General features: G+C 30.3%; 65 protein-coding genes (1 of these 65 running past the window's edge). 6 read left to right on the top strand and 59 right to left on the bottom strand.

Annotated elements, in window-relative coordinates; translation table 11 throughout:
- The 4 genes in view from WFH39_RS19580 to WFH39_RS19565 are tightly spaced (at most 15 nt apart) and all read right to left on the bottom strand, a layout consistent with a single transcriptional unit that may run on beyond the window.
- Positions 1-770 carry the 5' portion of a VirB4 family type IV secretion system protein gene (locus WFH39_RS19580; protein ID WP_336691124.1) on the bottom strand. It extends 1,660 nt beyond the left edge of the window, so only the first 770 of its 2,430 coding nucleotides appear in the window; its start codon is at positions 768-770; its stop codon lies off the left edge, out of view.
- Complete coding sequence (locus WFH39_RS19575; protein WP_336691123.1) at positions 767-1,069, bottom strand: hypothetical protein; 303 nt, start codon at positions 1,067-1,069, stop codon at positions 767-769. Before WFH39_RS19575 ends, WFH39_RS19580 begins: the two co-directional genes overlap by 4 nt.
- 5 nt (positions 1,070-1,074) lie before the next feature.
- Positions 1,075-1,389 (bottom strand): hypothetical protein, encoded by a 315-nt coding sequence (locus WFH39_RS19570; RefSeq protein WP_336691122.1) that lies wholly within the window; start codon positions 1,387-1,389, stop codon positions 1,075-1,077.
- 15 nt (positions 1,390-1,404) lie between these two features.
- On the bottom strand, positions 1,405-1,662 hold the full coding sequence (locus WFH39_RS19565; protein ID WP_336691121.1) for a hypothetical protein: 258 nt from the start codon (positions 1,660-1,662) through the stop codon (positions 1,405-1,407).
- Positions 1,663-1,806: 144 nt separating this feature from the next.
- Between WFH39_RS19565 and WFH39_RS19560 the strand changes: the two genes are divergently transcribed.
- Entirely contained in the window at positions 1,807-2,373 is a 567-nt protein-coding gene (locus WFH39_RS19560; protein ID WP_336691120.1) for a GNAT family N-acetyltransferase, read from the top strand.
- 167 nt (positions 2,374-2,540) lie between these two features.
- Here the strand turns inward: WFH39_RS19560 and WFH39_RS19555 are convergent, their stop codons facing one another.
- From WFH39_RS19555 to WFH39_RS19515, 9 genes are all read right to left on the bottom strand, one after another.
- Positions 2,541-3,419, bottom strand: a complete 879-nt coding sequence (locus WFH39_RS19555) for a helix-turn-helix transcriptional regulator (protein ID WP_336691119.1) — start codon at positions 3,417-3,419, stop codon at positions 2,541-2,543.
- Positions 3,420-3,493: 74 nt separating this feature from the next.
- Positions 3,494-3,838 carry a hypothetical protein gene (locus tag WFH39_RS19550; RefSeq protein WP_336691118.1) on the bottom strand — a complete coding sequence of 115 codons (345 nt, stop codon included), beginning with the start codon at positions 3,836-3,838 and terminating at the stop codon, positions 3,494-3,496.
- A complete protein-coding gene (locus WFH39_RS19545; protein WP_336691117.1) occupies positions 3,763-5,097 on the bottom strand; it encodes a type IV secretory system conjugative DNA transfer family protein in 1,335 nt (444 codons plus the stop codon). The genes WFH39_RS19550 and WFH39_RS19545 overlap by 76 nt, the downstream gene beginning before the upstream one ends.
- Positions 5,094-6,761: a DUF5712 family protein gene (locus WFH39_RS19540; protein WP_336691116.1), complete on the bottom strand. Its 1,668-nt coding sequence runs from the start codon at positions 6,759-6,761 to the stop codon at positions 5,094-5,096. Before WFH39_RS19540 ends, WFH39_RS19545 begins: the two co-directional genes overlap by 4 nt.
- Entirely contained in the window at positions 6,752-7,348 is a 597-nt protein-coding gene (locus WFH39_RS19535) for a BfmA/BtgA family mobilization protein (RefSeq protein WP_336691115.1), read from the bottom strand. Before WFH39_RS19535 ends, WFH39_RS19540 begins: the two co-directional genes overlap by 10 nt.
- Before the next feature lie 211 nt (positions 7,349-7,559).
- Entirely contained in the window at positions 7,560-7,829 is a 270-nt protein-coding gene (locus tag WFH39_RS19530; RefSeq protein ID WP_336691114.1) for a hypothetical protein, read from the bottom strand.
- A 165-nt stretch (positions 7,830-7,994) separates the two neighbouring features.
- Positions 7,995-8,357 (bottom strand): DUF6876 family protein, encoded by a 363-nt coding sequence (locus WFH39_RS19525; RefSeq protein ID WP_336691113.1) that lies wholly within the window; start codon positions 8,355-8,357, stop codon positions 7,995-7,997.
- A gap of 26 nt (positions 8,358-8,383) precedes the next feature.
- On the bottom strand, positions 8,384-8,680 hold the full coding sequence (locus WFH39_RS19520) for a hypothetical protein (RefSeq protein WP_336691112.1): 297 nt from the start codon (positions 8,678-8,680) through the stop codon (positions 8,384-8,386).
- A gap of 1,215 nt (positions 8,681-9,895) precedes the next feature.
- Positions 9,896-10,861, bottom strand: a complete 966-nt coding sequence (locus tag WFH39_RS19515; protein ID WP_336691111.1) for a DinB/UmuC family translesion DNA polymerase — start codon at positions 10,859-10,861, stop codon at positions 9,896-9,898.
- Positions 10,862-11,794: 933 nt separating this feature from the next.
- On the opposite strand from WFH39_RS19515, the gene WFH39_RS19510 reads away from it, so the two are divergent.
- The 3 genes from WFH39_RS19510 to WFH39_RS19500 all read left to right on the top strand — a co-directional run bounded on the left by WFH39_RS19510 (position 11,795) and on the right by WFH39_RS19500 (position 15,105).
- A complete protein-coding gene (locus WFH39_RS19510; RefSeq protein ID WP_273077795.1) occupies positions 11,795-12,472 on the top strand; it encodes a response regulator transcription factor in 678 nt (225 codons plus the stop codon).
- 12 nt (positions 12,473-12,484) lie between these two features.
- Positions 12,485-13,768: a PorY family sensor histidine kinase gene (gene porY / locus WFH39_RS19505; protein WP_273077796.1), complete on the top strand. Its 1,284-nt coding sequence runs from the start codon at positions 12,485-12,487 to the stop codon at positions 13,766-13,768.
- 221 nt (positions 13,769-13,989) lie between these two features.
- The gene (locus WFH39_RS19500; protein WP_273077797.1) at positions 13,990-15,105 is read left to right on the top strand and encodes a sulfite exporter TauE/SafE family protein; all 1,116 of its coding nucleotides are present in this window, start codon (positions 13,990-13,992) and stop codon (positions 15,103-15,105) included.
- Between the two features lie 100 nt (positions 15,106-15,205).
- On the opposite strand, the gene WFH39_RS19495 is transcribed toward WFH39_RS19500, so the two are convergent.
- The 37 genes from WFH39_RS19495 to WFH39_RS19320 form a co-directional block, all read right to left on the bottom strand.
- Entirely contained in the window at positions 15,206-17,431 is a 2,226-nt protein-coding gene (locus tag WFH39_RS19495) for a TonB-dependent receptor domain-containing protein (protein ID WP_336691110.1), read from the bottom strand.
- Between the two features lie 81 nt (positions 17,432-17,512).
- Entirely contained in the window at positions 17,513-17,929 is a 417-nt protein-coding gene (locus tag WFH39_RS19490) for an EamA family transporter (RefSeq protein WP_214588106.1), read from the bottom strand.
- A 10-nt stretch (positions 17,930-17,939) separates the two neighbouring features.
- Positions 17,940-18,734 carry a phosphatase PAP2 family protein gene (locus WFH39_RS19485; RefSeq protein WP_336691109.1) on the bottom strand — a complete coding sequence of 265 codons (795 nt, stop codon included), beginning with the start codon at positions 18,732-18,734 and terminating at the stop codon, positions 17,940-17,942.
- Between the two features lie 26 nt (positions 18,735-18,760).
- Positions 18,761-19,342, bottom strand: coding sequence for an HD domain-containing protein (locus WFH39_RS19480; protein WP_214588110.1), 582 nt, complete (start codon positions 19,340-19,342; stop codon positions 18,761-18,763).
- 191 nt (positions 19,343-19,533) lie between these two features.
- On the bottom strand, positions 19,534-19,956 hold the full coding sequence (locus WFH39_RS19475; RefSeq protein ID WP_214588112.1) for a hypothetical protein: 423 nt from the start codon (positions 19,954-19,956) through the stop codon (positions 19,534-19,536).
- A 131-nt stretch (positions 19,957-20,087) separates the two neighbouring features.
- Positions 20,088-21,314, bottom strand: coding sequence for a T9SS type A sorting domain-containing protein (locus WFH39_RS19470; RefSeq protein WP_336691108.1), 1,227 nt, complete (start codon positions 21,312-21,314; stop codon positions 20,088-20,090).
- A gap of 243 nt (positions 21,315-21,557) precedes the next feature.
- Positions 21,558-22,145, bottom strand: coding sequence for a hypothetical protein (locus WFH39_RS19465; RefSeq protein ID WP_214588117.1), 588 nt, complete (start codon positions 22,143-22,145; stop codon positions 21,558-21,560).
- A gap of 1,311 nt (positions 22,146-23,456) precedes the next feature.
- Complete coding sequence (locus WFH39_RS19460) at positions 23,457-24,356, bottom strand: hypothetical protein (RefSeq protein WP_336691107.1); 900 nt, start codon at positions 24,354-24,356, stop codon at positions 23,457-23,459.
- Positions 24,357-24,437: 81 nt separating this feature from the next.
- Positions 24,438-24,911, bottom strand: coding sequence for a hypothetical protein (locus tag WFH39_RS19455; RefSeq protein ID WP_336691106.1), 474 nt, complete (start codon positions 24,909-24,911; stop codon positions 24,438-24,440).
- 280 nt (positions 24,912-25,191) lie between these two features.
- The gene (locus WFH39_RS19450) at positions 25,192-27,846 is read right to left on the bottom strand and encodes a carboxypeptidase regulatory-like domain-containing protein (protein ID WP_336691105.1); all 2,655 of its coding nucleotides are present in this window, start codon (positions 27,844-27,846) and stop codon (positions 25,192-25,194) included.
- On the bottom strand, positions 27,846-28,622 hold the full coding sequence (locus tag WFH39_RS19445) for a GLPGLI family protein (protein WP_336691104.1): 777 nt from the start codon (positions 28,620-28,622) through the stop codon (positions 27,846-27,848). The genes WFH39_RS19450 and WFH39_RS19445 overlap by 1 nt, the downstream gene beginning before the upstream one ends.
- Positions 28,607-28,879 (bottom strand): hypothetical protein, encoded by a 273-nt coding sequence (locus tag WFH39_RS19440; protein WP_336691103.1) that lies wholly within the window; start codon positions 28,877-28,879, stop codon positions 28,607-28,609. The genes WFH39_RS19445 and WFH39_RS19440 overlap by 16 nt, the downstream gene beginning before the upstream one ends.
- Positions 28,880-28,899: 20 nt before the next feature.
- Positions 28,900-29,217 (bottom strand): hypothetical protein, encoded by a 318-nt coding sequence (locus tag WFH39_RS19435; protein ID WP_336691102.1) that lies wholly within the window; start codon positions 29,215-29,217, stop codon positions 28,900-28,902.
- A gap of 149 nt (positions 29,218-29,366) precedes the next feature.
- On the bottom strand, positions 29,367-29,735 hold the full coding sequence (locus WFH39_RS19430) for a DUF6876 family protein (RefSeq protein ID WP_336691101.1): 369 nt from the start codon (positions 29,733-29,735) through the stop codon (positions 29,367-29,369).
- Between the two features lie 1,279 nt (positions 29,736-31,014).
- Complete coding sequence (locus WFH39_RS19425; RefSeq protein WP_336691100.1) at positions 31,015-31,365, bottom strand: hypothetical protein; 351 nt, start codon at positions 31,363-31,365, stop codon at positions 31,015-31,017.
- 39 nt (positions 31,366-31,404) lie between these two features.
- Entirely contained in the window at positions 31,405-31,620 is a 216-nt protein-coding gene (locus tag WFH39_RS19420) for a hypothetical protein (RefSeq protein WP_336691099.1), read from the bottom strand.
- A 101-nt stretch (positions 31,621-31,721) separates the two neighbouring features.
- On the bottom strand, positions 31,722-31,940 hold the full coding sequence (locus tag WFH39_RS19415; protein ID WP_336691098.1) for a hypothetical protein: 219 nt from the start codon (positions 31,938-31,940) through the stop codon (positions 31,722-31,724).
- An 848-nt stretch (positions 31,941-32,788) separates the two neighbouring features.
- Positions 32,789-32,995 carry a hypothetical protein gene (locus WFH39_RS19410; protein WP_336691097.1) on the bottom strand — a complete coding sequence of 69 codons (207 nt, stop codon included), beginning with the start codon at positions 32,993-32,995 and terminating at the stop codon, positions 32,789-32,791.
- Positions 32,996-33,016: 21 nt separating this feature from the next.
- Positions 33,017-33,301 carry a hypothetical protein gene (locus WFH39_RS19405; RefSeq protein ID WP_214588162.1) on the bottom strand — a complete coding sequence of 95 codons (285 nt, stop codon included), beginning with the start codon at positions 33,299-33,301 and terminating at the stop codon, positions 33,017-33,019.
- Positions 33,302-33,665: 364 nt separating this feature from the next.
- Entirely contained in the window at positions 33,666-34,277 is a 612-nt protein-coding gene (locus WFH39_RS19400; RefSeq protein WP_214588163.1) for a hypothetical protein, read from the bottom strand.
- Between the two features lie 233 nt (positions 34,278-34,510).
- A complete protein-coding gene (locus WFH39_RS19395; RefSeq protein WP_375181860.1) occupies positions 34,511-35,377 on the bottom strand; it encodes an IS3 family transposase in 867 nt (288 codons plus the stop codon).
- Between the two features lie 23 nt (positions 35,378-35,400).
- A complete protein-coding gene (locus WFH39_RS21280; RefSeq protein WP_336734695.1) occupies positions 35,401-35,670 on the bottom strand; it encodes a transposase in 270 nt (89 codons plus the stop codon).
- Positions 35,671-36,200: 530 nt separating this feature from the next.
- The gene (locus tag WFH39_RS19390; protein WP_336691096.1) at positions 36,201-36,854 is read right to left on the bottom strand and encodes a DUF4145 domain-containing protein; all 654 of its coding nucleotides are present in this window, start codon (positions 36,852-36,854) and stop codon (positions 36,201-36,203) included.
- Between the two features lie 210 nt (positions 36,855-37,064).
- Entirely contained in the window at positions 37,065-38,828 is a 1,764-nt protein-coding gene (locus WFH39_RS19385) for a hypothetical protein (RefSeq protein ID WP_336691095.1), read from the bottom strand.
- Between the two features lie 97 nt (positions 38,829-38,925).
- Complete coding sequence (locus tag WFH39_RS19380; RefSeq protein WP_336691094.1) at positions 38,926-39,786, bottom strand: hypothetical protein; 861 nt, start codon at positions 39,784-39,786, stop codon at positions 38,926-38,928.
- A 153-nt stretch (positions 39,787-39,939) separates the two neighbouring features.
- On the bottom strand, positions 39,940-40,545 hold the full coding sequence (locus tag WFH39_RS19375) for a recombinase family protein (protein WP_336691093.1): 606 nt from the start codon (positions 40,543-40,545) through the stop codon (positions 39,940-39,942).
- A gap of 136 nt (positions 40,546-40,681) precedes the next feature.
- Positions 40,682-42,952 carry a multicopper oxidase family protein gene (locus tag WFH39_RS19370; RefSeq protein WP_336691092.1) on the bottom strand — a complete coding sequence of 757 codons (2,271 nt, stop codon included), beginning with the start codon at positions 42,950-42,952 and terminating at the stop codon, positions 40,682-40,684.
- 23 nt (positions 42,953-42,975) lie between these two features.
- A complete protein-coding gene (locus WFH39_RS19365; RefSeq protein ID WP_336691091.1) occupies positions 42,976-43,425 on the bottom strand; it encodes a heme-binding domain-containing protein in 450 nt (149 codons plus the stop codon).
- A gap of 1 nt (position 43,426) precedes the next feature.
- Positions 43,427-44,089, bottom strand: a complete 663-nt coding sequence (locus WFH39_RS19360) for a DUF3347 domain-containing protein (RefSeq protein WP_336691090.1) — start codon at positions 44,087-44,089, stop codon at positions 43,427-43,429.
- A 39-nt stretch (positions 44,090-44,128) separates the two neighbouring features.
- A complete protein-coding gene (locus WFH39_RS19355; protein WP_336691089.1) occupies positions 44,129-44,650 on the bottom strand; it encodes a DUF305 domain-containing protein in 522 nt (173 codons plus the stop codon).
- Between the two features lie 12 nt (positions 44,651-44,662).
- A complete protein-coding gene (locus WFH39_RS19350) occupies positions 44,663-45,547 on the bottom strand; it encodes a DUF3347 domain-containing protein (protein ID WP_336691088.1) in 885 nt (294 codons plus the stop codon).
- Between the two features lie 95 nt (positions 45,548-45,642).
- A complete protein-coding gene (locus tag WFH39_RS19345) occupies positions 45,643-46,032 on the bottom strand; it encodes a hypothetical protein (protein ID WP_336691087.1) in 390 nt (129 codons plus the stop codon).
- Between the two features lie 80 nt (positions 46,033-46,112).
- Entirely contained in the window at positions 46,113-46,490 is a 378-nt protein-coding gene (locus tag WFH39_RS19340; protein WP_336691086.1) for a recombinase family protein, read from the bottom strand.
- 200 nt (positions 46,491-46,690) lie between these two features.
- Positions 46,691-46,900 (bottom strand): GDCCVxC domain-containing (seleno)protein, encoded by a 210-nt coding sequence (locus WFH39_RS19335; protein WP_336691085.1) that lies wholly within the window; start codon positions 46,898-46,900, stop codon positions 46,691-46,693.
- Positions 46,900-47,502, bottom strand: coding sequence for a mercuric transport protein MerTP (gene merTP / locus WFH39_RS19330; RefSeq protein ID WP_336691084.1), 603 nt, complete (start codon positions 47,500-47,502; stop codon positions 46,900-46,902). The genes WFH39_RS19335 and merTP overlap by 1 nt, the downstream gene beginning before the upstream one ends.
- On the bottom strand, positions 47,499-47,870 hold the full coding sequence (locus WFH39_RS19325) for an ArsR/SmtB family transcription factor (protein ID WP_336691083.1): 372 nt from the start codon (positions 47,868-47,870) through the stop codon (positions 47,499-47,501). The genes merTP and WFH39_RS19325 overlap by 4 nt, the downstream gene beginning before the upstream one ends.
- Positions 47,871-47,909: 39 nt before the next feature.
- Positions 47,910-48,518 carry a recombinase family protein gene (locus WFH39_RS19320; RefSeq protein WP_336691082.1) on the bottom strand — a complete coding sequence of 203 codons (609 nt, stop codon included), beginning with the start codon at positions 48,516-48,518 and terminating at the stop codon, positions 47,910-47,912.
- A gap of 172 nt (positions 48,519-48,690) precedes the next feature.
- Between WFH39_RS19320 and WFH39_RS19315 the strand changes: the two genes are divergently transcribed.
- Positions 48,691-49,605 carry a DUF4158 domain-containing protein gene (locus WFH39_RS19315; RefSeq protein ID WP_336691081.1) on the top strand — a complete coding sequence of 305 codons (915 nt, stop codon included), beginning with the start codon at positions 48,691-48,693 and terminating at the stop codon, positions 49,603-49,605.
- Between the two features lie 36 nt (positions 49,606-49,641).
- Positions 49,642-51,759, top strand: a complete 2,118-nt coding sequence (locus tag WFH39_RS19310; RefSeq protein WP_336691142.1) for a Tn3 family transposase — start codon at positions 49,642-49,644, stop codon at positions 51,757-51,759.
- Positions 51,760-52,678: 919 nt separating this feature from the next.
- Here WFH39_RS19310 and WFH39_RS19305 read toward each other — a convergent pair.
- The 9 genes from WFH39_RS19305 to WFH39_RS19270 form a co-directional block, all read right to left on the bottom strand.
- The gene (locus WFH39_RS19305) at positions 52,679-53,815 is read right to left on the bottom strand and encodes a hypothetical protein (RefSeq protein WP_336691080.1); all 1,137 of its coding nucleotides are present in this window, start codon (positions 53,813-53,815) and stop codon (positions 52,679-52,681) included.
- A complete protein-coding gene (locus tag WFH39_RS19300) occupies positions 53,812-54,066 on the bottom strand; it encodes a hypothetical protein (protein ID WP_336691079.1) in 255 nt (84 codons plus the stop codon). Before WFH39_RS19300 ends, WFH39_RS19305 begins: the two co-directional genes overlap by 4 nt.
- A gap of 99 nt (positions 54,067-54,165) precedes the next feature.
- On the bottom strand, positions 54,166-54,384 hold the full coding sequence (locus WFH39_RS21275; protein WP_442891778.1) for a zinc ribbon domain-containing protein: 219 nt from the start codon (positions 54,382-54,384) through the stop codon (positions 54,166-54,168).
- Entirely contained in the window at positions 54,371-54,892 is a 522-nt protein-coding gene (locus tag WFH39_RS19295; protein ID WP_336691078.1) for a hypothetical protein, read from the bottom strand. The genes WFH39_RS21275 and WFH39_RS19295 overlap by 14 nt, the downstream gene beginning before the upstream one ends.
- Positions 54,885-55,649 carry a ParA family protein gene (locus WFH39_RS19290; RefSeq protein WP_336691077.1) on the bottom strand — a complete coding sequence of 255 codons (765 nt, stop codon included), beginning with the start codon at positions 55,647-55,649 and terminating at the stop codon, positions 54,885-54,887. Before WFH39_RS19290 ends, WFH39_RS19295 begins: the two co-directional genes overlap by 8 nt.
- Positions 55,650-55,732: 83 nt before the next feature.
- Positions 55,733-56,059, bottom strand: a complete 327-nt coding sequence (locus WFH39_RS19285) for a hypothetical protein (protein WP_336691076.1) — start codon at positions 56,057-56,059, stop codon at positions 55,733-55,735.
- A gap of 179 nt (positions 56,060-56,238) precedes the next feature.
- Entirely contained in the window at positions 56,239-56,439 is a 201-nt protein-coding gene (locus WFH39_RS19280; RefSeq protein ID WP_336691075.1) for a hypothetical protein, read from the bottom strand.
- Between the two features lie 235 nt (positions 56,440-56,674).
- Entirely contained in the window at positions 56,675-57,244 is a 570-nt protein-coding gene (locus WFH39_RS19275; RefSeq protein ID WP_336691074.1) for a hypothetical protein, read from the bottom strand.
- 23 nt (positions 57,245-57,267) lie between these two features.
- Positions 57,268-57,498: a hypothetical protein gene (locus WFH39_RS19270; RefSeq protein ID WP_336691073.1), complete on the bottom strand. Its 231-nt coding sequence runs from the start codon at positions 57,496-57,498 to the stop codon at positions 57,268-57,270.
- Between the last annotated feature and the right edge of the window lie 173 nt (positions 57,499-57,671).

Here is a 57,671-nt window from a genome sequence, read left to right as displayed (position 1 = left end):
TGAAAATAAATGATCTGATTAAATACATGATTACAGTGAAGCGTTTCCCCCAACATATCCATCGTTCCCTCCCAGAAAATAAAATCGTCTTTTGAGATTGCATCTTTTTTGATGTTGGCAATCGTATCTCCAAAATATTCGGCTTTATTGAAAGAAAAAATATCTAAATAGTTTTCTCCGATTTTTTTGTCTCTGAAGTCTATATCATAAAATCCTGCTTCTTCAAAACCGTTAACATATCTGTAAATATGGTTTCTTAAATGATCTTCCTGAATAGGGTATATTTTAGTTCTGTAAGCATTTGAGATAATATTTACCGATTTATCTACTGCATCTTTAAACTCCAATAATCTAATTCTATCATCTTTTTCAAGATGTTCATTAAATTTAAAAGGATTAGCCAGATACGCTTTTTCTAACGATTTTAGACCGCTTATAACAAAAGCCAGTACAGAATAATGGAAAATCCCCTCTCTTCCGGTAAAATGTTGTCTTAGTGCTTCATCGAGATATAATTTCCCTTTTACCTGTGTAGTATCAAAATCATGCTTTAAATAAATATCCTGTTTGTGAATATATACATCATTAGGTGTTGTTTTGAAAGCAGAAAAAAAATCATTCAGTCTTAAATCGAATTTATCTTCATCCAAACTGTATTTTTCTGGCTGTTCAAGTATATACACAATGGCAACATTGCCTGATTTCGAAAAAAGGATATTATTTCCAATAATCCGCTTAATACTATAAGCTTCTGCCGTTCCTATTTTCATAGATAATCATTTAAATCTTTATTAGTAATAATTTCAGGTCGTTTTTTTATTTTCTTAAAATCTTTTTCTATGGAAATCCATCTGAAAAAAGAAAAAATCAAAAACATTTCAATGAACCAGAAAGCAAGAATCAAAAAGCCAATTGCAATTTTTTTTGCAAAGAAAAATAATACCATTCCGCATACCAATAATAGAGAAGCGACAATCATACTGGCTACCATTATCATGACATATCTTCCTCTTACTCCAAAAAACATTGGAGTTTCTTTTAAACCTTTTAAACTTTGATCTGAATACATTTTTTTTATATATGTAAATTCATGGCTGCTATAATTCCTATAATTACCCCTAAAATAATTTCAGCTATAAATACATACAGAACCAAAACTCCAACATTTGCAAATCCTTTCATTCTAGTACCTTCATTGTTTTTATCTTCAATTAATTCATAGTTTCTAATAATTCCTGCAATAGTTGCAATTAACAGAAATACGGCAAAGACAGGTAAAATGTAATCGCCTAAAACTTCATTTACTTTATCTTTAACACCTTTAGCATAAGTAAAATTTGACATTAATAGGAAAAGAGATAATCCTAAAAATCTGTTTAATCTGACCATATTTTTTAAATTTGATTAAATGATATTTTGTATAAAAAATGTTATAATTATGACGACTAATGCTATCCATAAAATATTTTTCATTCCTTCTTTTTTTTCCTCACGCCCCTTGACCAAACTACCTAAATTGACTAATACCGTCACTAATAATATGGCTCCTGCTACATAAGGAAAAACAAACTTTAAACTTTGGCTGAAAGTTTGTGCATGTAGAAATGAACAACAGCTAAGAAGAAAAACAAGGTTTATTTTTTTTAGATAATTTTGTCTCATGTTTATTTATTGTTTTGAACAAGGCAAAATTATTTTCTGTTCATCCATACCCTCCTATAAATCGCACTTAAATTGTACTTAAATCGACTAAGGGGTACACTAAGGGTTTATAATAATTTGATAATTAATACTTTGTAAAATAGAATGAGAAAGGCAACGAAAAAGGATATTTCTAGAATAAAGGATATTTTAAGTAAATCTTTTGCGGAAAATAAATCTGCCAATTATGTTTTAAAAAATAAAAATAAACTTCCTGATCTTTTTGATTACTCCATTTCTAAAGGGTTTCTTTTCGGGGATATCTGGATAAATGATGATAATACTGCATGCGCAATACTTATTGATCCTAAAAGAAAAAAAGATTCCTTGCAATCAATCTGGTTAGATATACAACTTGCGGTTGGAGTAATTGGAATTTCCAGAATAAAAAAGGTAATGAAAAAAGAAACTGTTACCAATGATACCCTCCCCAAAAATTTAGATTATATACATCTCTGGTTCTTGGGTGTTGATCCTTCGGTACAGGGCAAGGGCATAGGTGGCAAATTTTTAACAGAACTCATTGAAAAATACAGCTCTTTTAAATCTGCTATGTGTCTGGAAACATCAACATTAAGAAATCTTCCTTTTTACGAAAAAAATGGTTTTGAAGTGTATAGTATAAAGAATTTTGGTTTTGATCTATATTTTTTCAAAAGATCTTTTAAATGAAATAGTTCGCTAAAATAGTTCCGAAAAAAAGAGACCGGCTCCGGAACCGGAACAATTTAACGAATTAAAAAAAATGAAATGCTACACCTGAAGGCAAACTGTTAATTCGTTAAAAGTCGCTGGGCTTCGCGCAATAACGCAACTTTTAACGAATTAAATTTAAAGATTTAAAGATTCGATTTATCAGCTATCATTGTGTTATACAGATCTTTTTTATTTTTTGTTCCTGTTTTTTTATATATTCTTGACATATGTGCTGATACAGTTTTTTCCGATATATTTAAATTTTCGCCTAACTCTGAAAAAGTAATATTCGGGTTTAAAATCAATAGCGATAATATTTCGCTTTCACGTTCTGTAAGTGAAAAATTATCCTTCATCATCGTTGCATGAATAGTTTTTTGATACAAAAAGTACTCTATGGCAATGAAGAAAAACCCCAGATTAAAAAATGTCTGCTCAATATCCTGATTATCTCCCAATGTAAACATTATGATTGGAGTAGAAACAACACTTATTATGCCCATGATTCCTGTAAAAACATGATATTTTTCTACAATATTTTCATAGAAAAAATATTTACTAACCTTCTCTTTTAAAATTATTACAATAAGAATAATAATCAAAATTATAGGAAAGATTAAGAAAATTTTGCGTGACAGTGTTAAATCATGTGTTATTGTATACGGCACAATAAATCCAAGTATCAAATCAGCAACCAGTACACAAAATATCTGATTGATAGTAATACGATTTCTAAAATTGATGTTATAATATTTGGAAAGATAGACGAAATAATAAATAATTGTCGTAAAACCCAAAAAATAGGCAATGATATTTTGTGATAAAATATTTATTGGTAAATTTTTATCTGGTAGTAATCCTGAACTTAAATTATTCAACAGAATGCAGATTAATAATAATAAAAAGTCTAAATGAAATTTTTTATACTTTCCCTTATGCAGATTAACTAACACCGGAAACAGCATTATTAAAAAACTACATATATAAAAAAAAGTTAACGGATGTATCTCTGTTCCAAACATTGTATTAATTTTTCATTGTCATTTTAATATCTCCCTGTTAATAGGTTGATATTATCCACTTAATTAGTGAATGCCTAGGCAAAAAATGTTTGCCTTACATCATTTATAATACGTTGATATTCTAATTCTATATCCTCTTTTGAAATATTTCTTATAATCGGCATTTCGATAATCTCCCCTCCGGTATAGGGTTTAAACCTAGTATGAAAAGTTTTTACATTAGCATTTTTAGATTTGCCGACAAATTCACCAGCCTTCAGGCTTCCGAAAAATTCTCCGTCAAACCTTACTTTTTCTCTGACTGAAGTAGTCGTAGACCTTCCCTTTCTTCCGCCCCCTGTTGTTACCGATCTGGTTTTCTCGTCTTTCTTTGAAAACTGTTTTGCATAAATATCAATAGCATAATATCTGCCGTCCATCCGTAAAACTGATTAGCAAGGTTACTTTCAAAGGAAGCTCTATCTTCTTTTCCGTAAAGCTTCTCTATTTTTGAGGGGCTTTGCGTTAACATGACAAATGCTATTAAATATTCTCTTAATTCAGATGGATAGGATTCTAAGTCTGGTATTTTAAAAGTTGTGGCTTCATCTAAAAAGAAAGCGTAAGGAATTTTATTTCCGAACCTGATTTGCTTTGCCAGCGTAACGAACATAAGAACCACTAGAGGACTGATCGTTTCTCTTGCAATAAAATGATTGGAAATTGCTATACACTTAGGGTTTTCAGGGTCTAAAGGGGTATAAACAAAGTCATTCCCGGAAAGAACGTAGCAACTATTCACATTAGATGCAAAGTTTCCTATGATGTCGGAAACGGTAGTTTTAATACTTGATCTTGTTTTCCCTTCAGACGATAAAAAAGCACTTCCCCATCCAACTGCTTTGCTGTCTATTTTTATAAATCTTTCCACTGTATCATCGTCATTTTGTATTATAAAATTGGAGATGTGGGGTAATGAACAATAATCTGGAAAATGCTTAAAAAACACCCATGCTACGGCTTTAAAAACACCCATCGCCATAGAATACCATTGATCTTTTTTATAATCTTTTTTTACCTGACTGGCAAAAAATATTTCTGCAAACTCCGGTACAAGCTGTTCGTCTTTGATTGCAGACGGATGAAATATATTTGTCCTGTAACTTTTTCTGGGATCATAAAAATCTATATTATATATTGGAAAAGGGAAATTTAAGTCCTCTTTTAATTTCATTGCTGTTTTAGTATAATCGCTTTCTTTAGCATCATAAATAAAAAATCCAAATTCATTTCTCATATACTCTTTTAGTAATGGTTTTCCTACACTTGATGTTTTCCCTGCTTCTGCTCCCCCATATACTAAAAATCCGTTAAAAGGGTTTTCATACCGAACTTTCCCTTTCTGGTGTTCCAGTTCAATATAAACACTCTTTTTTGATTCTTCTTTTTTGGGTTTTCCTGAAAGCAGTTTTATAATTAATACTAAAGTAAAAACAGGCATTGCTATATATCCGAAAAACTTTAAGTCTATTACATTTTTAATATTTAAAATTTTGAACAGCAAACCGTTTATAACTACCACTATTAAAGCACTTATTAAAAAATCAATAAAATACTTTTTAGTGTATCTCAGCGAAAAAACCACATAATCAATAATAAATAAGAGTATTACAATAAATAATATAATTAACAGTTTCATAATTCCAAACCTCCTTTTGTTATAGCCTGTTTTATTTTCTGAGTGGCAACTGCTTTTGGATTGATCTCATTAATCATCCTTTGCAGTTTCTCAGTAGGGCTAATCTCGTTACTGAACGTTTTTAGCAATGTACTTGGGTCTAACTTTTTAATGTCTCCTGTTAAAGCCAGTTCCGCTACTCCTTTTATTCCGGAAGCATAAACCTTTATCGCTTCAAGGGTATCTACCTTTCCTTCTTTGTTTACAACTTTTCTCAGATCATTCAACCCATTTGAATTTTGATTCCTATTATCTTGGATCATTACGCTAGTTTTGTCTTTATCTGGTCTTTGGTACTGGAATTTTTCATCAAACCTTTCCTGACAACTGATCGCAAAATTCGTCCTATTAAATCCTATTTGTACTTCCCTTCCATCCAGTTTATGATCGTTTTGACCTTTAGAGTTGGCAAGAGGGCTTAACTTCATTTCTTTGCCTTTATCATATCGGGAAACGACTATATGAACGTGACTTTGAAAACCCTCTTTTTGTACGTTCTCTTTTATTACTTTTCCAGAAGGTGTTAATTTATACTGATCTTTTAATTCTTTTATTTGTAATTCTTTTTCTCTACTGCTTGCAGAACCGGATTCTACTTTACGTATTTCTCTGTCAATATCCCTGTTAAAAATTACGTCTTTATCTGTATGTGAATATTTACGTTCATTTTCAATTTTTGCAACATAAACGAGATCATTCCTATCTAATTTCGCGCCATTTTTTTTTGTTCTGTCAAATTCTTTTGCGTATTCCTCCATCACTAAATGAGTATAATCCTTTAACTTATCATTTAATTGTTTCTGTTCTAAGCTTGTTAAATCTTTATGGCTTTTAACAGCTTCAACATCTGGAACAATATCAGAAAGCAAATGTTTAATTTCTTTTTCACTTGGGTCAATGGATAGCATGAAATATTTACTATCATTTTTCTCTAATCCTTTGCTTTGCTTATCAATAATTTCAGTAGCTTCTTCTTTAGTACAATTACTAAAATCAGAAGTAAAAAAAGTTCTTGTTTTATCTTCCAATTGTAAATTAATTTGATCCCTCTGATATTCATATTCTAAAATCTGAGAATTCAAATTTTCTAATTCTTGGTTATAATTTTCTAATTGATTATGTAGATTAATAAATTCATATTCATTATTAGAATTCAATTTTTCTAATTCGTTTTTTATAATTTCAACGGAATTAAGCAGCTCATTTTTCTTTTCATTTATCTCTTGAATAGAACTTAAAATTAGTTGTAAATCTTCTTCAGAATAATTCTCAATATTTTGAGAAGAAAAGGTTATAAAATCTACATTATGGCTTTCAATCTTATTATTTATTTCTTTTAATTTTTCGCTATAATGTAATAGTAAATATTCTTGATTATTAAGATCCTCAATTTCAACATCAGTATTATTTTTAATAGATTTTTGTAGTTCCTTAATACTTTCCTCATATTCCTTTTGTTCAAATAATAATGCTTCTAAAGTTCCTTCATTATTTTTTAAAAATTCTTCCGAAAAATGATCTAATATTTCAACGTCTTCTTTTGCCAAATATTCCATTAACGTAGAAGAACTTCCTTTATTTCCTCCTGCTACATTTGATTTTGGTTTGTGTACTCCTATATACATAATTTTTTTATTTTATCTATAAAATCATTATAATTTGAAGACATAATTTCTACGATTGGAATTGAGCCTTTTTGATTGAATTGTCTATTGTTTTCCAATTCATTTATAAGCGTTAAAATTTCTTTTTTAAGCTCATAATTTTCATTTTTATCAGTTGTACTCAGTTGGGATTTTTCTTCTGTAATTTGTTTTATTTCTGTACTAGGATTTACCGATATTGTAAATTCTTTATCCCGTAACATTTCCAAAATTAAAAGTAAACTTTGATCAGTCCTTTCCAAATAAGGAAGTAATTTTTTTTCCTCAAAAGTTTTAAAAAAAGTTACAAATGTTTCTCGTACTTCAGCAATCTGTTGCGGAATAGGCTTTTTAAAATTTTCTGGGTTAATATCATTATTACTAAAATAAATTAGCATTTGAAAAATAAGATCATCGTGCGTTGGGCTTTTCCTTTTTGCCTTCACTTGATTTAACAGATCAAGGGTTTTCAATTTAAGTCTTGTAGATGTAAAGGATTCAGGATCTTTTATGTTTGCATGCATAGTTTTATAAAATTTTATTATATCTAAATTATTAATTTTCAGCATTATAAAAAAATTAATTTATAAAATTTATAATTTTTAGCATACAAAAAAAATATAACAATCACATTTTCAATATATTAATCGTGGTTTCCCCGATTTCCTCTTGCTATTCCATAACAAAAAATTTTTCAAATTTTCCGTCATGAAAAAACCCGCTTCACAGCGGGCGTTATTTCGTGCGGAATATAGTCGGAAAAAACATTCCTAAAAAAAATTATTCTAAGTACTTTGCTACATCTAAAAGATCCTTACTGAAATCACCTTCTTTTAATTTGATAAATATTTTTTTCGTATTATTATCAATGCTTACATTAAAAATAACACTCAATTCTTTCTCTAATTGTAGATAAGCCTGTTCTACTTTTTTTACCTGTTTTTTTATTTCTTTTACATTTTCATTTTTGAAATCAATATTCCTAAAAGTTTCTTTAATGTAATGAGCTTCTAAAAGAATTTTTTTAATTTTTTCAGTATTATTTTCCATAATTTTTTTTTTCAAATTTAATGAAAAAATAATGACTATTTGGTTTTGATTAAAATTTATTTCAATATTAAAAATGAAATTTTTTACAATATCTTTTCAAAAAATATAGTACATTTTTATAAAAATATAATCCTTCATTTGTGAAGGATTATATAAAATTTATTACTAATGTTCACTTGGTAATAATAAAATATTACTCTCTTTCCAGATCGTTAATTCATCAAAAAAGAAATCTGAGAATTGTATTGTTTGTGTTACTAAAATATTTTCGTTTCCGTCTGTCGCTGTTAGTTTAAATTTTTCATTTTTTATTCTTTTCAATTTCCAGACTTGAAATTCTTCTACTCTAAATTTGAGATAAAATTGATAGCTTAAAATTATATCAATTAACCAATAACATTCTTCTTGATCTGCGATATTTTTGACTCCATCAGTAATACAGAAATTACCTAAAATTTTATAATAATTTTCTGTTGAGTGATGTTCATTATAAAATTCGTTTGCGCTTTGATTGGGGTTCTTTTTCATATAATAAATATTTATTATTTTAATTATTAGAATAATGATAGTTGTTTTCCCTGCTGGAGTTCTAAATAGTATATAAACTCATAAATTGTATTTTCCAAAACATTCATTTCTTTTATGGAATAAGTTGCATTAGCATAATAAATTTCTTTGCCTTCTTCTACATATACTAAACAATCACATAAAATTTCGTCCTTAAATATTCCAACATTTCTAATTATCATAATGGTTTCTGTGGCTTTATGTATAGCTATTTTTCCCTGTAGCTTTTGTTTTATATTTTCTAGCATAATTTTTATTTTTTTATACTTTATATTCTTTCCCATGAAAGAACTTTCAATGTAAAGTATGTTCGTATTTTATGATGTGACCATTGCCAACCTTTAGCATAATCACTACTTAGTATTCTCCTTATTTTATGTATTTCAATGCTTCCATCTATTCTTTGGCATCTAGCCAATACGACAGCATTTATAGGGGGTAATTTCTTTTTTAGAATTGTTGTCATAATATTTTTTTTGATTAAATTGATTATTTAGTACATTTAATAATAAAGTTTAAAATTGTTTATATGCTTTGGTTTCGAGGAAACCTTGACTTTTTCTTTAGTGGTGGGTATCTGATTAAATAGCATAATTTAGTTTGGATTTTGGGGTTTGATTTTTCCGTTGATTTCAAAGAACTCTGTTTATTTGCTTCGTTTAACTGAGGTATCGACTTTTCTATGCCAATTGACCAAGAAAAATTTTATTCGTAAAATTGGGGTGACCTGTCACTGGCTCTCGGAATAATTTTTTTGTGGTGGGTTTGATTTTGAAAAAATCGGATTCCCAAAAAAATTATAAGCCAAGAATTTTAGGAATTAAATATTTCAAATTTGCATTAGAAAATCGGTAAACCTCAAAAACGTAAGCAGAGAAATAGCAAGTTCTTATCAATGGTAAAAGGGAAAGTAAAAATCCTTAACTAAAGCTATTTAATCAGATACCACCACATATAAATTTAATGCCACTCAGTCGTTCAAAAAACTTAATTTAGAAATGGAATTGTAGGGCGAAATTGTGTTTTTTGCCGACTATAAATAGTTCGTTAAAATTGTTCCGGAAGAAACAGACCAGCTCCGGAACCGGAACTATTTAACGAACTAAAAAAAGAAAATCCAAAACTCAAAAGAATGGAGTGAGTTCGTTAAAAGTAGCAGAGCTTCGCTCGGCCATCTAACTTTTAACGAATTAAAATTGCTGCTGCAGAAGATCCTGGATTTTATTTTAGCGAACTAAAATTGAAAAGTAAATAAAAACCAGATCAGAAATAATCAATCCGCAATCAAGTAAAACACATTGTTGGAGGAAAGGTTCTGCAAGAATATTTTTTTTTAAGCTCCTTATGAGTTTATACTAGACTTGCTAAACTCTTTTGAAAATAATTTTTATAGTCGGAAAAAACATACTCAATTTTCAAGAATTATTCGGTCATTTTAAGGACTGAACACCACCTTTAAGTTAATTTTTGCTATTACAAATGATGTTATCAAGATTCTTTTAAGCTTTTACTTTTATTATTTGCTTTATATCGGTTGTATATCGAGGAGATAGATTTTTCTGATTCATTTTCCAAGTTCGTTGAATATCCATTGATGCTAATTTGATTTTATCCGCCCCTAATTTTTTATTCATTATATCAATCACATACATAAGAGGTTTATGTTTGTCATGATAATCAATGTCAAATAAGCTGGTTATTCTTTCTGTATCGGGAACAAATTCTGTTAGCATTACCCCCGCCTTTTTATATTGGAAAAATGGCTGATAAATTTTTTCGAGTGCTTTTGTTGCCACAGTAGATAATTCAATTGCAGAACTCGATGGATTAGCTAATCCAACCGTTATTGAGTTACTATATTGCTTTAAATCTAATTTAAATCGATCAGTAGTAATATATACCGTAACATAGTTACAACAAGAGTTTTGTTTCCGGAGTTTTTCAGAGCATTTAAAGGCGAATGTAGAGATTCTTTCTTTGAGAACTTCTAAATCATCAGTTCTTCTATCAAAGGTTCTGCTTGTCCCGATACCTTTTTTGGACTTAACCTCAGTAAGATCATATTGAGGAATACCTCTTAATTCTTTATGCATTCTTAGTCCGTAAATTCCCATTTCTTTATGTACATATGCTTCAGGTAATTGTACGAAATCCCAAGCTTTTTTAACTCCAATTCTTGAAAATCGTTCTGCATATCTTCTGCCAACTCCCCAAACGTCCTCCAAAGGAAGCCATTTTAATGCTTTTTCTATCTTATTTTGAGAATCAATTACATATGTATGACCTAATTCTTTAGAGTGTTTTTTTACAATTTTATTGGCAACTTTCGCCAATGTTTTAGTAGGAGCAAGACCAATACTGCAAGGAATATCCAAACCTGTAAAAACACTATTTCTAAGGTCATTACACTGATCTTTCAAGTTTAAATAATCATAGCCGTGAAAATCAAGAAAAGATTCATCCACTTTATCAAAAGCTTTCGATAAAATTGATTATCAAAAGAAAATTATTATTACAAGTTAGAAGCTAAAAACGTTGTAATGTATTGATATTTAGTCGTGCTTATGATATTAATATTTTGATAAAATATATATGTCGATTCGGTAATTTTTTAGAATTTATAAATACACCAAACATTCAGCAATTATTACAAAGGGATAAATTTTCATCAATATTTTTGATAGTTAAAAAAAAGTTTTCTTTAAATTAAGGATTAAACTTTATTAAGCGTTTTCTGAAATTAAAGATGCCATAAAGAATTAAATAGGTATATTATTAAGATTTGTATTTCTTTAGATGATCTAAGAAACTAATTCTAATCTAACCGTGAATAGGATGTTTGAAACGTGCATTTTTAGGGTTTTATAATGATCAAAGATTGAGTGGAATTTGTGCATTCTTAATGAAGACATCTGAAAATATGGTTAAATTATTTGCTATAAAATGTTATTGAATAAAACAGTAAGCAGGATCATAATCTAACTATTAGAGTTTTTACATGGAAATTATAATTTAAACCAATAGTTTATAATTAAATTGACTTTGCTGAATGTTTGGTGTTTTTTATAATTTTAAATAGGTTTGAACTTAAAAAACCAATAAAATGCAAAGTAAATGGTAGCTAAAAATTTATAAGATTACGATAGCTTATTTTTTAATAAACTTGAATGATTTTGTACTATTTGAAGTGTTTTTTTACAATTTTATTTACAACTTTAGCGAATGTTTAGTTGGAGCTAGCAAGGAATATCCCTATAAATATTACGCAGAAGTGTAATTTAGAAATTATTTCTTTACTAAATGAACTTATATGTATTTTTTAATCTTCAAAATTTCTACTAAATTCAATATATAAATTTATTGGATAAAAGTTCAGATATTTATAAAATAGATTACTGATGAAAATTCTGATAATTGAAGACGAGACCGAATTAGCCAAAAGTGTAGCAGAATATCTTTCTGAAGAAAACTACCTGTGTGAATTTGCGTACACTTTTTATGAGGCAATGTATAAGATAGAGACATTTCAGTATGACTGCATCATCCTTGACATAATGCTTCCTGACGGCAACGGCCTGGAAATCTTGGAAGAACTAAAAAAACAAAATAAACAAGACGGAGTTATTATCGTTTCTGCAAAAAATGCTTTGGATGATAAAATAAAAGGATTGCAGCTTGGAGCAGATGATTATCTTACAAAACCATTTCATTTGTCGGAATTAATGGCGAGAATTTATTCTGTAATCAGACGAAAACAATTTAATAATTCTAATATTATCAGTCAAAATGAATTACAGATTGACCTTCTGGCAAAGACAGTTTCAGTCAATAAAGAAATCATTACATTGACAAAAAAAGAATTTGATCTGTTGATTTATTTTGTAGGTAATAAAAATAAAGTCATTTCAAAAAGTACTTTGGCAGAACACCTTTCCGGAGATTTTGCAGATATGTTAGACAATCATGATTTTGTTTATGCGCACGTAAAAAATTTAAAAAAAAAACTACATGACGCCGGTTGTGACAAGTATCTAAAAACAGTTTATGGGACGGGTTATAAGTGGGAAAATTCTTAATTTGCATCCGATTTGAAACCACTTTTAAACAAAGCAACAAAACCTTTCATCATTTATGTCCTGATTATTTTGGTCATAAGTATTCCCATTTATTATCTTATTGTAGATGCTATTTGGAAAAATGAGCTGGATGAGCACAATAAAATTGTTGCGGAAAAAACAATGGTTCAAATCAACAGTTTGAAGTTATCCGATGAAAAACTTGATGAAACGATAAAGTTGTGGAACAAAGTACAACCTGCCACAAATATCAAAAAGGCAGAAATGGATGATCCTCTCCAAGACAGTGTTTATATCATCGAAAAACCTCATGACTTTCTTCATTTTGAAGAGGTTGACAGATTTCAATGCTTGTCAAAGATCATCTATCTTAACAGAAAGCCTTATCGCTTTAGTATAGAAACCAATATCGAAGAATCTCAAGAAACGATCTTTTTCATCTCAGGAACCACGGTTATACTTTTTATCCTGATTGTCGGCGGATTATTGATTTTGAACAGATGGCTCTCCAAATCGGTGTGGACACCTTTCCATGCAACTTTGGATAAATTGAAAACCTTCAATCTCAATAATCAGACAAAAATCGAATTGCCGCCAACAGACGTTACCGAATTTGATGAACTGAACCAGTCATTGAACAGGTTAATAGAACATAATCTGTCGGTTTTCATAACTCAGAAAGAGTTTACAGAAAATGCTTCCCATGAACTTCAAACACCTCTGGCAATTCTAAAAAATAAGCTCGACATTCTTATGCAGGATGATGATTTAACAGAAAAACAGTATCATATTGTGGAGGAAATGAATCGGGCTTTGTCGAGAAGTTCCAGAATCAATAAGAACCTTTTATTGCTGGCAAAGATTGAAAACAACCAGTTTGAGAATTCCAAAATAAATTTTGATGAATTATTGAATCAAAGTATGGAAATCCTGCAGGAACACTTTGAACAAAAAAACCTCACTATTCGAAGTGAAATTTCATCTGAGATTAAAGTCAATGGTAATATCGGATTAACAGAAGTACTGATTAATAATTTGATTTTAAATGCTATTCGACATACTCCCGCTTATGGTTCAATCGGAATTAAACTAATGCAATCTCTTTTTGAAGTATCTAATTCGGGAACAGAGAAATTGAATACGGATTTGCTATTCAAAAGGTTTTCAGGATTCTCAAAAGAAAACAAAGGGAGTGGACTTGGATTAGCTATTGTAAAAGAAATATGTAAATCTCAGAACTGGAGTATTGAGTACAGGTTTGAAAACCACAACCACATTTTTTCTGTTAAACTATAAATTCGGAATTTCCTCAAAATTGAATTTAGCTTTACCCATTTACAAACAGGTAACAATAATGATTAATACAATTTTAAAAGATTATCGACAGGATATTTTCTGTAAATTTTCAGCATTAGGCTAATAGTCTTTCTCAAAGAGCCTATAAAATAAATTGCTTGGCTCATCAAACTTATTATTCGTGCATGATCAAACTGTCAACTAAAGATTCAAAATAAAAGATGAAAGTGAAATTACTTTCTTCAAAATATCTTCAAAATCAGATTGCATCTTTGTTAAGTAAAATTTATGGTGTAACCTTTTTGTTGATAAAAATGTTTATTGAAATTATTTTATTGTTCTTCGGAACCATTTTCGCATTTTGGCTGAGCGCCATTTGCGGCGGTGGTGCAAGCCTCATTTTGATTCCGATTCTTAATCTTTTATTACCAGCTTCTGTAGTTCCATTTTCTCTTACAATCGGAACATTTACAAGTTCTGTATCACGAATTGCAGTTTTCAAAAAACACATCAACTGGAAGATTTTCTTTTGGTTCGTTCCGTTTTCGATTCCTGCAGTTTTGATTGGTGCTTATCTCATTAAATATATCAACCCCAATTATCTGCAGTTGATTGTGGCTTTTTTTCTGGTTTCCAATGTTCCACAGCTTTTCAAAAAAGTTAAGGACAATGAAAAAGATGACAACACTTCTCCTACATATGTCTTGGCAATTATTGGTTTTCTTGCAGGGTTTGTTTCCGGAATTACAGGCGCCATAGGGCTTTTGTTTAATCGTTTTTATTTGCAGTTTGGATTGAAAAAAGAAGAAATTGTAGCTACCAGAGCAGCCAATGAAGTTTTTCTTCATCTAATTAAATTGATAATTTATATTTCGCTAGGACTCTATTCCAATCTTGCATTATGGCTGGGAATAGCCGTTGCGGTGGCAACCATTATTTCATCTTATACTTTTAAATATATTCTTCCTCTTCTTAGTGAAAATATCTTCAGAAAAGTCGGTTACGGAGCAATGGTAGTTTCAGGAATAATTTTATTAATAGGAACTTCTGACAAAATCATCCAACAAAATAAATTGGGCGTTACGATTGCAAAAAGCGAATCCATTATTTCGTGGCGGTCAACAGATTTTATAATTGAATTCGCCTTTGATGAGGGATTGGAAATTGAAAGACCAATTCATCCGGAAGAATTGCCGGCTCATCTTAAAACCAAATATGCTTCGCTGAAAAATCATTTTGATATCATTCATCTTGAAAAAGTTTTTACGTTTAGAAACGAACCTTCCTATGAATTCTACTGTTACAAAAACAATCAGCTTACAAAATTTGAAAGTTAGATTTTAATCCAGAAATTTTTCAATAAAATATTATTCTCTGGTTTAAATACTTAGTAATTATATGTTATACCCATATATTTATTATATAAGAGTGCGGCGTTTAAGTTCCTTGAATCGCTCCATTCAAATACTCATCACTGATGTCTTTTTCTTTTTTAAAATCTTTACCAAATTTATAACTGAAACTAACCCCGAACGAACGAAGTGGCAAATACCGCACAGAATATGAACTGTAATCATATGTTTTAACAGTTGTTGCCTGTTTAATATATTGGTTAAAAGGATTAGTAGTTGTAATTCCAATACTTGCTTTTTTGTTCCAAAACTGTTTTCTTGCAGCAATGTTATAAGTAATTGACTGAGGATTTTTACCCTGAATATTTTTTGCAGGCGAGTTGTAATTTCCGAATATTTCTACTATAAAATCCTTTGGAAACTGATAAGTAAAGTTCAAGTTTAAACGATATCGAATACCCATATCTACGTTTCCAAAATAATCACTTACAATAAATCGGTGAAAAACCATCATATTTCCTCGTAAATTTAATTTACTATTAAAAAAAGAAACAGAACCTGATAACATACCTCCGGAATTATACTCTTTTCCAATATTTTCTCTTAAAGTGACTGAAACATTAGTGTAATCTGTTCCGTTAACATTAAATGTTGGGTAAAAAGTCGTGATTTGCTTGAGATCCTGACTGTTGATTTTTTCTGTAAGGGTAATTGAAACATTAGCACCTTTTTCATAATTTTTGCTGTAGCCTAACTCCATATTATCCCCTATCTCTGGCTTTAATGCAGGATTTCCTGTTGTGATATTATGAGGATCGCTGAAATTTAAAAATGGATTTAATTCAGAATATTCAGGTCTTTCAACTCTTCTCGTATAAGCAAGTTTTATTGTTTCCGCACTATCAAATTTATGGGATAAAATGAATGACGGTACAAGCAGACTGTATGAGGGAATATTGGTATTATGATAATCGATTTTCACTGTTGTGTATTCGTAACGTACTCCAGTTCTTACGTCCAGCCAATTGAATAATTTTAATGATGAAGAAAGATATGCTGCATAAATTCCGATATCATATTTCAAGTGATAGGACTGATTGAGATCCGATTCATATTGCCCTGACGAAGTGTTTAAAATATTCACATCAGTGTTATTTATAATATGCTGAAATATTGCTTTTGCACCCATTTCCAATGTAAGATTATCTTTTATTGGCTGTGCATAATCTAACGATATATTATGGCTAACATCCGTTCCTGGATTGCTACCTGAAATGCCATCATAAGGAGATAAAGATCCTGCCAAATTCTGAGTTTGCAAATAATTACTTTTAGGAGAACCGTAGCTCATCACATAATCTGCCGTCAACTCCTTTCCTTCTTTCAGAAATGTTTTTCTGTAGCTTATATTTCCATCAATGGAGTTCACTGAAGAACGACTATATGAATTTCTGTAACCAATTGATGATTGTTCTGTTGAATTAAAAAAATCAGTAATATACTGTTCCTGATTAATCAAACCGACACTTTTGTTTGCAAAATCGTTGTAAGAAATGGAACCGGACAAAGTATTCGTTTTATTAATCGACCAGTCAAATCCTAATCCCGTACGATAACCGTGTCTCTCAAAATAGCTTAAAGCATTTTGCAATAATCGGGTTTGAGTTTGTGAGGAAGAATCGCGCGAAATTCTGTTTTGAGACGATGGTGTTCTTGATTTCAATTGAGCATTTCCGCTGAAAAAAGCATTCAGACTGAAGTGGTTGTTTCTGAAATTCAGATTTAATGAGCCAGTTTCAAAACGTGTTCCGGCGGAAGTATTAATCAACCCATTGATCCCTTTAACTTTATTTTCATTAAGGATAATATTGATGATTCCACCCGTTCCCTGTGCATCGTATCTTGCTCCGGGAGTGGTCACTGCTTCGATACTTTTGATCTGGCTTGCAGGAATTGAAGCAAGTGCATCGGCTAGGCTGTTTCCAAATACGCCGGAAGGTTTTCCGTTGATCAGGAATCTCACATTAGGATTACCCTGTAATTCTATATTTCCGTCTGCATCTACCGTCACTTGTGGCACTTTCCTCAAAACCTCGATCGCTGAACCATTCTGAGATGTGATGTCGTTGGCAACATTGTAAATAATTTTATCAACTTTATTTTCGACAATCGGTTTTTTTCCGTTGATAACAACTTCCTGAATAGTCTTAACCCGATTGATTTTTAAAGAATCAGCTTCTTTTCCGGCTACGGCTTGTGCATTAATTGTTATTGTAAATAGTAATACTAAAAGAATTGATAATTGTTTCACAGTAGACTTTATTATACGGCAAAAATTCAGCTAAATTCTGTAAACATTCTGAATTTTGACTGATATTAAAGAGATTTAATACTATTTCAGAGCAAATAAAATAGTTCCGCCGATAATAAGCAAAGCTCCTATCGCTGTTTTAAACGTCAACGTTTCTTTGAAAAATAGTATGGAAAGGATAATGGCGATGGCTACGCTCAATTTATCTACAGCCGCTACTTGCGAAACTTTTCCTATCTGTAAAGCCTTAAAATAAAATAACCACGATAATCCTGTTGCAACACCGGAAAGGGTAAGAAAAATAAGATTAAATTTCGACAATGAACTAATATCTTTTGCTTCACCTTTTATAAATACGATACTCCAAACCAATACCAGAATGATAACAGTTCTGATTCCTGTTGCCAAATTGGAATTAACATTAGACACTCCCATTTTTGCAAAAATAGCCGTAAGTGCTGCAAATAATGCCGATAACAAAGCATAGTAGAACCACATAGATACGTGATTAAAAATTTTTCACCAAACCTATTCCGATGATCTTATTCTGATAAAAAGGCATTACCATTGCACTGGAATTTTTATTTTTGTCGCTCAAAAAATTATTTATTTTGGGATAGAGCCAATAAGCTAATTCAGTTGACAGAATCCCGAAACCGGCACCTCCAACAACATCTCCAACCCAATGTTTGTCATTCAGCATTCTATAAATACCTGTAAACACTGCAAATGAATAGCCGGAAACTCCCAACCAAAAATTAGTATCCTGATATTCTCGAAACATAAATTGAGCAGATGCAAACGCAATCGCCGTATGCCCTGATGGAAATGACAAATTATTGGATTGGTCAGGTCTTTCCTCTTTTACCATATGCTTTAACGGAATTACCAATGCAGAAGTAATCAACATCGAGGTTCCGTATATAGTACTTCGGTCCCGCAGATTATGCTTTCCTTTCATTCCTAATGCATTTAATCCATAAACCAATGCGGCAGGAGCAAATTGTGTATAGTTATCCAGTTTAATATGATCTGGTCTGTGCTCATTAATTTCGTCTCGCGTCGAAAAATTCAATTGCTTTATACCTTTTACTGACAAACTTGCGATCCCGTAACCGATAAACGCAGTAGGGACAATCAAGCTTTGAAATTTTAAATTGTTTAGCTCAACATCCATATTGCCAATGCTGTCAATTTTTGGCTGCTGTGCCAGAATAGGACCGTTATTTTGCGCAACAACTTTTACGAATACAGAAGTTAGCAGAAAAATGCTAAAAACTGATTTAGGAATAAATTTTAACATCTTAATTTTCTTAATTCCGATTTAAATTATTTATGACAAATGTTTCGGACATTGATTTCTTTTAATTGGGCAAGAACCTTCTGACCAAATTCTGTGTAATAGGAATGACCAGCGAGAAATCTGCAATTCATAGTGTGCCAATCTTCGTCACTGTATGACGTTTTCAGGAATGTTTCAAATTCCTGTCTTAATGCTTTTTCATACTTTTGGTAATTGGTTCTTGTTAGGTGATAGAGATCAGCATCACAAAGAACCTTTTCAACTAATGAAGATGGTCTTGGAGGATATTTGGTGGATTCTATACAGCATAAAACAGATTCTTTGAAGTTTTTATTACAACCGAAGAATTCCAAAAAATCGTTAGCGATTTTCTTGCTTTCATCCTCGTGACCGATATAAGTATTGGCATAGCCACAATCGTGAAACCAAGCAGCAACCTCCAGCACCAACATTTCATCTTCCGAAAGAACACAATGTGAACCTATTTCTTTTGCCGCAGCAACGACTTCATATGTATGATTGATGTTATGAAAAATAAGTTCATCTGAAAGATTTTCAGAAAGAAATAATGTCACATAAGAGCTTACGGCTTCCAATAAACTATTCATTAATGATGTATAATTTAAAACTTGTATAGTTATCAAATAATCATTTGATTTTATCCATTACAAGTACTTTATACAATGATGAGTAATAATTTTGAAGAAATTTTGAATTTTAAAATTATACCGACTCATTTAAAAAAAGAAAGCCACTCATACAAGTAGCTTTTATAATTCTTTTTATTTTCTATCAGATCCTAATCTTTTACCAGTTTTACAAAGTTACCTTTGGTATCAAACAAAATGTCGCCGCTTTTGACTTCTGCTTCGTACATTACAGAACCATCTGCCTTGATAATTTTAGAAGTTTCTTTTATTTTGCCCAATTGTTTTTTTTCCACATAAGATGAAGCTCCTACCGGAAGTTTGCTTACTTTAATCTCTATTTCCTTTTCTTCCCAAACGCCCTGTGCATTATAAAGAACACTCATTTCCTCTCCTTTATACTTGAATCCTGCTTCATATTTGCCATCTTCTTTTTCCCATTTTGCTTTTGTATTGGGAAAGGCTTTCATAAAGGCTTTTTCTACAACTGCAGGGACTTCAGTTTTTATTTTTTCCTGAGAATACACCAAAGTGTATAGGCATATTAATAACATTACTAACAATGACTTTTTCATTTTTTCTGATTTAAATTAATATGGTAAAATTGGAACATAATTTTGTAGAAATGTTGAATTTTTAATGAACTCAAAAAAAACAGTAAAATGCAAAGTAAATGGTAGCTAAAAATTTATAAGATTACGATAGCTTATTTTTTAATAAACTTGAATGATTTTGTACTATTTGAAGCTGACTTCACTGTCAAAATATAGGTTCCTGAATTGTATTTTTCAACATTGATTTTTCCTGAGGTTACTATTCCTGTTTCTAGATTTCTACCTGAGAAATCCGTTATCGAATATTGATAATTATTTGAATCTTTGCCTGTTGAGATGTAAATGTAATCTGAAGCTGGATTCGGGTAAATACTTATATCGCCAGTTACGTATGACAAATCATTTATATTTAAATTAGAAGAACTTGTTGCCAGCCATATAGTCGCATTTAATAGTAACGGCTTATGATTTCCATTGGCATCACCTGTATAGCCATTATACAAAGTATCACCAGGATCACCTGTCCCATCGTCCGGAACGGAACTGTCTCCCAAAGCACAAACTTTTCCAAGTCCATAAGTAGCCGTTGCAAATAAAACATTGGTAGTACCTGTTGTCGAAGAGCCTGTTTTAAATATTAATCCTTTTACAGATGGGTTAGCTGCCTTATTTAGTGTCATTGTCGTCCCATTACTAAACTGGATTTGTGCTGGTGTACCTGCAGAACCGTGTAGAATAGGGTCTGTTGGAAGATTTGCAATATTGGTACTCGTTTGTGAGATGTTCTGTAAATCAAAAGTGATCCCGAAAGGGTTAGTCTGTATTGTATTATTGCTCAGGATATCATTCCAAATTCCAGGAGAATCCCAGCCATCCCCATTCCGATCGCTTACATCGTGATCACTGATCATAAATAATCCACCGCCGTTGTTTACAAAATTAATCAAAGCATTAGCTTCACTTGTTGTAAACTTTAGATTAGGCTCATCAATAATATAAACTTTATAATTGGATAAATCCTGTACATTTGTAGGGTCTCCATAAGTAATTATGGCATTGTAAGGGAGCGTTTCTACAATATATCCTCTTTTTACCAAATCTACTGCCCACGCACTCAAAGCACCGGTCCAATAAGTTTCGGACGTACTTGCCGTGATACCACTTTGTGCCGGAGTGGGAGTTTTTTGGGGATTGGAATCCGATCCGCCAACAGTGACAGTTCCATTGGAATTTGCTTTAAGATTATGTAAATCGGCATCTATGACCCAATCTCCGTTTCCAGCCATTTCAGCTTTAGTGGCATCGAATAAAATTTTGATTTGGGCTTTTGAAAAAGTAATTGCAACTAATAAAATGACCAGAGTAATTATTCTTTTCATTAAACGGTAAATAAAGGTTAAAATGTATCAATTTGCGAACAAGCAATATTACATCTCAATTTTGTAGAAATTCTGAATTCTCATCTTATAATCTAACAATACCAATTATACAATTTAAATTAATCTAAAATAACTCTGTAATTTCTCACTTTTTGATTAAAATGCATATAATAAATCGTTTTTTGAGATTCTATATTATTGAAAAACTTTTAAATAAAGCGTATTCTATCGGCGGTAATTAACTTATTGAATTTTGAATTTCGAATCTTTAAATGCATTTAATAATTCTGTTAGTTCAGATGTCTCGTTTAAATATATTATACAAAAACTCGCATTGTAGCCATTTATTATTCCATTGTAAATTATATAATTTTGTGAAACATTATTTCCTAGATCAACTTTTATAAAAGTTTTGTAAAAAGAAGTTTTTCCGATTTCATCTTTAGTTATATTCTTTGTAAATTTTGCGTCTGCATTGGTCTTTTTAATCGATTCAATTAGTTCATCAGTATTTTTATTTACAGTTGCAACCTGAACCAACTTATCTACTGTTTTATTTCTATCAGAAAACAACATAAAAAAGGTGTTATTTTTAGCTTGAAATTTTATATCTTCAGTTTTTTCAGTTTTCGGGTTTTCAGTTTTGTTTTGGCTTTTATCTTTTGTTTCCACATATTGAATCGCTTTTTTATTTTGATTCATATCGTTAAAACTATTTGGCATATTAATAGACCAGCCAAGTTTTTCGACTTCCACTAATTTTCCGCTTTGAGCTTTAAAAAAGCACACTGTAAAAAATGAAAGCATAATTATAATAGTTTTTATTTTCATCGTTTATGAGATTTTACCTTTTAAAGCCAAACGTTCTGCTATTTTATCTAGTATTGAAAATACAGAAAAAAACTTATGTAGATTGAGCTATTCACAATAGAATTTATAATAATTTTTGTAAAGCTAAAAACACTCATAATTTCAATTAAAAATAATTTCATTTTCTATGTAATTACAAATGAAATATGAGCAAAAGCGTATCATATATAGCACATTTAACTAAAAACTGTTAACAGAAAAATTATTTTATTGAAAAATGTAAGTATTTGGATTTTTAAACCCTCTGTTAAAAGGAGTTTCGTGTCACTGTTGATAACTTCTGAGATTAGAACCATCGCAATTAGTTCTTATCCTTACTAAATATGCATTTAGATACTTAACTTTGTATTAACAATAAACTCGAGGCGAGACTCGAGTTTATTAAAAACAAATGGACTTAGATTCCGTCTGTCGTCTTTTAGAAGCTTTAGCTGCTTTTTTGTTAGCGTTGCAACCGTATATCAAAAAAGAGAAAAAGTAGATTGACAGCTTGCCTCCTTCGGGAGGCTTTTGTTTTTGTGTTTTTGTGCTTTTGTGCTTTTGTGTAAACAAAGTTATAAAATTTTGGTATGTAACAAAATTTTAATACATTCTTATTTAGGATAGTAATGTAAAAAGTTATGTTAAAATTTCACCAACCTAACTACTAATCAATGGTTCATCCACTTTTTCTTCTTAATTAAAGTTATCCACATTAAGTCTATTCTCTGACCAAAAAAAGATTGTCGGGTTCATAATCTCAATTAAAAATAAATTTAAAAAATGTCGAAAATCTAAATTTAGATCAGACTGTAAAGTTTGTTGCAGCAATAGCTCCTATTATTAATGCTTTAATAAAAAATCGGAATAGGAGTAGAGACAAAAGAAGAATAAATAGGAAAAGAGAAGGCAGATAACAACCCTTCTTAAAATGTTATTCATAAAAAGGTGCTATATCAAAGAAATATAGGACAATTAATGTCAAAATTAATAGTTGATAATTTAAAAATTCTAATAAAATTTGTAAAAAATAAATCATAGAAAACTTTCAAAGGATGGAAGTTTTGATTAACATAAAATAATTAATATTATGCAACTATTTACAGCGGTTATAATAAGTACCGTAGTCTTATTCTTTTCAGGAATGATCTTAAACAAAAGATTTAAAGGATCTTTCAATTTTAAATTTCTAAAAGGATTCTCAATCTCGATTGAGACAAAAAAGTAAATTAAAAGGAATCGAATGAATATTCGGTTCCTTTCATTTTTTGAGCCCAAACATTTAATAATATTCTATTTGAAGGCTAGTTGGTAATTAAAGTTGATCTCAAATTTTACTTTTTCATCTAAATCATCATATCGCTTTTTTACTTCTGGAAATTTATCTATAATATTTTTTGTCATAACATTAGTCATTAAATAAGAATAGAAAAGCATTAAATATAAATTTTCTTTCATAAAAGGATGATCCATCAAATGCTTTGACTGTTTTAGCTGAATAGCCATAATTCCTTCAGAATGTGCATATACCGAAGCTATAAAATATATTTTTGAAAACATACCTTTAGAATTGAAGTTTGATTCTGACATAATAGTATCCCATGTTTTAAATAGTTTTCCAGATCCATTTTCTAACAAGCTCTTCTGCTGTTTCTCACTAAGTGTCTTAAATATGGGATTATTTGATATACTCTTTTTAAAATTATCAATTGCTACTCTTTCATCACTTAATCTCTCATTATCAGTTTTTTCTGGATCAGAAAAAACTTTGGATCTTAGCATCATTGAAGACATCATCCATGAATCAAAGCGTAATTGATTCTCTTCCGGAATAGATGAATTTAAGTATAAATGTTGATACATAAGCAATGATTCATATTGTGACCTTACGATCGTGATTACAGAGGAAATATCGAGAAATTTAATGTGCGGAGCCCTATTTTTATAATACTTTGATTTTATTGAATGTCCTTCAGATAAATCAAGCAAGCTTAAATTCTGTAGATGAAACTTTAAGATTAATTGTTCAGAATAAATGTCATTTGACTCAAGTTGCACATTTTCTTCAGCTAAAATCTCATGTAAATAAACTAAAAGATCCGTGCTATTAAATAATTTATTTTTAATATTGTCAATATTTTTTGTTGCATATAATGCATAAAGCTCTGTAGCCCATAACGTTTCGTTGCCCATTAATTTTCGATTTTTTAAAATAAGCTGCTTTTTTTAGATCTTTTCTGAGACTGCAATTTGAAAAAAAGTAAGTTTTAATTCTTAATTTTCCTTATGAAAATTTTCTATCAAACCTGCTAAAATATTAATTTCGTCTGTATGATTATCCTTAAAAATAAAAGAGATAAAGTGATTACCATTTTCTTTATCGTTGATAATGAAAGATTTAATTAGCAAACCATCGGGATTTATCTTGTGAAACATTGCACTGAACAAGTTGCTCCTAAACTTTTGAAAAGACTCAATTTCTCTTGTCTTTCTAAAAAATATTTCCTTATTATCACAATAATAATAAAGAATAGTATCAGGCTTATCTATTAAATAATTTTTTACTTCTTGTGCAATGAAGTTGAATGTTTTTGTAGAATTTACTTTTGAATTATTTGTTATAGAAATTAAATCAACTTGTATAACAGGACTTTGGATAGGTAAAGAATCAATATTAAAACGAGAAAACTGTAATGCATATTTATTACCTTCTTCTGTCTCAAAGAAAATTTTAGATTCAAAGTCCAAATGCTATTATATCTTTTTAAACTTCTGATTAGAACTACTTTTTTTTATAGATCTAGTTTTTTCCTCTTTTTCAGTACGAAGTCTCATAAAGATATTAAGAACATCTTTACTAGGATTAGTTATATGTAAGACTTTTGTTGTCATTCGTTTAGCAAAGTTAAACATTATATTATACATATACAATATTAATTCCATGCAACGACAGAACTTGACGTAAAATATATTTCTTTTAGACTATGATATTTTTATTAGAGATCGAAATTTCATTTCCAGTTAATACTTAAAAATTCTTATTAATACCTAAAATGATATGAAGTGGAATAAGCTTCTGTGTAAACAGACTTTCACTAATATTATCTATTGAATATCTTGTAATGCTGTTTGAATTTAAAAGATTATTTCCTTGTAAATAGACGTTGGCATTATACTTTTTACTATTGTAATTAATTTTAATATCCAAAAACTGGGTTGATTTCTGGTCTGTGTTTCCAAATTTATAGTATTCCAGAAATGATTCAATTTTCAATGAAGAATGAATATTAAAATATAGGTTCATAAATGCCTTTTGATCTTTATATTTGTTAGAATTTGTCTCAGAATTAATTTTATTGAAAGCAACCTCATAGCCAAGTTCATAATTTATAAATCCAGTAAAGCCGGATTTAAGTTCTAATCCATTTCTTAAAATAGAAAGTTTCGTCCCGATTAATGGTTGGTAATTAATACTGTTTTCATATTCTGAAAAAGTATAGTTTGATAAAATCCCTATTCTGGATTTAATAAATTTCAAATATTTCCGCAGTTCCAATCCGGAAGATAAAGTTTTGTTATTTTTAACAGTAATAACCTGATTGAATGTATAGCTTGGATTAACAATTAAATTATTGGAAAGATAATTTTCATTTCTTGAATAATTTACATTGAAACTGAGATATTCTGACGTAATCTGCCCTACATTGTAGCTAAATGTAAAATTATAATTTGGTAGAATCGAGAAAGGAATACTACTTTCTTTGAAACTTCTATTTCCCTGATAAATGTAGTTTGAATAAACATCATTGATTGATGTTGTTGAAAATCTCCTTCCGGCATATAAACTAAAATTGCCTGTTTTTCTATTCTGGTAGCCCAAATTAATACTTGGAAATATGTAAAATCCGGTTTCTTTTTTATTGTTCAGATCTGAGTAAACTAATTGATTTAAAAAGATTAATCCTAAACGCCATTTTTTATTTAATTTCTTCAAATATTTCCCCTGTGCAAAAAAATTGTTTTGCTTAAGACTTGTATTATTGATAAATTGGCGATCATCAAAATAAATTTTATTATTATTTAAATCAAATACTGATAAATCGGATAATAAATTATTTGTCCTGAATTCATCTCCTAACTCAATTTCAAGAGACTGATTTTCTGAATATTTATTGAGATAAGAAATTTTAACTCCTCCAAAGTTCATTTTAGAATCGACATTTTGATTGATTCTTCTTGCATTCGGATTATTGATAATTTTTTGAAATACGTCATTATCATCTATGAATTTGTATGGTCGATCCTGAAAAATATATCTTGCAACAGCAACCAGAGCTTTTGACGAATCAATTTTTTTTGTGTACACGAATTTATTTTCGTTGGAGAAAAGTTTATTATCTCCGATTTGATTGTTTAGCTGTTCATTAAAAACAAAGTTATTATTATTGTCTTCAGTTAAATAAGACAATTTATTGTAAAATAGAATGTTTGAATTATTTTTAAATTCTTTAGAAATTTCTAATTTTCCAACTAAATTATTATTATTCTGTTTCCAGTTTTTATCTTCAATATTGGTAAAATTTACTCCTTCATAATTAAATTTGTAGATGCTTTTAATATAATTTCTATTTTCAATATTATTGTAAATTGTTACAAATTTTAATTTCCAGTCATTTTTAAAATTATAGATGTAATTTAAAGATGCCAGTTTATCATTATTGAAATTCGTTCGCTTATCTTCAAATAAGCTGTTTTTTTGATGAAGATTAATTATAGAAAGTGTTCCGATATCAGTCCCGATATTTTCCACTTCGTTTTCTGAGCTTGGAGCAATAAGATATTCTACTCCCTTCATTTCATTAAGTCCCAGATTATTGGCATTAAGAAGAAAATAAACTTTTTGTTTCTTAGTAAAATTCATCACATTGATTTTACCTTGTCTCATTGCTTCTAAATAGCTTGTAGAAGCTAGTAATACACTTCCGAACCATTTTCCCTTAGCATCATCTTTTAACGTAAGATTAAGGGCAATTCTATCTGTATTTTCTACATTTTTAAGAAGCTTATTTTTAGAATAGTTTTGAAGAACCTGAACTTTGTCTAAAGGCTTAGATGGCATATTTTGAGTAAGTGTCTGATAACCTTTCTCAAACAGATCATCATTTTCAATCATCACTCGCTCTACTTCCCTGTTACCAAATTTAATTTTCCCATCGCTTTGCACTGTAATCCCCGGAAGTTTTTTTAGCAATTCTTCGACATTCTTTTCAGTACCGTTTGAGAAAGTTTGGGCATTATATTCTATTGTATCTTTTTTTAGTCTGATCGGGTTAGTGCGTGTAATCACAACTTCTTTTATTTCTTTTAACCTATCGGAGTTTAATTCTATTGATTTCAGATCAATAATTGTATTTTTTTCAATAAGAGAGATAGGAATATTCCGTTTTGCATACCCCGAAGATGTAATCTGCAAATTAAAATTACCGAACTTGTCGGTATTTAATAAAAAGCTTCCGTCTCTATTGCTAAAGACGAAAGCTAAAATATTATCCTGTGAATCCGTAAGAACAACACTGGCGCGTAAAACTGGTTGCTTATTATCTGAAAGTACAAATCCTGTAATCTTCGCTTGTGCGGAGATTTTAAAAATTGATATTAAAAATAATAAACATAAATATTTCATTAATGTTTTTTCGTATCAGGTTGCCATTCAAACGTAGTTTCTAATGACATTTCTCTAATATTAGGAACCTCATATTCAACGCCGGCAGGAAGTGCTGCAATTGCTTTATTCATGTCTTCTTGCAATACTTGATTTTCCAGTTCAACTAATTTTTTAAAAGGCAGAATTGTCTCAGAATTTTTCTTACTAAATATAGTCAAGATTTTATTTGGAAATTCATCATTAGAATTTAAAGAAATCGTCTTTGCAATTCCTCTGATAAAACCATCTTTATCCTGAAATTCCAGTATAACACCGGGTAACCCTTTCAGTTTCCATGGAAAAACTTCTGCATTAAGATCTCTGGTAAACCATACTGAATAATCTCTGCCTCTAAAATTTGTTGTCGCCAAAAATGCTTTATATCCAAGAATCTCTTTAGTCTGATTAGTAATTTTCCAATCTAAATTTATCAACTTTTCAGATGCTAACTTTGGAATTGGTTCCTTTAATTGTCGTGGGTACATATATACCCTCTGATAAAGGTTTTCATTAGTATAATCATAGTCATATACATGATATGGATTCACTGAAGTAAAATCGGTTTCTATTAATTTTTTATAACTTACTGAAGGATCACTCGCAAAAAAATAGTAAGAGTTATTCTGATCGGCAATTACAAATGATTTCAAATTACTCATGTGCGCAAAAGTATAATCGTATTCTACTACTATTTTAGATTGGCTACTAAGATATCCAAAAATAGTAAGCAATAAAAAAATTAAAGACTTCCCCATATGTCTGCTAATGGATGTACTTGGTGAACGTATGTAGTTTTCGTAGAGCCTTCTAATTGACCTTCTCCACATGGAGCTGCGACTCTCGGTCCCGCAACCGAACCAACATAATTACCTTGGCTATCTTCGTATTGAGTTATTGTTTGTGTGTAGCATCCATAAATTTTCTTATTAGGAATTATTTTTTTTACACATGGAGAAGCGTAAGATAGACCAGCAAGACCTAAAACGGTCACTGTTAAAAGAAATTTTTTCATAAATTTTAATTAAGATTTGATTAATTACAGCTTGATGGTGTAGCAGGATCGGAACCAGGATTCCATCCCGGCTCTGTTCTTGTTTCGTAATAAGTAGAAGTTGTTCCTTCTGCTTGTCCTTCTCTACAGTTAACACTATACTTTGGACTAGCTGAAGAATAAAGATACACTCCACATACAGTCTCATGATTGACAATTACCTGCATGTAGCAATTAGCTCTCAATGATTCTTTCTGATCTTCTTTGTGATCTTCGTCATTTTTAATGTCTATTGTATTCGCAAAAACACAAGACGAAGAACCTACGATTAGGCATAAGCCTAAAAAAAGTTTTTTCATAATTATTATTATTTTTAAATTGAGTTTCAAATATAATATCTAATCAATAAAAACAATAAAGAAAAATTATTTTTTTTCTTTTTATTGTGAATTATTTAAAATTAAAGTATTGCAACCTGCCTAAATATCGCACTTTTAAATTTATCTCTTTATAGTGAATAGATATTCTCTTCAATTGGTAGACACAATAATTTTCCTTTTTTTAGAATAATCAAATCATCAAAGTAAAAGTCTGATTGCAAATTTTTGATTTCTACAAATATTATATCATTTTTATTTTTGCCTGTAAGCAAAAATAAATCTTGAGTATACCTAGCAAAATGCCAAATCTCAATTTCGAAATTTAATTTATGATTGCAAATAAGGTCTAAAACAAAGTAACAATTTTCATATAAAGCGATTTCATTAATGCCTTCGGATAAATAATACCCATTATGATATTCGTGGAGTTTTTCAGGTACAGTAAAATAATCGTAAAGAAAGTTGGCTGAAGATCTGTTTTCGAATCTTTTTTTCATGCTAGTTTTATGGTTAAAGTTTTTTAATATTCAACTTCAAAACAAAAAAAGCGTGGAGCTATGTTTACTGTTCCGGAGGTACTGGCATACCTGACAAACAAATAAACATGCCCACGCCGTAGCATGAGCATTGCTTACTCCTTGTTTGTCTATTGAAAAGTGCCAGTTTTCCAGAACAAGAAAGCAAATGCTTTAAATCTTAATTATGTTTAGGATGCGAATTTAGTAAATTTTAAACTTATTGTTAGAAATTCTACTTAACCACTCTCCATCCTTCACCATTTCTACAAGTTTCATGTCTCCAATTTGTTAAACAAATCTTGCATGAATAATAATATTCATCATCCTTACCGCTTATCATTTTGTTTTCTCTTAAATACAACAATACTAAATTATTATGAGCAAGATCATATCTTCCTTTTCCAATAAGACTTCGACAGTTTTTACACAAAATATTATTCTCAGGATCAACAGATTTGTAATTATTATTTACCATATAATATAATTATTTGACAATTTTATTTACTAAAATGTTAAAAATATTTTTAACAATAAAATATTTCAATTTTCTATGGAATCACTTTTGAAATGAAATTTATAATTAGAAAAAATTAATTTTAATCTTAAAGAAAATTATTACGTTTTTAGGATAAATTTAAGATTTTAAGGTATATATTTGCATTAGAAAATGACGCAATTGTTTTGATGAAGCTCTTTTAAAAAATCGAGATATAAAAAAAACAGCTCTCAGGTGCAACTGAGAGCCATATAGGTTTATTTTATTTCAATGAGAAATACAAATACACCACCTTTAGGATGGTAAATTACTTTACCGTTTTTTTTGATCGATTTGGTAAAAACTTTCTTATAAGTTTTTCCATTTCTTTGGACTGTCTCCATTTTATTTTGATTTGGAGATTAAAAAATACCGAACAACTCAGGCTTCGAAACTGAGTTGTTCTGATCCAAACTCAGCATTTCTGCCTCCGATATTATTTCGGTTATCTTTTCAGTACAAATATAATGATATAATCCACCGATTGAAATGGGTTAGAGTAATTTTAGTGCTTGTATATGAAATAATTTTATCGCATATTTGACTCCCAAAAAATAGAAACAAAAATATAATAAACTGTATTTCAAATATTTAAATTTACTTTTTAACACTTGTTAACAGATAATATATGACAGTTTTTGAGAATAGTTTTTAGTAGAATTAATTGAATTTTGATAAAATATTTACAATACGTAATTCAATATAGATATGCTGCCGAAATAATTATATTAACTTTTTAAAATTCTCATAATCCTCTTTTCCCATTACATCCAATATAAAGTCTTCAAGTCCAATATCTCTTTTTTCTCTTACGTAACGAGCAAAAGATAAAATACTCTTACAGTTCTCAAAACCATTCCTTTCCATATCGATTTTAAAGTGACCTTCAAGACCTTGTAACCACTCATCATAATCCTCTTTTGTTGGCTCTACCTCCAAGTTATAATAACGATAAGCTGCATTTCCGTAAGAAAATAGAAGCGAATGATAATCTTTTTGATCATCTGGAAGACTATCTATAAAATTTTGCTGATTTCTGTTCAGCTCTTCTATAGGATGTTTAACATTAATCATTTTGTTATGTAAATTTTATTGTTTTTATAAGTTGGAAGATTATTTTTTCTTCCGTTGCTTTTCATATATTTCTTTATAATTTATTTTCCGCATTACTCCATCTTTTGGAGTGTAAATATCTCCTGTCTGCTTATCTAATAAACCTGAATCCATTCCCAATTGAATAAATTCAAACTTTTCTTTTTTTGTTAATAAAACTCCTGAAAATCCTAAAATAAGAATTATAATAATTCCATATAATAAATATTTCTCCATAACCTATTGCTTAGAAATCATACTGAAATATCTTAATTGTAAAAGGAATTGTAGTTATTTCAATAGATGCTTTCTTCATTATTTTTTTAAACTGAAATATATTAAAATTCAAAAATAATTTTTCCCGGTGAAAGTCTTGCTAAAGATTGCAGATCTGGAGTCGATTTAGCATCTGCATTTCTAATAATAATTGTTGCTCCAGAAACTTGTGCAAGTCTTGCAAAAGATTGTAGATCGGTTGTCGAATAGTTGCTAGCATCAATACTGATTCCTCCACCTAATCTTACCATGGATTTTAAGTCTGTCGTTGATTTTGACATAATATTTTTATTTTGTTTATGAGATGACAAATAATCTTTAATTTAAAGTTTCATCTCCAATTAATCGATCTATTCACACCCAATGTTAGTACTTTTATTCCTTTTTCATATTTAGAAAAAATAACTAAAGTAAGATAATCGTCTCTAATATTTCGAAGACATAGAATTTCTTTTTCTCATCATTTTTTTAGATTTAGTATTAGATTAAAAAATAAAAATAAAGCTACACTAGTAACCATAGTTGATAAGATAACCGCTGAGTAAATAATATCAATATATGTATTTCTCACTTCTATCTGTATTAAAATAAAACTCAAAAGAAACACTATTAAGAATAAAAGAGATGTCATATAGAGTAAATTTTTATTTTTCATCGAATCGTTTTTTGAGATTTAAAATTAACAAAAGAATGTTTTTAATTCACAAATATTCTTTCTAATTTGTCAGAAAATTATATTAGAGCATTTGAAGTTAAAATTAATAACGATTAAAGATAAAGAGCTATTAAAAAAACTCTTTTGTTAACATTCTGTAGATTATCAATATCTTTAAAGTAACAATAATTTATTGAATTATTGACTACAGTAAAGAAGTAAATTAACAAAAAAAGCTGCCTATATTTTCGAAGTTACTGAAAAAGTCACATCCAAACAATGAGGCTGAAATTAATGCTCAAAATAGTCGAAAAAGGCTTTGAGAATCTTTTAAATGAATTTCAAATGTTTTAAATTCAGAATATAACAAACAGAAAGGCTTAAACGTAAAATCCGTTTAAGCCTTTTGATTTTTGGTTAATTTTTCACTGAAGTCATATCTTTCAGAGAGCTTTTTTAAATTTTATAATTATTTTAATTATCTTTCCTTGCTCTATAATAATTTACAATGTTAACTATTACAGAAATTGCAAGTCCTTTTAAAAATGATAAAAGTAATATTTCTTCTATATTACCTTTATTATACTCATTATCATTATAAAAATAAATATCAATAACAAATATAATAATTGTCAGAACCAAAGCTCCTAATAAAATAGTTCCAATCCTCTTTAAATTCATATCTATGACTTATCTTTGATTTTATTGTATTTCCTTAATAGTCGACATTAATTTATCAATTTTTCTTTTTCCATCACCCCAATCGAAAATTTGAGTGGGAAGTTTTGGATGTACTTCTACATTAAATTGAGAATCATTAATAATTTTAATATCCATGATGGATCCCCAAGTATAAAGATTAATTGGAAATTTTACCGTATAATGAGATTCATTTCTGTCATAATTCCAATTAAGCTTTTCTAATGCAATTGGAATTATCTCTTTAATATTTGATTTAGGACTGGTATAATATTCAAAATTTTTCATAATAATATTAAATTTAAATTAGTACTAATGCAATATAGAAAGTTTTCATATAAACCCCAAACAAAATCTTATCTATTTAAAAAATAATAGATAAGTAGAACAGGTTGCCAATCTTAGCGTTCACAGCTTAAGCACCTATTGCTGTTCTTTGAGGAAAAAAGTAATTATATCTCTTAAAAGTAGGTCTTAATAATTTTTTTTTGACACTGATGAAAAATTAATTTCTATTGAAACTCCTCTTTAATTCGGATCACAATATTAAAATGAAAAAAAAATTGTCGTTTGAAAGCTCCCCCCTACCAAAAAAAACAACCGCCATAAAGGCGGTTGTACTTTATAAAACCTGAAGATCTATACCTAACTCTTAATTATAATGCGAGTAAAACAGGTGACCGATTGTAGCGCTTACAGAAGCTCCGGCTGCTCCTACAGCTACTCCCAGAGGACCTCCTAAAATTCCTCCGAAGACTCCGCCTACCCAGTCCTGGACTCCGATGTATCCAACAACCTGTTCTCTTGTCGGAGGTCTTCTCGTCACACTCTCTGTTGTGCTGTCAAGAAGATCAAGATATCCCGAACCTTCCTCAGAAGACCAAAGCTCCACTGAGCTTAGCAGGATAGAAGAAGTATCTTTGTACAACTGCATTTCTTTCTCATCAAGCTTTACTTCTTCGAACCTCTTGTTCAGGAATTCCTTGTAATCAACATTGTCATTTTTCAAAAGGTAATCGATATCCTCTCTTAGAACAGTATCAAACTCTCCGGATATCCTGCCCTTAATCGAATCGACAATTTCAAAAGGACTATTAAAATTCAAGCCCTGAGCAAAAAGATCCGCATTGTCCTTTCCATAAGTATCCACAAAGCCCTGAAGAACGATCTCTTTCTTCTGATCGGCAGTCATCTCTGCAGAAAGCCTAACGTTTTTCATAATACCTCCAATCATCTCGTTGTGAATCTGACCATAATTTTCCATAATCTTTTTTTTTACTTGTTTTTTAATATTAATTTTTACGATTTGTAGTAAATAAGAGCGTAAAGTGCCTAGGATTATCCCCCTTACTTACTGAAACAAAGATAGCCCCACGTGGCGTCAAAACTCGTCGTATTATATTTTATTAAAAAAAAAATGAAAAAAAAATTTGTAAGTCTCCCCGAACGTTGGACAGAATTATACCCTCATTTTGTTTTGTAAAACTATAAAATATTTCATTGCGGTGATGTTGGTGTTGAATGATTTTGTTGGAAAGGAGAAAACTCGGAGATGGAATTCTGTTTAGACGAGTTTTCCTTTTTCAACAAATATTGCATTGGAGAAAGATTCTGTAAACTTTCGTGTGGTCTTTTGTTATTATAATGTTCCACCCATTCCGTGGTAATTTCTCGTACTTCTACTAAATTGTTGAAAATTCTGGCATCCAAAACTTCGGTGCGGTAGCTACGATTGAATCTCTCAATAAAAGCATTCTGTGTAGGTTTTCCAGGTTGAATATATCGGATTTCAATCCTATGCCTGTGGCACCAATTTGTGAAAACACTACTCGTAAACTCTGGACCATTATCAGTTCGAATTGCTTTGGGTTTTCCTCTTTCTTTCACAATCCATTCCAACAAATCCGTCATATGAATCGCTCCGATGGAAAGCCCAATCTCAATCCAAATTGATTCGCGGTTGTAATCATCAATGATATTCAATGTTCTAAATCTTCTCGAATTGAAAAGCGCATCACTCATAAAATCGATACTCCAAACTTCATTGTAGTTTCTTGGAACTTCCAGATTTTTTCGTTCTCTCGAAGCCAATCTTCTCTTGCGTTTCCTTAAAAGATTCAATCCTAATTTTTTGTAAATACGATACACCTTCTTGTGATTACAGGAAAAACCTTGATTCCTCAGACTATGAAATATTTTCTTGAATCCATAGCTAGGATGTTTCTCTGAAAGTTCATTCAGCCAACCAATGAGTTCTGTGTCTTCCTTTCTTTGGGGCTGATAATAATAACTGCTCCTTTCCAAATTAAGAGATTTACACGCCTGCCGGATGTTTATAGGATATTCTGACACAAGGTAATTCACAACTTCTCGTTTCGTAGCAGGCTTTACCACTTTTTTGACAAAACGTCCTTCAATGCTTCATGTTCCAAGCTCAAATTGGCAAACATCTTCTTCAAACGATTGTTCTCAGATTCCAGTTCCTTGATTTTCTGTAGTTCTTTGGTAGAAGTTATCCCACCAAATTTCTTTTTCCAATCGTGCAAGGTTTGGTAGTGGAAACCGTATTTTCGAGACAATTCTTTTGCGGTCTGCCCTGATTCATACTCTTTCAAAATTGCCAAAATTTGGCTGTCTGTAAATTTACTTGTTCTCATATCCTAAAATTAATTGTTTTTTCTCGTTAATCTTAGGGGTATAAATTGTCCAGTTTTTAGGGAGACTTACAAATTGTCGTTTGAAAGCTCCCCCCTACCAAAAAAAACAACCGCCATAAAGGCGGTTGTAACTTTATAAAACCTGAAGATCTATACCTAACTCTTAATTATAATGAGAGTAGAACAGGTGACCGATTGTAGCGCTTACAGAAGCTCCGGCTGCTCCTACAAAAATAATTATACTTATTGAAAGTAACCATAATAATCGATTTTTGAGATAATATTTGCAAAAATCAGTAGCATTGACCATCTATTTTCGGTTTGAATTGACCACCAATATAAAATAAATTGATTTCTGAAAAGTCTCTGTATCATTGAGAAAGTGATGGTCAATTCGAACCGGAATTGCATGGCTACTCAAAATTGAAATTGAATGGTAAATGCTATTGAAACTTATAAATAGAGCTTTACAACACAAGCATAAAACAAAAATTAAAAAAGATTTAATGTTTAGAGCACCTAAATTTTAATTATTTGGAACTATTTTTTATTTCATTTAATTTATTTTCAGCTTCAGTTGCTAATTGTGGTGCACTATAAATATATTCAAGAACTGCTAAAATGAGCGCGTTTATAATAGAAATTTCTTTTTCACTTACCTCGCCAAGTTCGGCATGGGCGCCTATGTTACCAAAATTTTTCAAGCCCATAGAAACACCTACTAACTTATCAGGAATCTCACGTTTGACGGATAAATCATTCAGTTTATCATGTAAAGTTCTTCCGCTAGCATTTCTATCTAAACACACCATTTCCAGCAATCGTCTTGATAAAACAGCATAAGAATTCGGATCCATATTCTTGATTCTATCAGAAGCAATAAAAGCTTTTTCGATATTCTCTGGTAATCCCTTTGGAATATCATTCTTTACTGGAAATATAGAGATATACATTGGTTCGAAATCAGAGTCCCCTTCCCAATAACTATTCCAATTGTAATACACAATATTGTTTTTTTTACAAGCTGGACATTTTAGAATCTCATATATTATTCCATACTCAATATAATGACCATTCTCTGGTTCATTTTCGACTTTTAAGTCCGATACAGAACCTAAAATTGTCATATGCGACATATTACTACAATATCCACAAGATATTATTTCTGATAAGTTGGCTGCCATGGTGCAATTAGTTTTAATGATTAAATTTAATGAAAAAACCTATAACCTAAATTAAAATTTAATAATAATCTAAGATTGTTTTCTTGATCTGTGGTCATTTTAAAAGGTATTTTTTGCATTGTTTTTTTAATATTTTGTGAGTGTAAATTTTAGAAGAAGCCGTCTTAGTTCTGAGACGGCTTCTATTAATAATTTATAAAATGTACCATTTTATAAATCATTCCATTTCTTAAGAATCTCTAATATAACGTGAAGATTATCAACACAAACGTAAAGAATTTGATGCCCTTGCAATACATATGGTAACTGTCGATCAACTGGAATTAAATTGAAAGAATCAAAAATACTGCTTCCTGGCAAATGAGCATCTCCATGTCTTAATTCATATATTCCTACAAAAGGACTTGTTATTATTCTTGCTTCTTCTTGAGGAACTTTCAGGGCAAGGAGATTTTCAATAGTTTTTAATGATCCCCACCTTGTATTTTTGGGCGGAATTATAATTTTTTGTAATCCTTCAGTATTAATGTCATCGATGATTACTCTTGCAATATCTTTTGAAAGAGAAAAAATACCATTATCATCTACTGCTTTAAACCTATTAATTGTTGAAATAATCTCTCTAATTGATTGATGATTCCTAAAAAAATTAATTCCCAATTTTTCGTTAGAAATAAGATTAATGTTGTTTAATACATCTTCTAGAAAATTTTCCGGAGCTAATGTCCGCGGAGCTACTGCTTTTACTTGTGAAGCATAAAGTTCTTTGGAGATACCTCCTTCAGGGGAAATGTTAAATCCAGCCCAGATTTGCTGTTGCCATTCTGGTAGATAGGCAAGATCTTTTGCATAAACTGTTATTAATCCCAAATCGTTTACTCCAAAGTGAATTCCTCCATCAGGGGCACATCCAATACTTCCAGTTTCTGCACTATACCAAGTAAGAAAGCTCCCTCTTTTAGATAATAAGACATTTACTAGCTGTGGTCTAAACCAAAGCCATTTTCCTCCTTTTTTTAGTTCTTTTGAGCTTTGTTTTGATCCGTCGGCTTCAACTATATAATTAACTTTATCACTTTCATCATCACCTAATATTATTGGGCTTATTTTTCCTGGCTCAACCCAGTCAAATTTCCAAAGCTCAGAGATACTTTTATAAAGTTTTCTATCAGTAAAAGACTTTTCATAAAAAGTAGCTTCTATATTGTCTTCGGTCGGAAAGCTAGATATATCAGGAATGTCTTCATTTTCATCAACGTCTGTTCTTGCAGCATGTGAAATTGCAATTTTTTGTCCATAAAGAAAGCCTCCTTCATGAATTTCATTCAGATTGTATTCCCATATATCTTTTCCATTTTTTTCTTCTCTAAATTCATCAGTCCACGGTAATTCAGATGGATCCTGATAAATGTATATTCTGCTAAAATATCTGGCAACATATAATCCATAGTCTCTTACATATAAATAATCTTTTAAAAATTGATTTCTTATTTCCAATAATATAGGTTTGCCTGAACTATCTCTTTCTAATCTAGCAACATCTGTGTATCCATATTTAGGACAAACCCAAATATCACCCTCTCTTTTTAAGCCTAATGCAATAACAAGATCTTGGTGAAGATGCCATTCATTTTCATCAGTGTTGTTATCAAAGGATTGGCATAAAACTAGGTTTATACCATCTATATTTTCTCCTTTATACAAGTCACTAGAAATATAAATCTCATCTCTTAAAAGACTTCTTTGATTATTAATTATACCTATATCCATCCATTGAAGTTTTTCTTTTAGCTTTTCCTGATTCATAGGCACCATTAAAGATCCTGCTCCAGTAAACTCTTCAAAGAAATCAGCATATCCAGATTGTGTGGAATTACGAACTTGTTTTTCTGTGCGGAGTGGAACCCAAGAAGAAGTATTCAGTTTACGTTTTCGTAAATCCTGCATTTCGAACCAATCTTTGTTTATTTTCATGTTTTATTTTATATTTTTCTATTGTTTTTTGAATATAAGTTTTCTCTAAAGATAATGTTTTACTATTTCAGCAATATCTTAAAACGACAGTTAGCAATCAGTATTTGCTTACTCTTTTTTCTAAATCTGCAATTGCAGCTTTTAAAACTTGAAAAGAAATCTTTGCAGTTTCTATGTCAGGATCGAACCTACTACTCAATTGTTCGTAAGGATGGATATAATTTCTGAAATCTCGCAGTGAGTGGCTGTATTTTTTCACATCTAAGCCGATAAGATTAATATCGTGAGCGACATTTATAAAACTGCTTAGAGACCATTCGTAAAATGGTAAAACTTTACCGGAATCTTTATTTTTAGGACTCGCATTGCTCATATTAAACTCTTTCATTTTGGAAGTTGCAATACCTAGAAAAATCCCCTCTAAGACACTCCCACACATTATAATTACTGATAGTGCTGCTCCAGTTTTAATATTTTGGTTTATTTCTTTCAATCTTGAGTTTAATATTTTAACCACACCAGAATCCAGATTCAACTTTTCTATTGAGACATTTTCAAACTCTTTATTAAGAAATTCGTCTTTAGTACTAACACGTTGTTCATTTTTTAAATTATTAATTCCCAAAAGTCTATTTGCAATACTAATGCAATTTTCGTAGAGTTGATGCTCAGAATTTTCTACTTCAACATTTTTTAAAGATTGATTTGTTCTCCAACATTCTAATAGTTCTTTTAGAACCAAACCAACGATCTTATCTGATTCTAACTGCCAGAATGCTCTTAACCTTTTTGCTTTTGAATCGCCATATAGTAAATATTTGTCATCGTAAATATTAATCTTAACAAGATTGAAAATGAATTCATGGAAAGTTGAATTTGAAAATTCTAATACGTAGCCGCTGCTCAAGCCAAGAATCTTTTCAAACATTAATTTTTCCGAAGGTTTAATTTCTGCCATTTTTGAATTTTTCCAATTTTTACACAAGCTTTTTGCGAATTTAAATTTTGTTCATATTTAAGCCAAATTTAAATTGACATTCACATTTTTTTCCGCAAAACTTATAATATCCAAAATTAAATTTTTAGTACGCTATCTATTTGCGTATATAATTTATTTTTTAACTGCCATTTTCTTTATTTCTTCATCCGTATGATTATCAAGAATTTTAGTATAACGATAAAACGTTGCTCTAGACAAACCAAGGGGCTTGTAAATCTCCTCTGGAGACTTGGTTCGATCTTTATACAAAGACCGCATAATTATTAACTTAGAAATTGTTTCTTTTGCATATCCCTTTGGTCTTCCTCCAGTTCTACCTCTTGCTCTTGCAGACTGTAATCCAGCATTCGTTCTTTCTCTTATTAATTCGCTTTCATATTCAGCTAATGAAGCCATAAGATTCAAAAATAGTCTTCCGTTAATCGTAGAAGTATCTACACCATCCACAATACCTTTTATAATGATTCCTTTTTCATTTAAGCTTAAAACTATATCGATAATATGTTTTAAACTTCTTCCTAATCTGTCTAATCTCCAAACATAAAGTTCATCACCTTCTCTAAACTGTTCAATCATTTTATCAAGCTCGGGGCGATTCTTTGTTGCCCCCGAAATTTTCTCTTGGTAAATTTTCTCACAACCAGCTTTTTCTAAAGCTTCAATTTGTAAATCTAAATTTTGATCTTTGGTCGAAACCCGGGCATATCCTGTTTTCATAATTTTGTTACATTAAACTCATACTAGGGTTCAAGCCAAAAATGGGACAAAATGTTCACTTTAGAAATACTTCCATAACTAAATAAGCCGATTCTAATTAAAAATCGGCTTAAAATAGTAGTTTTAGCTATACAGATCAATACATCAGCGTAATTCCCGCACCCCATCCCATATCACTATCATAATGGGTACGAATGCCTACATTTTTATTGATAATATATTTTAGTTCTGTCATATATTCCATATCGGTATTTACCATAAAACCTGCCCTCAATCTTTTTGTAATAGGAATGTCCTCACGCATTAAAGAAAGCCGTACAATACCATCATGATAGACTTCTGCTTGAAAATTAACCAACATTGGCAATGTGTACATAAATCCCAAGCTAATGGCTCTACGTGTATCTTTCTCGTTTTTCTGTCCGAATAAATTGGTTTCGTGCTCATCCATACCCATTTTACGATACCTCCAGTCAAAACCGATGAATGGCATAAACCATTGCATTTTACCAATGTATCGTCCTAAGTGAGTTTCTACTTCATAACCGTGCATATCATTATAGCCTAAACGCCATTCTGTACCTAAACTCCATCTTGCATTCTGAAGCATTGCATCACCATCATTTCCATTGGTAGCGAAATCGTTTTGAGCCATAAAGTGTGGCATATTACTCTCTCTCCGCAACATATTATATGATTGTTTTTTGTCAGGTAAATTCGGATTTTGATAATCATCCACTGCAAAAACCCTGTTCATTCCCGACATCATATGATAAAGGATATGACAGTGGAAAAACCAATCTCCTTCTTCGTTCGCTAAAAACTCAATCGTATCAGTTTCCATTGGCATTATATCCAAAACATTTTTAAGAGGGGATTTTTCGCCTTTCTCATTAATAACTCTGAAATCATATCCGTGTAAGTGCATTGGGTGGCGCATCATTGAGTTATTGTGAATAGTAATTCGTAGAATTTCTCCTTTTTTCACAGGTATTTTATCGGTTTCTGAAAGTATTTTATTATCCATACTCCACACATAGCGATTCATATTTCCAGTAAGGGTAAATTTCAATTCCTTCACCGGAGTATCTTTGGGAAGCGAGGTATTGTAAGGAGATTGCAACATTGCGTAATTCAGGGTTTTAATATCCCCTAAAGCGTTTGCATTGTAGCGATTGGGATCATTATCCATATTCATATTGTGTTGGCTATGATCTTGCTTTTGCTTTCCATCTCCGGTAATTTCAGGATACATTACTACGTTCATATCCATTTGATTCAAGCTCATTTTCATTCCCATATCATCCAGATCGCCATTCATCTTCATCATATCGTTCATCATTTTCATTCCCTCAAAATATTTCAATTTGGGAAGTGGGGAAATCAATTGCTTAATACCGTTGCCCACAAAATAGCTTGCCGATTGTGTTCTGTCTTCGGTAGTAGCTAAAAATTCATAAGCTACACCATCAGCCGGAATGGTGACAACTACATCGTAGGTTTCAGAAACTGCAATAATTAATCTATCAACTTCTACGGGCTCTACATCGTTGCCATCATTGGCTACTACAGTAATTTTACCACCTGCATAACGCAGCCAAAAATACGATGAAGCACCACCGTTTGACACACGTAAACGCACTTTGTCACCCGCTTTTAGAGTTTTGCCGTCAACGGTTTTTAAATTGGCAGTATTATTTCCGTTGATTAAAATTTTGTCATAATATACATCGCTGACGTCCATTGCCAGCATCCGTTTCCATTCGTTGGTTACTTTTGTTTTGAAATGACCTTCCTTAATTGCTTCTGCGTAAGACTGTGTTGCGTTTTTTTTAATAGCTGCCCAATCATTAGCGTTATGCAACATCCGGTTGATGTTATCGGGATTAAGATTTGTCCATTCGCTCAATATGATGGGTACGGTTGGTAAATCATCTATACCTTTTCTAAAGGTTTTATCATCATTTTTTTTCTTCATTATAAAACTGCCATACATCCCAATTTGCTCCTGCAAGCCCGAATGTGAGTGATACCAGTGTGTTCCGTGTTGTATTATAGGGAAACGATAGGTATAGGTTGTGCCTGCCTTAATGGGCTTTTGCGTAAGCCAGGGCACTCCATCTTCCTTATTGGGTAAAAACACTCCATGCCAATGCAGTGAGGTACTTTCTTTTAATTGGTTGTGTACTATAATCTCGGCTGTATCGCCTTCTGTGAAAGTGAGTGTAGGCATTGGTATCTGCCCATTTACGGCTATGGCTCTTTTTTCTTTGCCTGCATAGTTTACGAGGGTATCTTTTACATACAGCTCATATCGCACTATTTTTTGTGCGAAAAGGGATTGCGAATATAACAGTATAAAAAATATATACAACAACCTTATTCTGATATTTTTGGGTATAACCATTTTTACTATTTTTTTAATGAAACTTATCGCTGATCTTTTAGCCAATTGGTTAATATTTTAATTTGCTCATCTTTCAGCTTTGCATTTTTGTGCATCATGGTGTATGATGATAAAGGCATTTGCTTAGTCTCGATTTGTTCTTTAATTGAGTTTAATAATCTTTCCTGTTTCCGATTTGAGTATGAACCCCATTCATTGAAGTTTAACTCTTTTTTTGCATCTTCGATGTGATTTTCTACCATTGTTCTTGCAGGCTGTACATGATCATACCACATGTAGTTGGTATTGTTGCTATGGCAATCGTAACAAGAGGTATGCAGAATTGTTTTTACTTCAACAGGCATTTTATAGACTTGGGAAAAATCGGTTGTATAAACCTGCCCTTTATCAACATTGAGGGCAGGCTGATAAAATTGTATCGCAATAAAAATAAACAGCACTAATGCTAAAATTATCTTTAATACTTTCTTCATTTTACAACTCCTTTTTTAAAGAACCACAGGTAAGCATTTTACTGCCATAATAAGGATTTTTGATAGCCTTAGCTTCACTGATCCAAACAGCACCTTTGCCATCATTGTACATCGGGCAATAGTCCTGATATAATTTTTGGGTAGTTCCGAACAGTGCAATAAGGTCTGAAACATCTTTACTTAGTGATGCTAAATGTTCTCTTTGGTGGTCTATTTTTCCGGCATTGTCGCCAATATGTTCGGCATTTTCTTTTGCATTTTCCGCTATCTCCATATATTGTTTATGCTTGTTTGCAGGTATGGCTTTCATATCTACATTTTTCAAGGTGCTAAACAACTTTTTGCCTGCGTTGGCTGCAGCTTTATCATTATCTGCAACCAGTGCATTTTTTAAAGCCAAATAATCTTTAACAATGGGTGCGATTGAGAAATTTTGCGCTATTACTTTTTCTTCCGGTTGGTCAGCTTTTTTTGCTGTGGTATCATTTGATACAACGGTGCTTACAGTGCCATTTTGAGTTGATGATGGCACATTTTGAGTTTCAGCTATTGATGTCGTATCCTTAGCTGGTTGGTCGCTGTTTTTATTGGAAGTCTGATTGCAGGAAACTGTAATTGTAAGAACTGCTGCTAATGCGATGATTGAGAAAAATATATTTTTCATTTTAATGCTATTTAATGTTGTTAAAGAAATTTTAGTGACTTATTTGTTTTGAAATTCTTTCAGCTTTCGCTTCATAAATTCTATTTCCTTTGCCTGTGTTTCGAGTATATTTTTTTGTAATTCTATAAGTTCGGGGTCTGTAAGCTTTGCCTTTTCGGACATCAATACGGCTGCTGCGTGGTGTGGTATCATTCCTTTTACAAATTCTTTATCGCCCACATTGATTTGTTCCCTAATGCCAAACCAAGAGAAAATCCCAATTGCTAAGGAAAATGTAATGATTGCCCAATTGATTTTTTTGTTTTGATACATTCCTTTCATTATCAATAATTCAATAATCAACATTGCCGAAACCATCAGCAGGGTCATATATAAATTATTGATGTTCGGGATAAGATTGTTCAACCCGTCAATCATAGCATACATAATGAAATACATTGCTGCGAACATTGCTACAGCCATTACAGCAAACCGTTTGTACATTGCTAAAGAATGTTTAGCGTTATGCCCTTCACTTGCGGTGTGGTGTTGTATATCGTGTTTGTTTTCTGTATTTTCCATAACGGTGTAATTTTATTTACTGTTAATTGTTTCTTGAACACTACCACAGGTAAGCATTTGAGAACCATAATATGGATTTTTAACCGCTTCTTCTTTGCTCAACCAATTAGCACCTTTGCCATTGTTATACATTGGGCAATGCAGATAATAAACAGCTTTTTCTTGTTTTGAAACCTTAGTTAATTCATACATATTTTTTGAAAGCAAAGCGAAAGTTTCTCTTTGTTTAGCAGCATCTTTGGAAATAGCAATTTTTTCGGCATTAACCGTTAAGTCTTTCATTACTTTCATCCAAACGGTATGCTCTTCAGTAGAAAGCTTTGTCATTTCCACTCCTTTGATGGCTTTTACCAATTCATTAGCTTTTGCAGAAGAAGTAACTGCATCCGTTTTTACTAAGGCATCTTTTACTGAAAAATAGTTCTCGAAAACGGCTTTCAGTTGCGGTGCATTTGGAGTTTCGGCAGCATTTGCTTTAGCCATTTCGTTGTGGTTATGGTTTGCGTGTTCGTTTTTCATATCCATCCCTGTATCATTAGATTTTGCTACTGGCTTTAATTCTCTGTTGTACTGGCAACATCCGGATAATTTTGCATATGCATCATCCGGGGCTAAAAATTTCTCACTGTCATAACCAGCTAAAGCAATACGTTTCAGTATTTCATCCTGATTTGTTTTTTTATCATCATAGCTGAGTGTAGCCATTTTGGTGTCTTTATTCCATTCTACAATAGCTACATTTTTTACGTTTCCTGCTTTTTCTATGTTTGTTTTACACATTTCACAGTTGCCATATATTTTTACGCTTTCTGTTTTTGCATTTTTGATTTGTGCAAAACTGTTTACAGCTGATAGTAATACGGTGACTACCATCAATATTTTTGATATTGATTTCATTTTGAAAATTTTTAATTTAATAAGATATACGAAAGGGTTGCGAAAACAGGATTTAGTTTTCGACAAGACATAATAATGGCTGACAAGCCATCATTTTAGCCTATTTTAGGAGGTTGCCAAATGGATGAGTATCCCGAAGAGTAATAGGCTTGTTTGAAACCGAATTTTTGCTTTTTAATTTCAGCAAAATGGTTTGTAGTTTTTAAATCTATTGGTATTGGTAGGCTTAAAGAAGATGAAGAAGTGCTGCATCTGCAGGAACTGTGCTTGCACTTACCATTACAATCATTATGGTCTTTATCTTTTTTGCAGGATTTTGTTTTACAACAATCTTTTTTTTCTGCTTTTGTAGATTGGTTTTTTGAACAGGATTTTTGCTCTTTTTTTATTTCTTCCTTCGTACAAGCAAATCCTATATTTGGTATTAGAAAAAATGCCAAACATAATAAAATGATGAAACTAATATGTTTACTGAAGGTTTTCAATACTGCAAAGTTACGATATATTTTGTGATCAAAATATTTTTATTAATGTTTTAATACGAAAATTATGACTGTTTTTGAAACTAATTTTTCATGTACTTCTTTACTTTCTGTACTGTATTCTTTGAGCAGTCCGTTAATTTAGCTATTTCAATTATAGTTGGAGGATTTTTTTTGTTCAAATAATTAACAACACCAGAATATTTTGATAAAAACTGTTCTGCTGATTCTGTTGTGTTTTTTAATCTCCCTTTATAGGTTCCTTTAGCTTTTGCAATGGCAATTCCCTCTTTTTGTCTTTCCAATAAAGAATTTCTTTCCATCTCACTGATATTAGCTAAAACACTTATAATTAATTTAAATGTTGGATTTTCTCTGCCCCCTATCCAACTTTCCAATCCTAAATTATCTACCCTTAAACAAATTTTATTCTGATGTAATTTTTCAATAGTTGGCTTCAAACCAAAAATGGGACAAAATTTACACTTTGAGGTTTAATTAGTTGATTTATATATTATTGCGAAGGAAGAAAATAATCCAGAAAAGAAACTCCCTTTCAGAAAATGAAAGGGTTCACTTTAGATTAAATAATATGAATGTTTCCAGAACTAAATAAGCCGATTCTTATTAAGAATCGGCTCTTTAAATATAAAATTTCAATTTATTTACAACATACATTTCCCAACTGGATTGGTGGGCATTTTACAGTACCATAACTACAATACACGCAACAGTCGCCTTTTAATGCCTTTAATATTGTCTTACAATTTTCACATTCATAAAAGTATTGGCAAGCATCTGTTGGCATTGTTTCCTCTTTTTGGGATCCGCAGTTTGGACAAGTTATAGTTGATTGTAATTTAATTTCCATTATGATATAATTTTGCTTTTTAGTGATTTATAACCAGTCGAATTGATAGCTTTTTCGATTTCTGCAATACTTGTTTGTTTGTTATCAAACTTAACAATGGCATTGCCTTTCTCATAAGAAACCACAACTTCCACAATTCCTTTTAGTTTCATAACTTCTGTTTTAACGTGATGTTCGCAACCTGAACAGGTCATTCCTTTAATTGTAAATTCAACTTTCTGAATTTTGGAGGTTTGGGTAATAGCTGCTTTACTTTCAGTCTTTGGGAAAAAGATGTGAGCATAAAGCGGAAATGATAAAAGTAAAGCCGCCATAACGGTAATAATTCCTAAAAATGATTTTGTTTGCATAAAATTAGATTTTTCAGTTATTTCACAGTCACAGTCAATTTTCTTTTGCGGTTTCAACTTTTGAAACCAAGCAAAACCAAGCACTAAAATTGTCAAGCTAAGAAAATATGGTCGGAAAGGTTCTAGCCAAGAAAAAGTTGAAGCAACCCCACTTGTCCCTGCTATTAGAGCTAAAACAGGTGTAATGCAACATAATGAAGCTGCAATTGCTGTCAAAAGTCCAGTGCCGATTAGTCTGTTGTCCGTTTTCATATTGTTTCTAAAATTTTATTATCATCAAGTATTTCAAAAAATGGGGTCAACATTTTTTCATACTCTATTGTCAATGAGTAAAAAATAGTTTGTGCTTTTCTTTCCGTTTCAATTAGTTTACGGTCTTTGAGTTTTCGCAAATGCTGAGAAATTGCTGGAATGGTCATTCCTAAAATATCAGCCAAATCACAAACACACAGCCGTTTTTCTTCAAAAAATAAAAAAAGAATTTTTAGTCTTACTTTATTACCAACAAGATCAAGTCCATTTGATAGTTGATCAAAAGAAGTATTTAATTCTGAAACCCTTTCTTTGCAACGAACTATTTGTTGAGCATCTGCCTGTTGCCTGATACATGTAATATCCATCTTACAAATATAGAATATATTTGTTATTTAAGCAATTGCTTAAATAACAAATGCTTTTATTTTATTTTTGACTTTTTGAACCGTATTTTTGGAGCAATCAGTTAGTTTTGCAATCTCAATAATAGTTGGTGGATTTTTTCTCTTTAAATAATTAATGACAGTTGGGTATTTAGCTAAAAACTCCTCTGTAGATTCTGCTGTATCCTTCAATCTCCCTTTATAAGTTCCATTGATTTTTGCAATTTGGATTCCTTCTCTTTGCCGTTCCAGTATGGAATTCCTTTCCATTTCGCCGATATTTGCTAAAACACTTATTATCAATTTAAATGTAGGATTCTCTTTCCCTTCCACCAAACTTTCCAAGCCTAAGTTGTCTACTTTTAAACAAATATTACTTTTGTGCAGTTTCTCAATTGTCTGTAAAACATCAAGCGTGTTTCTTCCTAGTCTATCTATACTAGAAACGCTAATATAGTGGATTTCACTTTTTCCAATGTCATTGAGAAGTTCCTTTGCAGAAGGTCTCTGATTAAATGGAATTGAGCCACTTATTTTATCGATATAAATTTTTTCAGCAGAATACTGTCTTTCTAGCTGTCTTTCAATTTTTTGATTTAAGGTTGATACCCTGATATATCTTGCTTTCATTTTTATATTTATTATAAATAAAATTTCCCAATTTTAGGATGGGTATTTTTGGGATAAAATCATTTCAGTTAAATTGTATGGCTACACTCTGATTTTCATCCCAATGTTAAACTATAGTCTAATTTTGGGATTTACAAATTTATAATATATTTATATTCACAAAATATTTCTGATGCCTAGAATAAATCTTTTAAAAGATAAAGATGTTGAGCTTTTCGATAATCCCGCTGAATTAACAATCGATGAAAAAAAAGTATTGTTTACATTAGAGTTTGACAACAATCTTGAACCTAATTTAAGGAAAGACATTACGATTGTCGGATATATTCTCCAAAAAGGTTATTTTTTAGCTCAAAAAAAATTTTTTGTACCAAGCCAGTTTAGAGAAGAAGATATAAATTATGTTTCAAAATTATGTGGATTAGAATATAAGATAGACATTACAGAATATAAAAGATCTTTATATACTCAGCATAGATTTTTTATTTTAAATAAATTCGGATATCGTGCTTTCTCTGATTGTATCACTTTATTTGAAAAAGAAGCTTTAGAATTAGTTAAAACTCCGCAAAGACCAAAAGAAATTTTTTATTCTCTAATTTCATTTTTAGAAGAAAAAAAAATTGAACAGCCTAAACATTATATTTTTGCCCAGACCATATCCAAATCTTTAAATGTATTTGAACAAAACTTAGTTAACCTGGTCGATAAAAATCTTAGTATAACTCAAAAAAAATTATTGGATGAAATGATGAACCTTCCTTCCAACAATGACGAAGTAACTTCTAAGAATCCCTATTTAATAACTAAATTAAAAAAGGTTATTCAAACAATAACTCCGAGAAAAATTAAACAGAGTATTGATGATTTCAATATTATCCGGGATATCCATTTTCATCTTTCTAATATTACTAAATTAAATGAGATTTCAGGTATATTAAATTATTATGCTGTTTGGGTACTAAAAGCAGAGCATATACAGTTTGACAGTATTAGAGATATTGAAAGAAAAAGACTTTACATAGTATCATTTATTATTTATCAGTATCGAATCCGTCAGGATGCATTCGTTGACATCTTTCTTTAGGTTGTTCAAAAATATTATAATAATGCCAATAAGTCTATTGCAAACGACTTTTTAAAGAAAGACTTAAAACCTAATAAACAAAAACAACTGGCAAAAATTAGGAATATTATTTTTTCTTCGAAAAAACAATTAGAAAAGGTAAAGCAAATAATCTTCACTAATCAGTATGTAGATTCTCAAAAACTCAGTTTAATAAAAGATATTTTCACTTCTGAAAATCATTCTTTACATGATGATATTATTCAGGAAATTGATAAACTTGAAAATTTAGGAACTGCTGCATTGAAAGAAGAATTATTCTTTAAGGAGCTGAATAATGGATATAGAAAAATTCATAATAGAGTTGCCGGAATACTATTAATGCTTGAGTTCAATACTGAAATGTCTGATTCCAATATGATATCTGTTATTAAAAATTATCAAGCTAAAAATGGAAAAATAACCCATACGGCACCTCGTGATTTTATTCCTAAAAATGAACAGAAATGGTTATTCACTGAGAATGGCGAATTTAATCCGCAGATGTATAAAATATTTTTGTTCCGAGAGGCTGCTAATCATATAAAAGGTGGTACGCTTAATCTTAGATTTTCTGATAAGTATAAATCAATTGATGATTATTTAATTGGATACAACCGATGGAATTTGGAAAAAAAAGAATTGATTGAAAGAGCGAATATTAATCATATGTATGAAATGAAAGATGCTCTGCTACTTCTAAAAGAAAATTTGGTTGAGCATTATAAAAAAACCAACGAAAATATTCTAACGAACGAATACCTAAAGTTTGGGAAAGATAATAAACCAAGAGTAACCACCCCAAAATTGACCGAAGTAACAAGTCATTTTGTTCATGAGGCTATTGGAGAAAATGTTTATATTCCTCTTACAAAAATATTATCAGACATAAATTATTCGACAGATTTTACTTCCTCTTTTCTACACTACAGTCGAAAATCAAGTAAAGATTCTCCTGCAGGAAATATTATTTATGCAGCAGTTATAGCTTTAGGATGCAATATTGGTGTAAGGAAAATGTGTAAAATATCTACAGGTATCGGAGCTGATAAATTAGAATATGTAGTAAGATGGTTTTTTAGTAGGGATAATATTGATGAAGCGAATCAAATGATTTTAGAAATTACGGACAAACTTTCACTACCCAAAATATACCTTCAGAAAAAAGATTCATTACACACTTCAAGTGATGGACAAAAATTTAACGTAACTGTTCCTTCAATCAATGCAACTCATTCTTTTAAATATTTTGGAACCGGAAAAGGTATTTCCGCTTATAGTTTTATTGATGAAAAAAGTAAGCTTTTTTATAACAGTGTAATTAGTGCTTCTGAAAGAGAAGCTGGATATATACTTGATGGACTTCTTCATAACAAAGATATAGATAGTGACATGCATTCTACAGACACTCATGGATATAGTGAAATCATATTTGGGGTATGCAATTCTTTAGGAATTTTATTTGCTCCAAGAATAAAAAATTACAATGATCAACTTTTATACACATTTAAAGATTTTCCAAGAAATACTTATGAAAGCAAAGGTTATAAAATTCTTCCTTCAAAAAGTATGTATATAGATGAGAGCATCATTAAAGAGCAATGGGAAAATATATTGAGATTATTATGTTCAATTAAGTTGGGAGAAGTTAAGGCTTCTATTATTTTGAAACGATTAAGCTCTTATTCAAAGCAACATCCTTTATATAAAGCAATGAAAGAAATTGGTAGAATTCATAAAACTTTATTTTTATTACGGTATTTTGATGAACCTTCTTTAAGACAAAACATTGAAAAACAATTGAATAAAATTGAACTATCACATCTTTTTGCTAAAGCTGTTTTTTTTGGCAACAATCAGGAATTTAAATATGAGACAAAAGAAGAGCAAGAAATTGCTGTAGCATGCAGGCACTTAATTCAAAATGCAATTATCTTATGGAACTATCTTTTTATCTCAAATAAACTTTCCGAAATTGAGCAGAAGGAGAAAATACAAGAGAATATAGAATTAATGAAAAATAGCTCTATAATGACCTGGCAGCATGTTAATATGCATGGGGAGTATGATTTTGTAATTGATATTGAGAAACCACCATTCGATATGATTAAGATTAACTCATTAAATATTAATTAATTATGGCTTGAAATGAACATTTTGTCCCATTTTTGGTTTGAAGCCTACTACGTAAATTTATGAAACTTTGTTTAATGATACGAGATTTTGAGAAATATATTAAAAAAAGTAAGATTTAGAAATTCACATCTTTGAAAATCTCATAAAACTTACGTTTTAAGATAATGTAAAATTTAAATACTAAAAATAAAACTGAGGCTTTTATTAAATATAGAAAATTTTTCAAGAAGCAGATTCTCTAAAGAGACCAAGAAACTCTCTCTGTAATATTTTTCTATAAAATTATTCTCAATGAGAATATTACAAGCGATTCGTTTTAAATCATGCCGCTTTATATTTGGATTCTTACAAATAGATAGAAGATAATCTTTTCTTGATTGATTACTCGATAGATTATCCAAGTCTTTTAAAATTTGGTTCAGCTCTTTCATATCTATTTCGAAGATAAAAAGATGTCAACAATATTATATGTGGTTTTCCGTAAAAAGAGATATTTAAACTTTCTTTTTTGCGCAACTTTTTCTTTGATAGATAGCATCTATTAAATCTGAATGTTTTTTCCGACTATAAAAAAAATTGTCCGCTAGGACAAATAAAAGTATGTGAGCCTATTGGCGAACTCCTATTATATTTAATAAATAAGTTATTATATTAAATTTAATTATATTATTAGTAGACTCACAAAAACGTGAAAAATGTTCCTGAAAATGGTATTTCTAAATTATTTGCAGGGAAATTCAATGGGGGTAACTGAGAAATTCAATGGGGGTAACTGAGAAATTCAATGGGGGTAATAAATATTTTTAATGGGGGTACCAAGGAATTCCAGTGGGGGTAACAAGGAATTCCAGTGGGGGTAATAATTGTTAGGAACTTTTGATGGGGGTATTAAAAATAATAGGAACTTTGAATGGGGGTATTATAATCCCATTTCTAAACATTTATTTATAAACCATTTCAAATACTCTATTCCAGTAATTTCGGCATTTAATCTACTTGCCGTGATTGCACTCATCTTTTCATATCCATGTTCATTAAATTTTTTCTTTACAATTAAAATTTGTTTTTCATCTAGCTTGCGTTTCTTTTTAATGTATTTTAATGCATTGCTTGCTTTATACTCATCATTAGAGGAATATTCTACCAATACAGTATTTTTGGTTTCGTATAGGCTAAAAACGATATTTTCGTCCTGAATTGTAAAGCCGAAAGATATATTCCCAATTTCATTCAATTTGTTCTTTATTCCTGTAAGAAATACAATTAATTTTGATTTCTTATAATAGTGCTCCGCCAGCCCTAATTCACTTACAAATTTTTTAATCCCTATATTACCCCCATTCATTTTCCCTAATTTCTTTTTAATATACAGATAAACATTTAATGGCATAGTTGATGGAGTTGAAAATAAAATACTCCTGTAAACTTTCGAATAACCATCAATATTATTTAAGAGCATTTGCGCTGTTGGTTTCGAAATATAGAATCTAACATAGTTATCTCCTTTATTATAAATTGGTAATTCTATGAAATTTGCTGTTAGAACTTCATTCCCGGATTGTGATTTCACTTTATGAGTTCCTAAGGTTTTCATTATCTGTAACTGTTCATTAAAAACACTATTATCTTTAACTTTTATATTTCCATTATCATTTAAAGCTTTTGTAGGTATAATCATTTGGAACATATTAAAATTATCTGCAAAATAATTTTCTTCAATAATAGCAAGTTTTTTCCCAGATTCAAGAATCCTTCTTTTCTCTATTTCTTCTGCTTTTATTTCAGCCAAAGAAATAAACCTTCCATCCTTAATAGTAAGATCATTAGAAATAATTTCTTTCGCCTCGTTTGCGGAAATTTTATGTACTTGTGTCGTTTTTAGCATTTCCATAATTACGTAAATTATCCTATGACCATAAATATTTAATTTCTTTAATGGCTCAGCACCTCCTAAGAAATCAATTAATTCATTCGGATATAAAGTAAATAATTGTGGTTCGTGTTCTTCAAAGGTTTTAGAAACTTTTTGAGAATTTGGCTTATTAATCTTTTTCATAAGTTCTTTTTCATGTAAGGTTTAAAAGTAAATTCTTGTATTGGATTATTTTTGTCAAAAATCGCGAGATAATTGTTTGCCTTTGGATTCAAAAAATAGTCGTCCTTATTAATATAAACTTTTATCCAAAGCCAATTATTTAAAGTCTTTGCCAATTTAGATGGCTGCCATGTTTTTCTATACCATACAGTTTTTTTTGTATCTGAAAAATACACCACACAAAAAAAACCTTCACTCTCTTTAGTTTTCATAATTTTTTGTATATTTGGACTAGGAAAAAACATCTTCAGATGTTATGGGCTTTAATTTTTATTAAGGCTCTTTTTATTTCTCCATCATGTGACTTATTATTATCTAAATTTAATTACTGTCAGAACTAATATTAAAATAACAATAATAGCAAAGAATATAAGTATCATTAAGCAGCCAACATTTAGTGTTTGCAAAAAGCATCCTTCCCTGTTGTTTTTCTCATATTTTATAAAATTAATTGGATGCCCACAATTCGGACAGCTTTCTGCTTGATTAGAAATTCTCTTACCACATTCAGGACAATTAATTAGAGCCATTCCCTTCTAATTTTCTAATTTTATATTTTTTTTCTAAATGCTCAACTAGTAAGCAAAAAAATTCTTCTTTTGTGTATCTATCTCCTCCTTTTTGCTTGTCATAAATAAAATTATAAACAAATTCTACATCAGCTTCACTAATTGCAAAAGATGTTCTAGATCTTATAATATTCGGGTCACTTTTAGCTCCTCTTCCTGCCTTTGCAGGATTTTTAATTTCATCAGGTCTTTGCGAAATATTTGGAAATGCTTTCTTTAATAATTGTATTCCCTCTCTTACGGCATCACTCTCATTATATAAGTAATGACTTAAATCACTATGTATTTTAAAAATACGTAGTTGCTTAATATACAGTAATAAATCTTTATTAAGATTAAAAGAAAAGATAATATTATTCTCTGTGGAAAACTCCGGTTTTTCTTCTTTAATCTTCTCAGTCGTTTCTTTTAAATTTGAGCCTGCTTTAGTTAATGCCTGCAAACCCCTCTTTTTTCCTTTATTATCCATTATCCTTTATTTTACTTAGCAATTCGTCCGTCAATTTTCGATAGTCCATAGAAACAGGATTAAAAGGCTTTAAATAGACAGCAGATTCTCCTTCACTTATACTGGTTCTTATGAAGGCATTTTTACGAACATAACTTTTAAACAACAAATTAGATATTTCACTTTCTAATAACTCCCTATATGTTTCCTTAAAATCTCTGGTATTTTCTTCTACTTTAGCAAAGAAAAAACCTAAATAATCTGCTCTCAATCCTTTTTCTGACTTTAATTGATTTATTGCTATAATTAACTTAGTTACACCATCTAATGTAAAAACGTCATAATCGACTGGAGAAATTATATAATCAGATGCAAAAACTGCGATCTCTCCAAATGTTAAATCTTCGCTAATCGGTTTTGGTGGGCAATCTATCAAAATGAAATCAAAATTATTTTCTACTCTCTTAAGTGCTTTTTTCAGACTATCCCGTTTTAAATTGGCTGTTCTTAACTTCAAGTTTCCTGCCAATATTGAAATTGAATTGTTTTTTCCTCTCTGGGTATATATGGGTTCTTCTGAAGAGTGAAGAAAATTTTCTACTGTGTATTCATTCTCTTCTTCCAAGCCATATCCTAAAGATAAATGGCACTGAGTGTCAAAATCAATAACTAAAACTTTAAATCCTATTTCTGCAAGCACACCAGAAATATTTATTGTACTTGTAGTTTTAGAAACACCTCCTTTTTGGGTAAATATTGAAATTGTTTTTGCGATCATTTTATATTTATTTTTTAATTCGTTAAACTCGTTCCGGAATCATATGATATCTGTAAGATCCTGGAACGAATAACGAACCATTTTTATTTACTTAGTTTAGTTAATTCTTTCTTCGCTTTCTTTAGATTATCCTCAACTTTAGAAAGAGATTCGATCAAAGTTTCAGCATTACTAATAAAATTAACCCTTTCTTCTTGAGCTTTTTCCAGTTCATGACTAAGTCGGATTATTTCATGTGATTGTTCAATTCTGGTACTCTCATTATTCAAATACTCAGAGAAAATCCTTTTTACAGCTTCTCCATTATTGGTTAACTTTAATTTTGTCATTATTTTTTCAAAGTTATCTTTGTCACTTTCTGTTAGATCTTTAACATAAATAATATCGGGTCTTAAATTAATCCTTGCCATAATTCTGATCGTTTTACTTTATATTTTTTCAATATCTAATACTTCTCATGCATAAAACATAAAGTATAATTTTTTACTTATACAAATGTCTTTAATTTTACTTAACTGTTAATTTATCTGTTTACAATACTACATTAAACTTCGCCTTCAATATAGTGATTATTTAGTACATTTAATAATTAAATTTCATCATCTAAAATTCGGCAAGTATCATCAACATAAAAACACCATTCCTGCTCATTTATATCACTAAAATAAATCCAATTAGATTTTATATGATATTCGCCGATGTATATGTTTCCAATTTCTATTGTAGACCCTGACTTTCTTGCATCAATAATTTTAAGAACTTCGAATTTCACATATTTTATATTTTTCATAATAATTGTCATTTGAGAAATCAAATGTACTAAATTATTTATTTAGTACATTTAATAATTTATAAGTTTTCTATTATCATGGTCAAAATAGCTCCAATAATAATTAATAAAATTGCAAATGGTAGGCTTATAATATCTGAATGTAGTTTGATTTTATACTTCATAATAAAATTTTTAAGATTTATTGAAAGCCCTTTTCAGGGCTTTTTATGATTAAATATATTATTTAGTACATTTAATAATATGAACTCCAATATAATTTTTTTCCTTGATAAATACTCGCATCATAAACATCATTAATCTTTACTCCTGCATATTTGGTTAATCTTCTTTCAAAAGATTTTCCTATAATTATTGATGTATTAGGAGTACAAGTTCCGCTATCTTGATGTTCATAAGTTCTATTTTGTCCTATTTCCTGAAGCACCAAAGTAGATTTTTTTCTCTCTACTACCAAATAAAAATTGATATTAGTTTGTTCATATCCCCATGAAGCATAAAGAATTGAGCCTTTCTGAATAGTTTCTTGTAGTTTTTTTATAGCCTCTTTTCTTTTTTTTTCATTTTCTACAATATCTTCAATTCTCTTCTTATGATCGGCTAAAAATAAATTAAGCTTTTCAAGTGTTTCATGTGGTTTAAAATAGATAGGCTTATATTGAGATTTTTTAAAAATAAGAAGGCAATAAAATCTCAAATTATAAAAGGTATGATATAAATAGTTGTTTACTTCTTCAGAAGAGATAAGCTCTTTAGTTTTTTTAATTTCTTCGATTAGTTTATTTTGTAACTCTAATTTTGTCATGATATTTTTATTAATTAAATTGATTATTTAGTACATTTAATATTTAATTTATTGATTGCTTTTTTGAGCAAATCATTAGGATTTTCATTTTCATTATGTCTCAATGAAATAACATAAAGAAAAGGTGTCTCGAGGAAGTCCTCAGAAAAATTTACATCAATACACTTAAAAAATCTTATATTCAATGTCTCTCTGTCATCAAAAAGTTTTTCGATTTGAAGTATCGTTAATTTCTTTTTTAGAATTGTTGTCATAATATTTTTTTTGATTAAATTGATTATTTAGTACATTTAATAATAAAGTTTAAAATTGTTTGTATGCTTTGGTTTCGAGGAAACCTTGACTTTTTCTTTAGTGGTGGGTATCTGATTAAATAGCATAATTTAGTTTGGATTTTGGGGTTTGATTTTTCCGTTGATTTCAAAGA

The sequence above is a fragment of the Chryseobacterium sp. MMO-72 genome (assembly GCF_037146035.1).
Lineage (GTDB): Bacteria > Bacteroidota > Bacteroidia > Flavobacteriales > Weeksellaceae > Chryseobacterium > Chryseobacterium indicum.
Note: the sequence above shows the minus strand (reverse complement) of the source record. Positions and strands in the feature narration are given on the sequence as shown.

Excerpts from the sequence above, each read along its gene's own strand:
- WFH39_RS19510 (WP_273077795.1), top strand. The coding sequence starts at position 11,795 with ATGAAAATTCTGATAATTGAAGACGAGACCGAATTAGCCAAAAGTGTA.
- WFH39_RS19570 (WP_336691122.1), bottom strand. The coding sequence starts at position 1,389 with ATGGTCAGATTAAACAGATTTTTAGGATTATCTCTTTTCCTATTAATG.
- WFH39_RS19275 (WP_336691074.1), bottom strand. The coding sequence starts at position 57,244 with ATGACAAAATTAGAGTTACAAAATAAACTAATCGAAGAAATTAAAAAA.
- WFH39_RS19360 (WP_336691090.1), bottom strand. The coding sequence starts at position 44,089 with ATGAAAAATATATTTTTCTCAATCATCGCATTAGCAGCAGTTCTTACA.
- WFH39_RS19530 (WP_336691114.1), bottom strand. The coding sequence starts at position 7,829 with ATGGAAAATAATACTGAAAAAATTAAAAAAATTCTTTTAGAAGCTCAT.
- WFH39_RS19535 (WP_336691115.1), bottom strand. The coding sequence starts at position 7,348 with ATGCTGAAAATTAATAATTTAGATATAATAAAATTTTATAAAACTATG.
- WFH39_RS19305 (WP_336691080.1), bottom strand. The coding sequence starts at position 53,815 with ATGAAAAAGATTAATAAGCCAAATTCTCAAAAAGTTTCTAAAACCTTT.
- WFH39_RS19460 (WP_336691107.1), bottom strand. The coding sequence starts at position 24,356 with ATGGGCAACGAAACGTTATGGGCTACAGAGCTTTATGCATTATATGCA.
- WFH39_RS19550 (WP_336691118.1), bottom strand. The coding sequence starts at position 3,838 with ATGGACGGCAGATATTATGCTATTGATATTTATGCAAAACAGTTTTCA.
- WFH39_RS19325 (WP_336691083.1), bottom strand. The coding sequence starts at position 47,870 with ATGGATATTACATGTATCAGGCAACAGGCAGATGCTCAACAAATAGTT.
- WFH39_RS19430 (WP_336691101.1), bottom strand. The coding sequence starts at position 29,735 with ATGAAAAAAAGATTCGAAAACAGATCTTCAGCCAACTTTCTTTACGAT.
- WFH39_RS19540 (WP_336691116.1), bottom strand. The coding sequence starts at position 6,761 with ATGTATATAGGAGTACACAAACCAAAATCAAATGTAGCAGGAGGAAAT.
- WFH39_RS19475 (WP_214588112.1), bottom strand. The coding sequence starts at position 19,956 with ATGAAAAAGTCATTGTTAGTAATGTTATTAATATGCCTATACACTTTG.
- WFH39_RS19545 (WP_336691117.1), bottom strand. The coding sequence starts at position 5,097 with ATGAAACTGTTAATTATATTATTTATTGTAATACTCTTATTTATTATT.
- WFH39_RS19290 (WP_336691077.1), bottom strand. The coding sequence starts at position 55,649 with ATGATCGCAAAAACAATTTCAATATTTACCCAAAAAGGAGGTGTTTCT.
- WFH39_RS21280 (WP_336734695.1), bottom strand. The coding sequence starts at position 35,670 with ATGAGAACAAGTAAATTTACAGACAGCCAAATTTTGGCAATTTTGAAA.
- WFH39_RS21275 (WP_442891778.1), bottom strand. The coding sequence starts at position 54,384 with ATGGCTCTAATTAATTGTCCTGAATGTGGTAAGAGAATTTCTAATCAA.
- WFH39_RS19280 (WP_336691075.1), bottom strand. The coding sequence starts at position 56,439 with ATGAAAAATATAAAATATGTGAAATTCGAAGTTCTTAAAATTATTGAT.
- WFH39_RS19440 (WP_336691103.1), bottom strand. The coding sequence starts at position 28,879 with ATGAAAAAATTTCTTTTAACAGTGACCGTTTTAGGTCTTGCTGGTCTA.
- WFH39_RS19450 (WP_336691105.1), bottom strand. The coding sequence starts at position 27,846 with ATGAAATATTTATGTTTATTATTTTTAATATCAATTTTTAAAATCTCC.
- WFH39_RS19425 (WP_336691100.1), bottom strand. The coding sequence starts at position 31,365 with ATGATTAATGTTAAACATCCTATAGAAGAGCTGAACAGAAATCAGCAA.
- WFH39_RS19315 (WP_336691081.1), top strand. The coding sequence starts at position 48,691 with ATGCCTAGAATAAATCTTTTAAAAGATAAAGATGTTGAGCTTTTCGAT.
- WFH39_RS19525 (WP_336691113.1), bottom strand. The coding sequence starts at position 8,357 with ATGAAAAAGAACCCCAATCAAAGCGCAAACGAATTTTATAATGAACAT.
- WFH39_RS19380 (WP_336691094.1), bottom strand. The coding sequence starts at position 39,786 with ATGGCAGAAATTAAACCTTCGGAAAAATTAATGTTTGAAAAGATTCTT.
- WFH39_RS19390 (WP_336691096.1), bottom strand. The coding sequence starts at position 36,854 with ATGGCAGCCAACTTATCAGAAATAATATCTTGTGGATATTGTAGTAAT.
- WFH39_RS19355 (WP_336691089.1), bottom strand. The coding sequence starts at position 44,650 with ATGGAAAATACAGAAAACAAACACGATATACAACACCACACCGCAAGT.
- WFH39_RS19335 (WP_336691085.1), bottom strand. The coding sequence starts at position 46,900 with ATGGAAATTAAATTACAATCAACTATAACTTGTCCAAACTGCGGATCC.
- WFH39_RS19285 (WP_336691076.1), bottom strand. The coding sequence starts at position 56,059 with ATGGCAAGGATTAATTTAAGACCCGATATTATTTATGTTAAAGATCTA.
- WFH39_RS19300 (WP_336691079.1), bottom strand. The coding sequence starts at position 54,066 with ATGAAAACTAAAGAGAGTGAAGGTTTTTTTTGTGTGGTGTATTTTTCA.
- WFH39_RS19370 (WP_336691092.1), bottom strand. The coding sequence starts at position 42,952 with ATGGTTATACCCAAAAATATCAGAATAAGGTTGTTGTATATATTTTTT.
- WFH39_RS19375 (WP_336691093.1), bottom strand. The coding sequence starts at position 40,545 with ATGAAAACAGGATATGCCCGGGTTTCGACCAAAGATCAAAATTTAGAT.
- WFH39_RS19410 (WP_336691097.1), bottom strand. The coding sequence starts at position 32,995 with ATGAATTTAAAGAGGATTGGAACTATTTTATTAGGAGCTTTGGTTCTG.
- WFH39_RS19575 (WP_336691123.1), bottom strand. The coding sequence starts at position 1,069 with ATGTATTCAGATCAAAGTTTAAAAGGTTTAAAAGAAACTCCAATGTTT.
- WFH39_RS19490 (WP_214588106.1), bottom strand. The coding sequence starts at position 17,929 with ATGTGGTTCTACTATGCTTTGTTATCGGCATTATTTGCAGCACTTACG.
- WFH39_RS19295 (WP_336691078.1), bottom strand. The coding sequence starts at position 54,892 with ATGGATAATAAAGGAAAAAAGAGGGGTTTGCAGGCATTAACTAAAGCA.
- WFH39_RS19500 (WP_273077797.1), top strand. The coding sequence starts at position 13,990 with ATGAAAGTGAAATTACTTTCTTCAAAATATCTTCAAAATCAGATTGCA.
- WFH39_RS19445 (WP_336691104.1), bottom strand. The coding sequence starts at position 28,622 with ATGGGGAAGTCTTTAATTTTTTTATTGCTTACTATTTTTGGATATCTT.
- WFH39_RS19385 (WP_336691095.1), bottom strand. The coding sequence starts at position 38,828 with ATGAAAATAAACAAAGATTGGTTCGAAATGCAGGATTTACGAAAACGT.
- WFH39_RS19400 (WP_214588163.1), bottom strand. The coding sequence starts at position 34,277 with ATGGAAAATTATGGTCAGATTCACAACGAGATGATTGGAGGTATTATG.
- WFH39_RS19485 (WP_336691109.1), bottom strand. The coding sequence starts at position 18,734 with ATGTTAAAATTTATTCCTAAATCAGTTTTTAGCATTTTTCTGCTAACT.
- WFH39_RS19470 (WP_336691108.1), bottom strand. The coding sequence starts at position 21,314 with ATGAAAAGAATAATTACTCTGGTCATTTTATTAGTTGCAATTACTTTT.
- WFH39_RS19415 (WP_336691098.1), bottom strand. The coding sequence starts at position 31,940 with ATGTCAAAATCAACGACAGACTTAAAATCCATGGTAAGATTAGGTGGA.
- WFH39_RS19350 (WP_336691088.1), bottom strand. The coding sequence starts at position 45,547 with ATGAAATCAATATCAAAAATATTGATGGTAGTCACCGTATTACTATCA.
- WFH39_RS19365 (WP_336691091.1), bottom strand. The coding sequence starts at position 43,425 with ATGAAGAAAGTATTAAAGATAATTTTAGCATTAGTGCTGTTTATTTTT.
- WFH39_RS19480 (WP_214588110.1), bottom strand. The coding sequence starts at position 19,342 with ATGAATAGTTTATTGGAAGCCGTAAGCTCTTATGTGACATTATTTCTT.
- WFH39_RS19270 (WP_336691073.1), bottom strand. The coding sequence starts at position 57,498 with ATGACAACAATTCTAAAAAAGAAATTAACGATACTTCAAATCGAAAAA.
- WFH39_RS19320 (WP_336691082.1), bottom strand. The coding sequence starts at position 48,518 with ATGAAAGCAAGATATATCAGGGTATCAACCTTAAATCAAAAAATTGAA.
- WFH39_RS19405 (WP_214588162.1), bottom strand. The coding sequence starts at position 33,301 with ATGAAAAATTTTGAATATTATACCAGTCCTAAATCAAATATTAAAGAG.
- WFH39_RS19555 (WP_336691119.1), bottom strand. The coding sequence starts at position 3,419 with ATGTTTGGAACAGAGATACATCCGTTAACTTTTTTTTATATATGTAGT.
- WFH39_RS19560 (WP_336691120.1), top strand. The coding sequence starts at position 1,807 with ATGAGAAAGGCAACGAAAAAGGATATTTCTAGAATAAAGGATATTTTA.
- WFH39_RS19465 (WP_214588117.1), bottom strand. The coding sequence starts at position 22,145 with ATGAAAATAAAAACTATTATAATTATGCTTTCATTTTTTACAGTGTGC.
- WFH39_RS19420 (WP_336691099.1), bottom strand. The coding sequence starts at position 31,620 with ATGGAGAAATATTTATTATATGGAATTATTATAATTCTTATTTTAGGA.
- WFH39_RS19520 (WP_336691112.1), bottom strand. The coding sequence starts at position 8,680 with ATGGGAAAGAATATAAAGTATAAAAAAATAAAAATTATGCTAGAAAAT.
- WFH39_RS19565 (WP_336691121.1), bottom strand. The coding sequence starts at position 1,662 with ATGAGACAAAATTATCTAAAAAAAATAAACCTTGTTTTTCTTCTTAGC.
- WFH39_RS19435 (WP_336691102.1), bottom strand. The coding sequence starts at position 29,217 with ATGAAAAAACTTTTTTTAGGCTTATGCCTAATCGTAGGTTCTTCGTCT.
- merTP (WP_336691084.1), bottom strand. The coding sequence starts at position 47,502 with ATGAAAACGGACAACAGACTAATCGGCACTGGACTTTTGACAGCAATT.